At 72.6% G+C, this 57,671-nt stretch carries 51 protein-coding genes (1 of these 51 running past the window's edge); 41 read left to right on the top strand and 10 right to left on the bottom strand.

Annotation, left to right across the window (positions count from 1 at the left end):
* The 9 genes from ACOWU6_RS14860 to ACOWU6_RS14820 all read left to right on the top strand — a co-directional run.
* A protein-coding gene (locus ACOWU6_RS14860; RefSeq protein ID WP_421076167.1) for a DedA family protein crosses the window boundary here: on the top strand, positions 1 to 620 show its 3' portion. It extends 88 nt beyond the left edge of the window; the window shows 620 of its 708 coding nt (coding positions 89-708); its start codon lies beyond the left edge, outside the window; the stop codon is at positions 618 to 620.
* Positions 621 to 639: 19 nt separating this feature from the next.
* Positions 640 to 1,269 carry a histidine phosphatase family protein gene (locus tag ACOWU6_RS14855; RefSeq protein WP_421076166.1) on the top strand — a complete coding sequence of 210 codons (630 nt, stop codon included), beginning with the start codon at positions 640 to 642 and terminating at the stop codon, positions 1,267 to 1,269.
* Positions 1,270 to 1,390: 121 nt separating this feature from the next.
* Entirely contained in the window at positions 1,391 to 1,954 is a 564-nt protein-coding gene (locus tag ACOWU6_RS14850; RefSeq protein WP_374727746.1) for a KdsC family phosphatase, read from the top strand.
* Complete coding sequence (locus ACOWU6_RS14845; protein WP_421076165.1) at positions 1,951 to 2,835, top strand: N-acetylneuraminate synthase family protein; 885 nt, start codon at positions 1,951 to 1,953, stop codon at positions 2,833 to 2,835. Before ACOWU6_RS14850 ends, ACOWU6_RS14845 begins: the two co-directional genes overlap by 4 nt.
* Positions 2,836 to 2,978: 143 nt before the next feature.
* Positions 2,979 to 3,614, top strand: a complete 636-nt coding sequence (locus ACOWU6_RS14840) for a TlpA family protein disulfide reductase (protein ID WP_421076164.1) — start codon at positions 2,979 to 2,981, stop codon at positions 3,612 to 3,614.
* 19 nt (positions 3,615 to 3,633) lie between these two features.
* A complete protein-coding gene (locus ACOWU6_RS14835; RefSeq protein ID WP_282980321.1) occupies positions 3,634 to 4,407 on the top strand; it encodes a cytochrome c biogenesis CcdA family protein in 774 nt (257 codons plus the stop codon).
* Entirely contained in the window at positions 4,404 to 6,125 is a 1,722-nt protein-coding gene (gene resB, locus ACOWU6_RS14830) for a cytochrome c biogenesis protein ResB (protein ID WP_271174551.1), read from the top strand. The genes ACOWU6_RS14835 and resB overlap by 4 nt, the downstream gene beginning before the upstream one ends.
* Before the next feature lie 54 nt (positions 6,126 to 6,179).
* A complete protein-coding gene (gene ccsB / locus ACOWU6_RS14825; protein ID WP_421076163.1) occupies positions 6,180 to 7,157 on the top strand; it encodes a c-type cytochrome biogenesis protein CcsB in 978 nt (325 codons plus the stop codon).
* Between the two features lie 52 nt (positions 7,158 to 7,209).
* Positions 7,210 to 8,352, top strand: coding sequence for an acyltransferase family protein (locus ACOWU6_RS14820; protein WP_421076162.1), 1,143 nt, complete (start codon positions 7,210 to 7,212; stop codon positions 8,350 to 8,352).
* Here the strand turns inward: ACOWU6_RS14820 and ACOWU6_RS14815 are convergent.
* Positions 8,342 to 9,784, bottom strand: coding sequence for a glycosyltransferase (locus tag ACOWU6_RS14815; RefSeq protein ID WP_421076161.1), 1,443 nt, complete (start codon positions 9,782 to 9,784; stop codon positions 8,342 to 8,344). The genes ACOWU6_RS14820 and ACOWU6_RS14815 overlap by 11 nt on opposite strands.
* 137 nt (positions 9,785 to 9,921) lie before the next feature.
* Between ACOWU6_RS14815 and ACOWU6_RS14810 the strand changes: the two genes are divergently transcribed.
* Genes ACOWU6_RS14810 through ACOWU6_RS14800 form a run of 3 tightly spaced genes read left to right on the top strand, consistent with a single transcriptional unit; the run spans position 9,922 to position 13,777 of the window.
* Positions 9,922 to 10,701: a DeoR/GlpR family DNA-binding transcription regulator gene (locus tag ACOWU6_RS14810; RefSeq protein WP_271174555.1), complete on the top strand. Its 780-nt coding sequence runs from the start codon at positions 9,922 to 9,924 to the stop codon at positions 10,699 to 10,701.
* Positions 10,698 to 11,699 carry a 1-phosphofructokinase family hexose kinase gene (locus ACOWU6_RS14805; protein WP_421076160.1) on the top strand — a complete coding sequence of 334 codons (1,002 nt, stop codon included), beginning with the start codon at positions 10,698 to 10,700 and terminating at the stop codon, positions 11,697 to 11,699. The genes ACOWU6_RS14810 and ACOWU6_RS14805 overlap by 4 nt, the downstream gene beginning before the upstream one ends.
* 41 nt (positions 11,700 to 11,740) lie before the next feature.
* A complete protein-coding gene (locus ACOWU6_RS14800) occupies positions 11,741 to 13,777 on the top strand; it encodes a PTS fructose transporter subunit IIABC (protein ID WP_421076159.1) in 2,037 nt (678 codons plus the stop codon).
* Between the two features lie 55 nt (positions 13,778 to 13,832).
* Here the strand turns inward: ACOWU6_RS14800 and ACOWU6_RS14795 are convergent, their stop codons facing one another.
* The 3 genes from ACOWU6_RS14795 to ACOWU6_RS14785 form a co-directional block, all read right to left on the bottom strand.
* On the bottom strand, positions 13,833 to 14,276 hold the full coding sequence (locus ACOWU6_RS14795; RefSeq protein ID WP_421076158.1) for a YdeI/OmpD-associated family protein: 444 nt from the start codon (positions 14,274 to 14,276) through the stop codon (positions 13,833 to 13,835).
* A 166-nt stretch (positions 14,277 to 14,442) separates the two neighbouring features.
* Positions 14,443 to 16,887, bottom strand: coding sequence for a YhgE/Pip family protein (locus ACOWU6_RS14790; RefSeq protein WP_421076157.1), 2,445 nt, complete (start codon positions 16,885 to 16,887; stop codon positions 14,443 to 14,445).
* Positions 16,884 to 19,682 carry an MMPL family transporter gene (locus ACOWU6_RS14785; RefSeq protein ID WP_421076156.1) on the bottom strand — a complete coding sequence of 933 codons (2,799 nt, stop codon included), beginning with the start codon at positions 19,680 to 19,682 and terminating at the stop codon, positions 16,884 to 16,886. The genes ACOWU6_RS14790 and ACOWU6_RS14785 overlap by 4 nt, the downstream gene beginning before the upstream one ends.
* Before the next feature lie 163 nt (positions 19,683 to 19,845).
* Between ACOWU6_RS14785 and ACOWU6_RS14780 the strand changes: the two genes are divergently transcribed.
* The 4 genes from ACOWU6_RS14780 to ACOWU6_RS14765 all read left to right on the top strand — a co-directional run bounded on the left by ACOWU6_RS14780 (position 19,846) and on the right by ACOWU6_RS14765 (position 25,079).
* Positions 19,846 to 20,481 carry a TetR/AcrR family transcriptional regulator gene (locus ACOWU6_RS14780; RefSeq protein WP_421076155.1) on the top strand — a complete coding sequence of 212 codons (636 nt, stop codon included), beginning with the start codon at positions 19,846 to 19,848 and terminating at the stop codon, positions 20,479 to 20,481.
* An 80-nt stretch (positions 20,482 to 20,561) separates the two neighbouring features.
* Positions 20,562 to 22,145 carry a phenylacetate--CoA ligase family protein gene (locus tag ACOWU6_RS14775; protein WP_421076154.1) on the top strand — a complete coding sequence of 528 codons (1,584 nt, stop codon included), beginning with the start codon at positions 20,562 to 20,564 and terminating at the stop codon, positions 22,143 to 22,145.
* A 1-nt stretch (position 22,146) separates the two neighbouring features.
* A complete protein-coding gene (locus ACOWU6_RS14770) occupies positions 22,147 to 24,027 on the top strand; it encodes a GNAT family N-acetyltransferase (protein ID WP_421076153.1) in 1,881 nt (626 codons plus the stop codon).
* Complete coding sequence (locus ACOWU6_RS14765; protein WP_421076152.1) at positions 24,024 to 25,079, top strand: hypothetical protein; 1,056 nt, start codon at positions 24,024 to 24,026, stop codon at positions 25,077 to 25,079. Before ACOWU6_RS14770 ends, ACOWU6_RS14765 begins: the two co-directional genes overlap by 4 nt.
* Before the next feature lie 269 nt (positions 25,080 to 25,348).
* Here ACOWU6_RS14765 and ACOWU6_RS14760 read toward each other — a convergent pair whose 3' ends face one another.
* Positions 25,349 to 26,335 (bottom strand): o-succinylbenzoate synthase, encoded by a 987-nt coding sequence (locus ACOWU6_RS14760; RefSeq protein ID WP_421076151.1) that lies wholly within the window; start codon positions 26,333 to 26,335, stop codon positions 25,349 to 25,351.
* A 96-nt stretch (positions 26,336 to 26,431) separates the two neighbouring features.
* Here ACOWU6_RS14760 and ACOWU6_RS14755 point away from each other — a divergent pair, with 96 nt between their 5' ends.
* From ACOWU6_RS14755 to ACOWU6_RS14725, 7 genes are all read left to right on the top strand, one after another.
* Complete coding sequence (locus tag ACOWU6_RS14755; protein ID WP_324014015.1) at positions 26,432 to 26,773, top strand: PadR family transcriptional regulator; 342 nt, start codon at positions 26,432 to 26,434, stop codon at positions 26,771 to 26,773.
* 1 nt (position 26,774) lies between these two features.
* A complete protein-coding gene (locus ACOWU6_RS14750; RefSeq protein ID WP_421076150.1) occupies positions 26,775 to 27,734 on the top strand; it encodes a permease prefix domain 1-containing protein in 960 nt (319 codons plus the stop codon).
* Positions 27,735 to 27,803: 69 nt separating this feature from the next.
* The gene (locus ACOWU6_RS14745) at positions 27,804 to 28,466 is read left to right on the top strand and encodes a DNA alkylation repair protein (RefSeq protein ID WP_282980344.1); all 663 of its coding nucleotides are present in this window, start codon (positions 27,804 to 27,806) and stop codon (positions 28,464 to 28,466) included.
* A gap of 50 nt (positions 28,467 to 28,516) precedes the next feature.
* Positions 28,517 to 29,317, top strand: a complete 801-nt coding sequence (locus ACOWU6_RS14740; RefSeq protein WP_421076149.1) for an LLM class F420-dependent oxidoreductase — start codon at positions 28,517 to 28,519, stop codon at positions 29,315 to 29,317.
* 97 nt (positions 29,318 to 29,414) lie between these two features.
* Complete coding sequence (locus tag ACOWU6_RS14735) at positions 29,415 to 30,323, top strand: 1,4-dihydroxy-2-naphthoyl-CoA synthase (RefSeq protein WP_421076148.1); 909 nt, start codon at positions 29,415 to 29,417, stop codon at positions 30,321 to 30,323.
* 13 nt (positions 30,324 to 30,336) lie between these two features.
* Positions 30,337 to 31,485, top strand: a complete 1,149-nt coding sequence (locus tag ACOWU6_RS14730; protein ID WP_421076147.1) for an AMP-binding protein — start codon at positions 30,337 to 30,339, stop codon at positions 31,483 to 31,485.
* 11 nt (positions 31,486 to 31,496) lie between these two features.
* Positions 31,497 to 32,450, top strand: coding sequence for a 1,4-dihydroxy-2-naphthoate polyprenyltransferase (locus ACOWU6_RS14725; RefSeq protein WP_421076146.1), 954 nt, complete (start codon positions 31,497 to 31,499; stop codon positions 32,448 to 32,450).
* 296 nt (positions 32,451 to 32,746) lie between these two features.
* On the opposite strand, the gene ACOWU6_RS14720 is transcribed toward ACOWU6_RS14725, so the two are convergent.
* On the bottom strand, positions 32,747 to 33,025 hold the full coding sequence (locus tag ACOWU6_RS14720) for a DUF4229 domain-containing protein (RefSeq protein WP_324014029.1): 279 nt from the start codon (positions 33,023 to 33,025) through the stop codon (positions 32,747 to 32,749).
* A 79-nt stretch (positions 33,026 to 33,104) separates the two neighbouring features.
* Between ACOWU6_RS14720 and ACOWU6_RS14715 the strand changes: the two genes are divergently transcribed.
* From ACOWU6_RS14715 to ACOWU6_RS14665, 11 genes are all read left to right on the top strand, one after another.
* Positions 33,105 to 33,479 (top strand): PLD nuclease N-terminal domain-containing protein, encoded by a 375-nt coding sequence (locus tag ACOWU6_RS14715; protein WP_271174574.1) that lies wholly within the window; start codon positions 33,105 to 33,107, stop codon positions 33,477 to 33,479.
* Between the two features lies 1 nt (position 33,480).
* Positions 33,481 to 35,169 (top strand): 2-succinyl-5-enolpyruvyl-6-hydroxy-3-cyclohexene-1-carboxylic-acid synthase, encoded by a 1,689-nt coding sequence (menD, locus tag ACOWU6_RS14710; RefSeq protein ID WP_421076145.1) that lies wholly within the window; start codon positions 33,481 to 33,483, stop codon positions 35,167 to 35,169.
* A 44-nt stretch (positions 35,170 to 35,213) separates the two neighbouring features.
* Positions 35,214 to 36,083 (top strand): polyphosphate kinase 2 family protein, encoded by an 870-nt coding sequence (locus ACOWU6_RS14705; protein ID WP_324014033.1) that lies wholly within the window; start codon positions 35,214 to 35,216, stop codon positions 36,081 to 36,083.
* A 60-nt stretch (positions 36,084 to 36,143) separates the two neighbouring features.
* On the top strand, positions 36,144 to 37,289 hold the full coding sequence (locus ACOWU6_RS14700) for a glycerate kinase (protein WP_421076144.1): 1,146 nt from the start codon (positions 36,144 to 36,146) through the stop codon (positions 37,287 to 37,289).
* 24 nt (positions 37,290 to 37,313) lie between these two features.
* Positions 37,314 to 38,351: a LacI family DNA-binding transcriptional regulator gene (locus ACOWU6_RS14695; RefSeq protein ID WP_421076143.1), complete on the top strand. Its 1,038-nt coding sequence runs from the start codon at positions 37,314 to 37,316 to the stop codon at positions 38,349 to 38,351.
* Positions 38,352 to 38,484: 133 nt separating this feature from the next.
* Entirely contained in the window at positions 38,485 to 39,819 is a 1,335-nt protein-coding gene (locus ACOWU6_RS14690; RefSeq protein ID WP_282980355.1) for an ABC transporter substrate-binding protein, read from the top strand.
* A gap of 55 nt (positions 39,820 to 39,874) precedes the next feature.
* A complete protein-coding gene (locus ACOWU6_RS14685; RefSeq protein ID WP_271174580.1) occupies positions 39,875 to 40,801 on the top strand; it encodes a carbohydrate ABC transporter permease in 927 nt (308 codons plus the stop codon).
* A gap of 8 nt (positions 40,802 to 40,809) precedes the next feature.
* Positions 40,810 to 41,745, top strand: coding sequence for a carbohydrate ABC transporter permease (locus ACOWU6_RS14680; protein ID WP_271174581.1), 936 nt, complete (start codon positions 40,810 to 40,812; stop codon positions 41,743 to 41,745).
* A 2-nt stretch (positions 41,746 to 41,747) separates the two neighbouring features.
* Positions 41,748 to 42,377, top strand: a complete 630-nt coding sequence (locus ACOWU6_RS14675; RefSeq protein ID WP_421076142.1) for a DUF624 domain-containing protein — start codon at positions 41,748 to 41,750, stop codon at positions 42,375 to 42,377.
* Positions 42,378 to 42,427: 50 nt separating this feature from the next.
* Complete coding sequence (locus ACOWU6_RS14670; RefSeq protein WP_271174583.1) at positions 42,428 to 43,921, top strand: alpha-N-arabinofuranosidase; 1,494 nt, start codon at positions 42,428 to 42,430, stop codon at positions 43,919 to 43,921.
* Between the two features lie 93 nt (positions 43,922 to 44,014).
* The gene (locus ACOWU6_RS14665) at positions 44,015 to 45,262 is read left to right on the top strand and encodes an FAD-binding protein (protein ID WP_421076141.1); all 1,248 of its coding nucleotides are present in this window, start codon (positions 44,015 to 44,017) and stop codon (positions 45,260 to 45,262) included.
* An 8-nt stretch (positions 45,263 to 45,270) separates the two neighbouring features.
* On the opposite strand, the gene ACOWU6_RS14660 is transcribed toward ACOWU6_RS14665, so the two are convergent.
* Complete coding sequence (locus ACOWU6_RS14660; protein WP_421076140.1) at positions 45,271 to 46,527, bottom strand: isochorismate synthase; 1,257 nt, start codon at positions 46,525 to 46,527, stop codon at positions 45,271 to 45,273.
* A gap of 58 nt (positions 46,528 to 46,585) precedes the next feature.
* Here ACOWU6_RS14660 and ACOWU6_RS14655 point away from each other — a divergent pair, with 58 nt between their 5' ends.
* The 4 genes from ACOWU6_RS14655 to ACOWU6_RS14640 are packed head-to-tail and all read left to right on the top strand — an operon-like array spanning position 46,586 to position 50,396.
* Complete coding sequence (locus tag ACOWU6_RS14655; protein ID WP_421076139.1) at positions 46,586 to 47,131, top strand: DUF402 domain-containing protein; 546 nt, start codon at positions 46,586 to 46,588, stop codon at positions 47,129 to 47,131.
* Positions 47,128 to 47,883, top strand: a complete 756-nt coding sequence (locus ACOWU6_RS14650; protein WP_421076138.1) for a class I SAM-dependent methyltransferase — start codon at positions 47,128 to 47,130, stop codon at positions 47,881 to 47,883. The genes ACOWU6_RS14655 and ACOWU6_RS14650 overlap by 4 nt, the downstream gene beginning before the upstream one ends.
* A gap of 45 nt (positions 47,884 to 47,928) precedes the next feature.
* The gene (locus tag ACOWU6_RS14645; protein WP_271174588.1) at positions 47,929 to 48,990 is read left to right on the top strand and encodes a polyprenyl synthetase family protein; all 1,062 of its coding nucleotides are present in this window, start codon (positions 47,929 to 47,931) and stop codon (positions 48,988 to 48,990) included.
* A 35-nt stretch (positions 48,991 to 49,025) separates the two neighbouring features.
* A complete protein-coding gene (locus ACOWU6_RS14640; RefSeq protein ID WP_282980364.1) occupies positions 49,026 to 50,396 on the top strand; it encodes an FAD-dependent oxidoreductase in 1,371 nt (456 codons plus the stop codon).
* A gap of 21 nt (positions 50,397 to 50,417) precedes the next feature.
* Here the strand turns inward: ACOWU6_RS14640 and ACOWU6_RS14635 are convergent, their stop codons facing one another.
* On the bottom strand, positions 50,418 to 51,443 hold the full coding sequence (locus ACOWU6_RS14635) for a LacI family DNA-binding transcriptional regulator (RefSeq protein WP_282980366.1): 1,026 nt from the start codon (positions 51,441 to 51,443) through the stop codon (positions 50,418 to 50,420).
* 33 nt (positions 51,444 to 51,476) lie between these two features.
* On the bottom strand, positions 51,477 to 53,117 hold the full coding sequence (locus ACOWU6_RS14630; RefSeq protein ID WP_421076137.1) for a glycoside hydrolase family 13 protein: 1,641 nt from the start codon (positions 53,115 to 53,117) through the stop codon (positions 51,477 to 51,479).
* 187 nt (positions 53,118 to 53,304) lie between these two features.
* Between ACOWU6_RS14630 and ACOWU6_RS14625 the strand changes: the two genes are divergently transcribed.
* From ACOWU6_RS14625 to ACOWU6_RS14615, 3 genes are all read left to right on the top strand, one after another.
* Complete coding sequence (locus ACOWU6_RS14625; protein ID WP_282980369.1) at positions 53,305 to 54,546, top strand: sugar ABC transporter substrate-binding protein; 1,242 nt, start codon at positions 53,305 to 53,307, stop codon at positions 54,544 to 54,546.
* Between the two features lie 145 nt (positions 54,547 to 54,691).
* Entirely contained in the window at positions 54,692 to 56,314 is a 1,623-nt protein-coding gene (locus tag ACOWU6_RS14620; RefSeq protein WP_421076136.1) for an ABC transporter permease subunit, read from the top strand.
* Positions 56,311 to 57,231, top strand: coding sequence for a sugar ABC transporter permease (locus tag ACOWU6_RS14615; protein WP_156243004.1), 921 nt, complete (start codon positions 56,311 to 56,313; stop codon positions 57,229 to 57,231). The genes ACOWU6_RS14620 and ACOWU6_RS14615 overlap by 4 nt, the downstream gene beginning before the upstream one ends.
* A 248-nt stretch (positions 57,232 to 57,479) precedes the next feature.
* On the opposite strand, the gene ACOWU6_RS14610 is transcribed toward ACOWU6_RS14615, so the two are convergent.
* A partial coding sequence (locus ACOWU6_RS14610) for a hypothetical protein (RefSeq protein ID WP_421076135.1) occupies positions 57,480 to 57,671 on the bottom strand: 192 nt, incomplete at its 5' end.

The following is a 57,671-nucleotide window of genomic DNA, read 5'->3' as shown; positions in this document are numbered from 1 at the left end:
TCGGCCCCTACGGCGCCGGCGTCGCGATCGCGGCCGAGAACCTCTTCCCGCCGCTGCCGAGCGAGGCCATCCTCCCCATGGCGGGCCTCGCCGCCCATCGCGGCGCATTCGCGCTGTGGGAGGCGATCCTCTGGACGACGGTCGGGTCCGTCGTCGGCGCGCTCCTCCTCTACGGCATCGGCGTCTGGTTCGGCGTCGACCGCCTGCGCCGCATCGCCGAGCGCCTGCCGCTCGTCTCGGGCGAGGACATCGACCGGACGGTGGCCTGGTTCCACCGGCACGGCGGCAAGGCCGTCTTCCTCGGCCGGTTCGTCCCGATCTTCCGGAGCCTCATCTCGATCCCGGCGGGCGTCGTGCGGATGCCCGTGTGGCGCTTCGCGCTGCTCACCGCCGCGGGAAGCGTCATCTGGAACACCGTCTTCATCCTCGTCGGCTGGTATCTCGGCAGCGGGTGGCACATCGTCGAGCAGTACATGGACGTCGTCCAGAACGTCGTCATCGTGGGCGTCGCGGCCGCGGTCGTCTGGTTCGTCGTCGTCCGCATCCGCGCGCAGCGTCGCCAGCGGGCGGCCGGTGCCGTCGCTCCGCGCGGCGAGCGCGAGGCGCCCGCGGCCGACTGAGCGTTCGTAGACTGGGCCTGTGCCCGCCGAACGCCTCCATCTCGTCCGCCACGGCGAGGTCTTCAATCCGCGGCGCGTGCTGTACGAGCGCATGCCCGGATTCCGCCTGAGCGAGGACGGGCGGCGGATGGCCAGGGCCGCGGCCGACTACGTGCGCTCGCTCGACCGCCCGCTCGCCGAGCTCGTGTGCTCTCCGCTCGAGCGCACGCGCGAGTCGGCCGAGCCGTTCACGACGCTGTTCGAGCTCGAGCCGCGCGCCGACGAGCGCGTCATCGAGCCGTGGAACGCGTTCGCGGGGAAGCGCATGAGCCGCGCCGTCTTCATCCCGCAGAACTGGTGGCACCTCCGCCGCCCGTCGCGGCCGAGCTGGGGCGAGCCGTACCGCGAGGTCGTCGACCGCATGCACGCGGCCCTCGACGACGCGTGGGACGCCGCCGACGGCGGCGACGTCGTCATCGTGACGCACCAGGCGCCGATCTGGATCACGCACCTCTCCGTCGCCGGCCTGCCGCTGCGGCACGATCCCCGCACGCGCCGGTGCGCCCTCTCGAGCGTGACCTCGTTCGAGCGCAAGGGCGACGTCTGGCGCGAGATCGACTACGTCGAGCCCGCGTCGACCGCGGGTGCGGTCGACGTCGGCGCCGTCTGAGACCCGCACCGCGCCATCCTTCACCCCGCCGTCGCCTCGCGGGCACCTTCCGGACCCCTCGCGTTCACGCAGTGCGCTGACCGTAGAAGGTCAGCGGGAGACGCCCGCTGACGGAGGTCACGTGAGCGGTCTGAGGCGAGAGGCGATCGACGCCCGGGCGGTCGTGACCGACTTCGACGGAGTCCACACCGACGACACCGCCTTCGTCGACGCCGACGGCCGCGAGTTCGTCCGCGTGAGCCGCTCCGACGGGATGGGCGTCTCGCTCCTGCGCAGGGCCGGCATCCCCTTCCTCATCCTCTCCACCGAGACGAACGGCGTCGTCGCCGCGCGCGCCCGCAAGCTCCGCGTCGACGTGCGCCAGGGGCTCGACGACAAGGCGGCGGCTCTGCGCGAGTGGGCGGATGCCCAGGGCGTCGCGCTCGCGGATGTCGCGTACCTGGGCAACGACGTGAACGACCTGCCGTGCCTGCGGATCGTCGGCTGGCCCGTCGCGGTTCCGCGCTCCCATCCCGACGTGCTCGCGATCGCCCGCGTCGTCCTGCACCGAGCGGGCGGCGACGGCGCCGTCCGCGAACTGGCCGAGCGCGTCCTGCGCTCCCGCACGGGCCTCGTGCCCGAGCGCGCGGGCGCTGCGCTCCGCGCGTCCATCCCGTCCTCGTCACAACCGGAGGAGCACTCATGACGGTCACGATCGGCACTCGCACGCTGGGCGATGCGCACCCCACCTACGTCATCGCCGAGATCGGCCTGAACCACAACGGCTCGGTCGAGATCGCCAAGGAGCTCATCGACGTCGCCGCGGCCGCCGGCGCGGACGCGGTCAAGTTCCAGAAGCGCACCCCGGAGATCTCCACGCCCGAGCACATGCGCGACGTGCCGCGCGAGACGCCGTGGGGCACCATGACGTACCTCGAGTACCGCTACCGGGTCGAGTTCGGCCGCGACGAGTACCTCGAGATCGGCGCGCACGCCGCCGAGCGCGGCGTCGACTGGTTCGCGTCGCCGTGGGACGAGCCCTCGGTCGCGTTCCTCGAGGACCTCGACGTCGTCGCGCACAAGGTCGCGTCGGCGAGCCTCACCGACGACGGACTCCTCGCGGCTCTGCGCGACACGGGCAAGCCGATCATCCTCTCCACGGGCATGTCGACCATGGAGCAGATCGACCGCGCGGTCGACCTCCTCGGCACGGAGAACCTCGTCCTCCTGCACGCGACGTCGACCTATCCGATGCCGGCGGAGGAGGCGAACCTCCGCATGATCCCGACGCTGAAGGACCGCTTCGCCGGCGTCCCGGTCGGATACTCGGGGCACGAGCGCGGCCTCGCGATCTCGTTCGCCGCCGTCGCGCTGGGCGCGGCCGCCGTCGAGCGCCACATCACGCTCGATCGCGGCATGTGGGGCTCGGACCACGCCGCCTCGATCGAGCCGACCGAGCTCGCGGCCCTCGTCGCCGGCATCCGCGACATCGAGCCCGCCCTCGGCGACGGCATCAAGCGCGTCTTCCCCGGCGAGCTCGCGCCCATGGCCAAGCTGCGTCGCGTGGGAGCGGGCGCCGCGGTCTGACCCGCCTGCCGCGCTTCGCGGCGAACCGGCGCCCGATCGCCGCATTTCGGGGCAAGGCTCGCCGAGCCTTGCCCCGAAGCCCCCGCCCCGGCCATACAGCATCGACCCAGGCACCTCGAACCCGGGAACGTAGGATGGGAGCCGTGCGCACGCCTGCCGTCCCGAGCCTGTCTCCCCGCATCCGCCGGGGCGCGAGAGCGGCCGCCGCGCTCGCCGTCGCGACGCTCATCGCCGGTCTGGCGGCGTGCTCCGCGGACCCCGTGACGCAGGCCTACCTCGAAGGCGACGACAAGGGCTACATCGCGAGCGACTTCCGGGTGAAGGAGATCCCCGTCGAGGAGCGCGGCGAGCCCGTCGAGTGGTCGGGTGTCACGGAGGAGGGCGACGAGCTCTCGAGCGACGACACCGCGGGCGATGTCACCGTCGTGAACTTCTGGTACGCCGCCTGCGGCCCGTGCCGGGCCGAGGCCGCCGACCTCGAGTCGGTGTGGCAGGAGTACCAGGGCGAGAACGTGTCGTTCGTCGGCGTGAACACGAACGACCAGGCCGACACCGCGCGCTCGTTCGCCGAGCGGTGGGGCGTGACGTACCCGAGCATCATCGACGTCAACGACGGCAGCGCGAAGCTCGCCTTCGCCGGCGCGACCTCGATCCAGGCGACGCCCACGACGCTCGTCCTCGACACCGAGGGGCGCGTCGCCGCGGTCCTCATCGGCCAGCTCGAGGGCGCGTCCATCCTCTCGACGCTCGTGGCCGACACGCTCGCGGAGTCGGCATGACCGCCGCGGGCGCGGCATCGTGAGCCTCGACGCCGTCGTCTTCGGCGGGGCCCTGTGGCTCGCGATCCCGATCGCGATGCTCGCGGGGCTCGTGTCGTTCGTGTCGCCCTGCGTGCTGCCCCTCATCCCGGGCTATCTCGGCTTCATCGGGGGAGCCGTCGCGCCCCGCGGCGGGGCGGCGGATGGCGCGGCGCCGGGCGGCTCGCGCGGTCGCCTCGTCGGCGGGGTGCTCCTGTTCATCGCGGGCTTCACGCTCGTGTTCGTGACCCTCATCGTGCTCGGCGGGCTCGCTGGCAGCGGCCTGCAGCAGTTCAGCCTGCTCTACGGCGACCTCATCACCCGCATCCTCGGCGTCGTCATCATCCTCATGGGCGTCGTCTTCATCGGCTTCCTCGGGTTCGCGCAGCGCATCGCGCGCCCGCAGGTCAAGGGCGACCTCGGCCTCATCGGCGCTCCGCTGCTCGGGATCGCCCTCGGCATCGGCTGGGCGCCGTGCATCGGCCCGACCCTCACGGCGATCATGTCGCTCGCGATCATCCAGGGAGACGGGTGGCGCGCCGCGGTGCTCGGCCTCGCCTACTCGCTCGGGCTGGGCATCCCGTTCCTCCTCGTCGCCCTCGGCTTCGGCTGGGTCACGCGATCGACCGCGTTCCTGCGTCGGCACATCCGCGTCGTGAACATCGTCGGCGGCGTGCTCCTCATCGTGCTCGGCCTGCTCATGGTGACGGGCCTGTGGACCGACGTGATGTCGCGCCTCGGCGTGCTGTTCGCCACGATCGAGCCGCCCCTATGACCGCCGAGAAGGGCGCCGCGACCGCCCGGAAGGACACCGTGACCGATCAGCGCACCGCGCCCCAGCGCGACGGCAGCGAGCCGCTGCGCCCCTCCGACCACGTCGACGCCGACGAGGCGATCGCGCAGCCCGCGCTCGGCTTCGTGGGATGGCTGCGGTGGGGATGGCGGCAGCTCACGAGCATGCGCACGGCGCTCGTGCTGCTGCTCCTGCTCGCGATCGCGGCCGTTCCGGGGTCGATCTTCCCGCAGCGCATGGCGAACCCGAACGGCGTCACGCAGTGGGAGCGTGACAACCCGGATCTGTTCCCCGTGCTCGACGCGCTGCAGCTGTTCGACGTGTATCAGTCGGCCTGGTTCTCGGCGATCTACATCCTGCTGTTCGTCTCGCTCATCGGCTGCATCCTGCCGCGCACGAAGCACCACGCGAAGGCCCTGCGCACGAAGCCGCCGCGCACGCCCGCGCGGCTCGCGCGCCTCGACGACTTCCGCGAGGACCGCATCGCGGCCGAGGACCCGGAGGCCGAGGCCGCCCACGCCGTCGATCTCGCGGCCGCGCAGCTCAAGGCGCAGGGGTATCGCGTCGAGCGCTACGACGGCCGCGGCGCGTTCTCGGTGTCGGCCGAGCGCGGGTACCTGCGCGAGACGGGCAATCTCGTCTTCCACGCGTCGCTCGTCGGCGTGCTCCTCACGGTCGGGATCGGCGGAGGATTCGCGTACACGGGCCAGCGCGTCGTCGTCGAGGGCACGACCTTCGTCAACTCGCTGCTCGACTACTCGTCGATGAACCGCGGCCGCTTCGTGTCGGAGGCTGCCCTCACGCCGTACTCGATGCGACTCGACTCGTTCGACGTCACCTACCAGGAGTACGGCGGGCCCGGGTCGGGGCAGGCGGGCGACTTCTCCGCCAACGTCACGGTCACGCATCCCGACGGGTCGACCTCGGAGGACGCGGTGCGCGTCAACCACCCTCTCCAGCTCGAGGGCGACGCGATCTACCTGCTCGGCAACGGGTACGCGCCGACGATCACCGTCCGGAACCCCGAGGGCGAGGTCGTGTACCGAGACTCCGTGCCGTTCCTGCCGCAGGACACCGCGATGACGTCGACCGGCGTCGTCAAGGTGCCCGACGGCCTCTCCGAGCAGCTCGGCCTCGTGGGCTTCTTCTACCCGACCCAGGTGCCGCTCGACACGGGCGCGTTCGCCTCGGCGTACGGCGACCTGCTCAACCCCATGCTCACCCTGAACGTGTACGCGGGCGACCTCGGCATCGACGACGGCACGCCGCGCTCGGTGTACGCCCTCGACGTGACGGGGCTCGAGCAGCTCACGGGCGGCGACACGGGCGTCGACTCGATCGAGCTGGCACCGGGTGACACCGCCGACCTGCCGAACGGCATGGGCACGATCACGTTCGAGGACGAGACGCCCGAGGGCACCGATCCGGCCCTCGGCTACACCGAGTCGGTCAAGCGGTTCGTGTCGCTCCAGATCCACCACGATCCCTCGGCGCTCGGCGTGCTCGTGTTCGCGGTCCTCGCGACGCTCGGCCTGCTCGTCGCGCTCTTCGTGCCCCGGCGCCGGATGTGGGTCAAGGCCACGCCCGACGGAGACGGCGTGCGCCTCGAGTACGCGGCTCTCGCCCGCGGCGAGGATCCCGCGCTCGCCGACGCGGTCGAGCAGCTGCGCGCGAAGCACCGGGCCGCGCTCGACGACTGATCCTCGCGCTCGGCTCCCGACCGCGCGCGACCCCCGAAACCTAGGATGGACACCATGCAGCTCGATCCCGTGACGATGGACAGCTTCTCCGTCGTGCTCGTCTGGACGGCCATCTCGCTCTACGTCCTCGCGTTCATCGCCTACGCGGTCGACCTCGCGAACCGCTCGCAGGCGTCGCTGGCCGCGAAGGACGCCCGGCAGCTCGTCGGCGTCGGCGCCCGCGCCGCGTCTCCCGCCGCGAGCGAGCCAGTGGTCGCGGCCGCCCCGCGCTACGTGTGGGGCCGGATCGGCACCTCGCTCACGTGGCTCGGCTTCGTGTTCCACCTCGGCGCGACGCTCCTGCGCGGCCTCGCCGCGGGGCGCGTGCCGTGGTCGAACATGTACGAGTTCGCGATGACCGGCACGCTCCTCATGACGGCGGTCTACCTCGGCGTCCTGTTCTGGAAGGACCTCCGCTTCCTCGGGTCGTTCATGACGGGCCTCGTGACGGTGCTGCTCGGCTCGTCGTCGCTGTTCTACGTGCAGATCACGCCGCTCATGGACCCGCTCAAGTCGGTCTGGCTCGTCATCCACGTCTTCGTCGCGTCGCTCGCGACCGCCTTCCTCGCGCTCGCCTTCGCGCTGTCGGTGCTGCAGCTCCTGCAGGCTCGGCGCGAGCGGATGGTCGTCGAGGCGGCCGAGGCGCCTGCGCGCCGCAGCATGCTCCGGACCATCCCGAGCGCCGAGGCGCTCGAGGGCCTCGCATACCGCTTCGCGATCATCGGCTTCATCTTCTGGACGTTCACGCTCATCGCGGGGGCCATCTGGGCGAACGACGCCTGGGGGCGCTACTGGGGCTTCGACACGAAGGAAGTCTGGACCTTCATCATCTGGGTGCTCTACGCGGGCTACATCCACGCGCGGGCGACGCGCGGCTGGCGCGGCACGCGCTCGGCGTGGCTCTCGATCGTCGGCTTCGTCGCCGTCATCTTCAACTTCACGATCGTGAACATGTTCTTCGAGGGGCTGCACGCGTACAGCGGCCTCAGCTGAGCGTGGGAGGAGCCTGAGCACCGCGCTCCGCTCGGTTGCCTAGGCTGATCGGATGGCCGCGCCCCGACCCGCACGACTGCACGCGCTCGACGGCGTGCGCGGAGCGGCCGCGCTCGTCGTCGTGCTCTACCACGCGAGCCTCATCGCCCGGCCGTTCGCCGACGACGGGACGGCCCGCCTCATCTGGGAGACGGCGACCGAGTCGCCCCTCAAGCTGGGGTTCGCGGGAACCGAGGCGGTCCAGGTGTTCTTCGTGCTGTCGGGCCTCGTCGTGACGCTCCCCGCGCTGCGCGCGGGGTTCTCGTGGCCCGGCTACTTCGTCTCGCGACTCGTGCGCCTCTACCTGCCCGTGTGGGCGGCCATCCTCTTCGCCGTCCTCCTCGTCGTGGCCATCCCGCGCGACCCCTCCCGGGTGACGCCCGACGTCTGGATCGTGAACGCCAATATCACCTTCCCCGACTGGGCGCTCGCGTTCGACGAGGCCACCCTCATGCCCGTGACGTACGACACGGTGAACACGCTCTGGTCGCTGCGCTGGGAGATCGTCTTCAGCGTGCTGCTGCCGGTGTTCGCGGCCGTCGCGCTGCTCCTGCGGCGCTGGGCCTGGCCGGCCGCGGTCGCGTGCATCGCGGCGATGGTCGCCGGCCGGGTGCTCGACGAGCGGCCCTTCGACCTCGACGCGCTCGTCTACCTGCCGACGTTCCTGCTCGGCTGCCTCATCGCCGTCCGCCTCGACGAGATCACCGCGTGGGCGCGGCGCCGGCCGCGGCCCATCCTGTGGCTCGCGCTCTTCGCCGCCTCCTGGCTGCTGCTCATCGCGTCGTGGTGGACGCGCCCGCTCGTGCCGCCCTCGAGCACGCTGGGGGAGGCCCTGTGGGGTCTCGCGGGCGCGGGCGCGGCAGGGCTCATCCTGCTCGCCGTGTGCTCCCCGCTCGCCGAGCGCGTGCTGCAGACGCGCCCGCTGCGCTGGCTGGGCGACATCTCGTTCAGCCTCTACCTCGTGCACGCGCCGATCCTCGCGACGCTCGCGTTCGCGTGGGGCGACGAGAACTGGGCGCTCGTCGCTCTCGCGGGCGTCCCGCTGAGCCTCGCGGTCGGGTGGCTCTTCCACCGCGGCGTCGAGCGGCCCTCCCACCGTGCCGCGCGCGCGGCGGGGCGCCGCGCGGAGCGCGCGTTCGCCCGCGTCACCGCCTGAGCAGGCGGTGCTTCCTGCGGTGCGCGCGGCGCATCGCCTGTCCCCACGCGCGGGTGACGTCCTCGTCGGAGAAGCGCTGCGCGCTCTCGACGGCCGCACGGCGCATCCGCATCCGCTCCTCCTCTGACGCTCCGACGAACCGCGCGACCGCGGCGGCCAGCGCCTCCTCGTCGCCCGCGGGAACGAGGAACCCGTTCTCGCCGTCGCGGATGATGTCGGCCGCCCCGTAGGGGACGTCGTATGCGATCGGCACGCAACCCGCGGCGAGCGCCTCGATGAGGACGAGCGGGAAGCCCTCCGAGGTGGACGTCGACAGCAGGAAGGAGGCGCGCTCGAGCTGCGCGGCCGCGTCGGGCGCGTACCCGCGCAGCCGGATGCCGTCGTCGGCGAGCGGGGCGAGGCTCGCGCGGTCCTCGCCCTCGCCCCACACGTCGAGCTCGACGTCGAGGCCCGCGGAGCGGGCCGCGCGGACGGCCGACATGGCGTGCGCGATGCGCTTGCGTCGGGTTAGGCTCGCGAGCATGATGCCGGCGCCGGGCGGCCGGCCCTCGAGCGGCGGCGCCTCGGGCAGGTCGCGGCCGTTCGGCACGACGTCCAGGCACGCGTGCTCGCCGAGCAGGGCCACGACGTCGTCGCGCTGGCGCTGCGTGAGGAGCACGACGGCGTCGAACGCGTCCAGGTTCTCGAACACGGGCCTCCGCGACTCCCGCAGGCGCCCCATCGGCCGCCGGCGTCCGACGAGATGCGACGCGTGCACGACGTGCATGGTCACCGCGTGCGGGCGGCGGTAGTCCATCGCCCAGCGTGCGACGGTCTTGCTGTCGACGACGAGGTACGACGGCTCGTCCTCGGTGAGCGCGTCGAGCCACGCGCGGTAGAGGTGCGCGATGCGGCCCCACGACCGCACCGGCCGGCCGTCGCCGTCGCACAGGACGACGGACTTCCCGCCCGGGGTCCCGCGCTCGGCGACGTCGCGGCGCTCCGAGAGGAGCAGCGAGCCGTCCGCGCGGAAGTGGTCGGTCTGCAGGATCTCGCCGCCCTCTGATGCGCGCACGCGGCTGAGGACGATGTCGCCCCGGCGCCGCTCGGACAGCCGCTCGCCGTCACGCGGCGGCAGGGTCGCGAGCGGCGTGAACGGGTGCCGGTCAGGGCGGAGGGAGCCGCCGGGCAGGGGGTTCTCGCGCAGCCAGTCCCACAGATTGAGGAGGGTCATCCCGTCGACGATCATGCCCTCGCGCCGCAGACGCTCCTCCCTGGCCGGGTAGTCCGGGTCCGGATCGAACGTGAGCACGGTCACCGGCCGGTCGGCGAGACGCACGAACGCGCGGCTGCGGTGGAGCATCGCGGAGGTCATCCCGCCCCACGTGTCGTCGACCGACCACGTGAGCGCGTACTGACGCCCGCGGGGAAGCATCGGGCGGAGGTGCAGCATCCGGAGAGCCTAAGTCGGCGGCCTCAGCGGTCCCAGGGGATTGCGCGTGTGGCGGACGGTCTGCCAGCGGATCCATAACTCTGTTGCTTTGTGTGGGTTTCGGTTGTATTGTGTGGGAATCCGAAGGAGGATGTCGCATGTACGCAACGGAGCGCAGAGAGCTCATCGAGCAGGCGCTGCTCGCCGACGCCCGCGTCGCGGTCGCCGATCTGGCCGAGCGCCTGGGCGTCACGACCGAGACCGTGCGCCGCGACCTCGCCGTCCTCGAGGAGGCCGGAGTCCTCCGCCGCGTCCACGGCGGCGCGGTTCCCGCCGACCGCGGCAGCCTCGCCGAGACCGACCTCAGGGAGCGCGTCGGCCGCCACGGCGTCGCCAAGCGGCGGATCGCGCAGCGTGCGCTCGACGCCCTGCCCTCCGGGTTCACGGGCTCCGTCCTCATCGACGCGGGCACGACCACCGCGGCGCTCGCCGATCTGCTTCCCGCCCGGTTCGGCGGAGCGCGGGTCGAGGTGGTCACGCACTCGGTCGCGATCGCCGCCGCCCTGAGCGCGAGCGAGGGGGTGGCCCTCTCCGCGATCGGCGGACGGGTCCGCGGCGTGACCGGAGCGGCGGTCGGCGCGCGGACGGTCGAGGCGATCTCGTCCCTCCGGCCCGAGATCGCCTTCGTCGGCGTCAACGGCCTGTCGGCCGCATTCGGCGCGAGCACCCCCGATCCCGACGAGGCCGACGTCAAGGGCGCGATCGTGCGCGCCGCGCGCCGCGTCGTCGTCCTCGCCGATGCGTCGAAGTTCGGCGAGGAGTCGCTGCAGCGCTTCGCGAGGCTCGACCAGCTCGACGTGCTCGTCACCGATCGCGCCCCCGACGCGGCGCTCGCCGCGGCGCTCGAGGACGCGGGAACGGAGGTCTGGGTCGCATGATCGTCACGCTCACCGCCAACCCGGCGCTCGACCGCACGATCGCGCTGGACAGCGCCCTCGTGCCGGGCGAGGTGCACCGGGCCTCCTCCGCGCAGGAGGACGCCGCGGGCAAGGGCGTCAACGTCGCCCGCGTGCTCCACGGCTCCGGGGTCGAGACCCTCGCGGTCCTGCCGCTCGCCGCGGACGACCCGTTCGCGGCGCTGCTCGACCCGACCCTGGCCATCCGCGCCGTGCCGACGACGGCGCACGCCCGCGCGAACATCGCGCTGACGGATGCCGCCGGCGAGACGACGAAGATCAACCTCGCGGGCACCCCGCTCGGCGACGACGTGCTCCGCGCGCTCGTCGACGCCGTGGTCGCGGCCTCGGACGGCGCCGACTGGCTCGCCCTGTGCGGCTCGCTGCCCGCGGGCGCCCCCGGCGACCTCTACGCGACCGTCATCCACGCGGTGCGCGCCCGCGTCGCGCATCCGCCGCGGATCGCCGTCGACGCGACCGGGCCCGCGCTCGAGACCGTGCTCGCCCAGGCCGACGAGATCGGCGCCGTCGACCTCATCAAGCCCAACGAGGACGAGCTCGTGCAGCTCGCGGTCGACCTCTCGGCGCCGGATGTCGACCGGTCCGCGCTGCACTCGCGTCTCGTCCGCGAGGTCGAGGCCGACCCGATCGCCGCCACGGCACGCCTCGCGCGGGACCTCGTGCCCGGCACAGTCCGCGCGGCGCTCGTGACGCTCGGCGGCGACGGCGCGATCCTCGTCGACGCGCACGGCGTCTGGCACGCCGGCATCCCCGCAGGCGTCGACGTGCTCAGCACCGTCGGAGCGGGCGACAGCTCGCTCGCCGGCTACCTGCTCGCCGACCGGGCCGGGGCCGCCCCCGCCGAGCGGCTCCGCACCGCCGTCCACTACGGCTCCGCGACCGCGGCCCTGCCCGGGACGCGCCTGGCGACCCCCGCCGATCTCCCGACCGGCGACATCCCCGTCCGCGCGCTCGACTGAGCGCACCCGAATCCCGCACCGCACCCATCCAGGAGGGCACCGTGTCCACCATCACCCCCCAGCTCGTCAGCCTCGACGAGGATCTCGGAGCCGACAAGGAAGCCGTGCTCCGCTCGCTCTCGGCGCGCTTCGTCGCGCAGGGCCGCGCCCGCGACGCCGAGGAGCTCTTCGCCGCCGCGTGGGCGCGCGAGGAGACCGACGCGACCGGCCTGCCGGGAGGCATCGCGATCCCGCACGCCAAGAGCGCGACCGTCACCCAGGCCTCGCTCGCCTTCGCGCGGCTCTCGCCGGGCGTCGACTTCGGCTCGTTCGACGGCCCGAGCGACATCGTCTTCATGATCGCCGCGCCCGACACCGCCGCCGAGGAGCACCTCGCCGTGCTCTCCACGCTCGCGCGGCACCTCATGGACGAGGACTTCCTCGCCGCCCTGCGCGGCGCGAAGGACGCCGATGAGGCCGTCGCGATCGTCCGTCACGCGATCGGCGAGGGCGACGGAGCTGCCGACGCGGAGCCGGTCGCGGCGGCGCCGACGCCGGCGGCTCCCGCCGACGGCGGACGGCAGATCGACGGGCGCCCCGTGCGGATCGTCGCCGTCACCGCGTGCGCGACCGGCATCGCCCACACGTACATGGCGGCCGACGCGCTCGCCGCCGCCGCGAAGAAGGCCGGCGTGGAGTTCGCGGTCGAGCCGCAGGGCTCGAGCGGCTTCGACCGCTTCGACGCCGAGACGATCGCGCAGGCGGACGCCGTGATCTTCGCGGTCGACGTCGACGTGCGCGAGCCCGAGCGCTTCGCCGGCAAGCCCGTCGTGCGGCGCTCGGTGAAGGCGGGCATCGAGCACGCCGCCGAGCTCATCGAGACGGCCGCGAAGGCCGCGGCCGACCCGGCGGCGGAGCGCGTGAGCGGAAGCGCGGCGGCGTCGACCGCCGCCGCCTCCGCGCAGAAGGAGTCGTTCGGCGCGAAGGTCAAGCGCGTGCTCCTCACGGGCGTCTCGTACATGATCCCGTTCGTCGCGGGCGGCGGCCTTCTGATCGCGCTCGGGTTCCTCTTCGGCGGGTTCGACATCAACGAGAACGCCCAGGACATCGTCCTCGGGAACGCCCTGTGGAACCTGCCGGAGGGCGGCCTCTTCCCATACCTCGGCGCCGTCTTCTTCTCCATCGGCGGCATCTCGATGGGCTTCCTCGTCGCAGCGCTCGCGGGCTACATCGCGTTCGCGATCGCCGACCGCCCGGGCATCGCGCCCGGCTTCGTGGCCGGCTCGGTCGCCGTGCTCATGAGCGCGGGCTTCATCGGCGGCATCGTCGGCGGCGTGCTCGCCGGGCTCGCGGCCTGGTGGCTCGGCTCGCTCAGCGTCCCGCGCTGGCTGCGCGGCCTCATGCCCGTCGTGATCATCCCGCTGCTCGGCTCGATCTTCGCGTCGGGCCTCATGATCCTGTTCCTCGGCTGGCCGATCGCGGCGCTCATGAGCGCCATGACCGACGGGCTCAACGGGCTCGCGGAGTCGGGCCTCATCGTCGTCGTGGGCATCGTCCTCGGCCTCATGATGTGCTTCGACCTCGGCGGCCCCGTGAACAAGGTCGCGTATGCGTTCGCCGTCGCGGGCCTGGGAACGGCGACCGAGGGCAACAGCGTGCCGTACCTCATCATGGCCGCGGTCATGACCGCCGGCATGGTGCCGCCGCTCGGCATGGCGCTCGCGTCGACCGTCCTCGCCCCCAAGGCGTTCACGGCGCCCGAGCGCGAGAACGGCAAGGCCGCGTGGCTGCTGGGCCTGTCCTTCATCTCGGAGGGGGCGATCCCGTTCGCGGCGGCCGACCCGCTGCGCGTCATCCCCGCCTCGATGCTCGGCGGGGCCGTCACGGGCGCGCTCTCGATGCTGTTCTCGGTCGGCTCGCGCGCCCCGCACGGCGGCCTGTTCGTGTGGTTCGCGATCGACCCGATCTGGGGCTTCGCGCTCTCGCTCGTCGCCGGCACCGTCGTCACGGCCTTCGCGGTCGTGCTCCTCAAGCGGTTCGCGCGTCGCCGCACCGACGCTCCCGCACCCGCCCTTGAGGAGGCCGTCGCGATCGCCTGATCCGCGCGGCGCACGGCGCCCCATCCGCTCGTCGGATGGGGCGCCGTGCTGTCGTTCAGCCCCGCAGCTCGGCGAGCGCCTTCTCGAGGCGGCGGTCGCGCGTCGCCTCCTGCTTGGCCTCCGCGATCGACCGGGCGATCTCCTTGCGGCGCGAGTACGCGAGCGCGTCGAAGGCGGCCTTCGCTGCGGGATCCGCCGCGAGCGCCTCGGCGAGCGCGGGCGGCACCTCGACCGTGCGCTCTGCCGCGTCGAGGGCGATCTCGACCTCGACCTCGTCGCCGATCTCGACGCCCAGCTCGGCGCGCGCGGCCTTGCTGAGCCCGAGCATGTTCTCGCCGCCCATCCGCGCGATGCGCAGCCGTGCGACCCGGTCGCCGATCGTCACGACGACGGGCGGGTTCTTCACCGAGCCGAGCGCGGCCACCTGCTCGTCCGAGAGCAGGATGGCCGCGGCCGGCCCGCGCGCATGGATGGTCGTGTGCAGCTGCAGGGCGTTCATGCGGTCACGATAGCGGCCTCGGATCCGCGTGGGGATGCGTCGCGCCCTGCACATTCGCCGCGACTGGCCGGTCAGGCGAGCGGATGGCGGCCGCACGCGGCAAGGACGTCGGGCGAACCCGGGTAGGCCGCGCGACCTCGCGCCGCCCGGGGTCGCGGCACCCGGCTCAGCTCGCGAGCAGGGCGCGCGCCGACACCGTGCGCCGCGCGGCGACCGCGATCGAGGTCGCCGCGAACGCCAGCACCGCCCAGACGACGAGCCCGGCGATCGCGGCGCCAGCACCCGGCGCATCGGAGATGACCGCGAGCAGGGCGCGGTGCGCCGGGGCCGTCGGCAGGGCGGCGGCGAGGTCGCCGAGCACGCCAGGGGTCGTCGACACGATGCCCGTGGCGATCGCGAGCGTTCCGGCCACGGCCGCGATCCAGCGGCCCGCCCCGCCCAGGATCGTGACGAGCGCCTGGTGCACGGCGGCGAACGCGACGCCCGCGAGCGCGCTCAGCCCGAGGAGCGCCCAGAAGGTCGACGCCTCGTAGCCCGCCGCGAGCTGCACGACGCCCGCGACGAGCACGCCCTGCGCGGCGCCGATGCCCGCTGCGGGGAGGAGTCCGCCGCCCGCCAGCAGGACCGATGCGCGGCGCGAGGTGAGCGTCCGGCCGGCGATGGGGCGCAACGCGAGGAACGTCGCGAGACCGCCGAACCACAGCACGGCCGCGATGAGGAGCGGGATGGCCGAGGCGCCGAAGAGCTCGAGATCGGACGCGCTCGAGGCGACCGGGTCCGCGACCGCCGAGGCGAGGTCGGCGGCCTCCTCGTCGGTGTACGAGGGGAGGGCCTCGGTCGCCTGATCCAGCCCGTCGCCGAGCGTGGTCGCTCCCGACCCCAGCTCGCCGATGCCGTCGCCGAGGTCGATCGCGCCATCGGCGAGCTGCCCGATGCCGCCGCCGAGGTCGGTCGCGCCGTCCTCGAGCTGCCCGATGCCGCTGCCGAGATCGGCCGCGCCCGTCGCGAGCTGCTCGATGCCGTCCGACAGGTCGGTGGCGCCGCCGGCGAGCTGGCCGATGCCGCCCGACAGGTCGGTCGCTCCCGTGGCGAGCTGCGTCGCGCCATCCGCGAGCGGGGCCGCGCCTCCCTGCAGCTGGCGCGCGCCGTCGCCCAGCTGCGTGGCGCCGCCCGCGAGCTGCGAGACCCCGTCGGCGAGCGCGCCGGCCCCGGTCTGCAGCTCGCTCGCGCCCGACRCGAGCTCGTCGGCGCCCGTCGCGAGGGCGCCCAGGCCCTCGTCGCCGGCGAGAGCGCCCGCGCCGCCCGCTGCCTCCTGCAGCTGCCCCGCGATCTGCGCCGTGGCCTGCGCGTCGAACGCCGACAGGCCGCCCGAGGTGCCGGCCGCGGCCTGCTCGGCCTGGTCTGCGGCTCCCGCGATCGCCGACAGCTGCGCGCAGTACTCCGCCGCCGCTCCCGAGGCCGCGCAGCCCGCGACGAGGGCGTCCAGGCCGTCGGAGACGCCGGTCGTCGCCTGCGCCGCTCCGCTCGCGGCCGCGAGGAGATCGTCGGGCACGAGTCCGCTCGCGGTGAGGGCCGCCGCCCCGTCGGACAGCTGCGTCTGCATCTGCGCGGCGCCATCCTGCGCCTGCCGGATGCCGGCGGCGAGCTGGGTCGCCCCGTCCGCGAGCGCGCCCGCTCCGTCGGCGAGCCGGGTCGCGCCGGCCGAGGCGTCGGTCGCTCCGGTCGCGAGCTGGTCGGCGCCGTTCGCGAGGTCGCCGGCGCCCGTGCCGAGCTGGCCGATGCCGTCCGCGACCTGCGTCGCGCCGTCGGCCAGCTGCGTCGCGCCGGTCTGCGCGGCGCCCGCTCCATCGGCGAGCTGCGTCGCGCCGTCGCGGGCCGCTCCGGCTCCGTTCGCGAGCTGGACGGCGCCATCCTGCGCCTGACCTGCGCCGTTCGCGAGCTGCATCGCCCCGTCCTGCGCCTGCGTCGCTCCGTCGGCGAGCTGAGTCGCCCCGTCCTGCGCCTGCGTCGCGCCGTCGGCGAGCGCGTGGGCGCCGTCGGCCGCCTCGCCCAGCTGGTCGCCGAGCGTCGTGTAGCCGACGAAGACGTTCTCGAGCGTCGACTCCGACAGCGTCGTGCCGAGCGTCGATGCCGCGACCGAGGCGATCTCGCTCGTGATCGCGCCGTCGACGACCCGGGCGTCGGGCGCGGTGGTGACCTCGATGAGCGCCTGCTCCGGCTTCTCGTCCTCGCCCGAGAGCGACTGCGCCGACGACATCGCCGCGGCCGAGAACTCGGCGGGGATCGTCACGACGGCCTGGTAGGTGCCGTCCGCGAGGCCCTCCTCGGCGTCGTCCTCGTTCGAGAGCACCCAGTCGAGGTTGCTGTCGAGGTCGTCGGAGCCCTCGACGAGCCCCGCGGCGAGCTGGCGGCCGAGCGGCACCGTCTGACCGTCGATCTCGGTGCCGTCGTCGTCGTTCACGATCGCGGCCGTCATGTTGTCGAGTCGCGCGGTCGGGTCGTCGAGCGCCGACACGAGCACGCCGCCGAGCAGGGCGGGCAGCGCGAGCGCACCGATCACCGCGAGCCAGCGCACGCGGCTGCGGTCTGCGGATGGCCGGAAGGGCGTCATGCGGTCACCTCGAGGGTCTCGTCGGGCGTGCGGATGTCTGCGGTGCCGCCATCGGGGAAGCCCGCGGCGGCGAGGAGGGCGAGGGCCGCCCGGGAGTCGCGCGCCGCGGCGACGACGGTGAGCGGCGCGGTCGGGTCCTGCGCGTGCGCGGCATCCCGCAGGAGCGCGGCGACCTGGTCGCCGGTCGCGGGGGAGAGCGTGTCGAGGCCGTCCACGACCACGAGCCGCGTCGCGCCGGAGAGCGCGGCGCGCAGGTCGGCGGCCGGGTCGTCCGCGCCGTCGAGGAGGGCGACGCCGACATGGCCGCGGACCCATGCCCCGCGTCCTGGCAGGAGATGGCCGGCGACGCGCAGGCGGCCGTCGGCGATCGGCAGGCGGCCGGCGATCGCGAGCAGCACGGCGCGCGATCGGGCCGGGTCGTCCGCGGTCACGACGAGCGCCTCGCCGGGGTCGACGCGCAGACCGGCGCCGGACACGAGTGCGCGGTCGCCGTCGGCGATGACGAGTCCCTCGGCGGCGACGACCGCCGTCGAGCCGGGCTCCGGCCAGTCGGCGAGCTCGCGTTCGCGCTCGACCGCCTCGCCCTCGATGTCGAAGTGCGGCAGGGCGCGCTCGAGCCACGCCGGCATCCACCAGGCGTGGCGTCCGAGGAGCGCGAGGACCGCGGGCACGAGCGTCATGCGGATGAGGAACGCGTCGACGGCGATGCCCACGGCGAGCGCGAGCGCGATCGGCTTGATGCTGCTGTCGCCCTCGGGGACGAAGGCCGCGAACACCGCGAACATGATGACCGCGGCGGCCGTCACGACGCGGGCCGAGGCGGCGAAGCCCGTGTGGATCGCGCCCACCGCCACCTCGCGCGTGCGGCCGCGTCGCCGCGCGGCGTGCACGTAGTCCTCGCGCATGCGCGAGACGAGGAACACCTCGTAGTCCATCGCGAGGCCGAAGAGCACGCCCATGACGATGATCGGCATGAACGCGATCACGGGGCCCGTGCGCGCGACGTGCAGGAGGTCGGCGCCCCAGCCCCACTCGAAGACGACGGCGACGACGCCGAAGGCGGCGAGGACCGACAGCAGGTACCCCGCCGTCGCCTTGAGCGGCACCCAGATCGAGCGGAAGACGATCATGAGCAGGACGAACGAGAGGCCCACGACGAAAACGCCGAACGGCAGGAGCGCCTCGCCGAGCCGGTCGGAGATGTCGATCGAGACCGCCGTGAAGCCCGTCACGACGAAGTCGACGCCGTACTCGTCGAGCCACGCGTCGTGGTGCGCGCGCAGCTCGCGCACGAGCTCGCTCGTCGCGGGGTCGGATGGCCCGGTCTCGGGGATGATCTGGACGATGCCCGTGTCGGCGGTCTCGTTGGGGGTCGCGAGCGCGACCCGGGCGACGCCGTCGATCTGCTCGACCTCGTCGGCGAGATCCTCCATGAGGCCGAGCGGGTCGTCCGACGTCACGATCGTGCCGGTGAGGATGAGGGGCCCGTTGAACCCCTCGCCGAAGTGCTCGCCGACGAGGTCGTAGCTCTGCCGCGCCTCGCTGTCCTCGGGCAGAACGCCCGCGTTCGGCAGCGCGAGGCCGAGCTGGGCCGACGGGATGGCGACGATGCCGAGCCCGAGCACGACCGCGACCGTCGTGATCCAGGGGTGGCGCGTGACTCCGCGTACCCAGCGCAGCGCGAACCCGGGGCGGGCGCCTGCGTCGCGGACCGGCTCCGCGCCATCCGCCGGGGTCGCCGGGCTCTTCCGTGCGCGTCGGGCCCGGGGCGGCCGGCCGGCAGCCCGGCCCTTCACGAGCCCCAGGAAGGCGGGCGTGAGCGTCACCGCGATGAGCACGGCGACCGCGACCGCGACGGCGGCGGCGATGCCCATCGTCGTGAGGAAGGGGATGCCGGCGAAGCCCAGGCCCACGAGCGCGATGAGCACCGTGACGCCCGCGAAGACCACCGCCGATCCGGCCGTGCCGGTGGCCCGGGCGGCGGACTCCTCGGGGTCGACGCCGCTGCGCACCTGGTCCTGGTGTCGCGCCGCGATGAAGAGCGCGTAGTCGATGCCGACCGCGAGCCCCAGCATGAGGGCGAGCATCGGCGTCGTCGACGACACGGTCGCGAACGCGGTCGACGCCACGATGCCGAGCATCGACACGCCCACGCCGAGCAGGGCGATGCCGAGGGGGAGGCCAGCGAGGACGAACGAGCGGAACGTCACGATGAGCACGAGCAGCGCGATGACGACGCCGACGGCCTCGACGATCGAGAGGGCGGGGAGCTCGGTCGCGTAGAGGTCGCCGCCGAGCGCGACGCGCGCGCCGTCGGGCAGCTCGCCGCGCAGCTCGTGCACGGCGTCGGCGAAGCCGTCCTTCGTCTCATCGGAGATCGTCGAGCTCTGGCCGGTGAACTGCACCTGCACGATCGCGGCCTCGCCGTCGTCGGAGACGAGGCCGTCGACCATCTCGCTGTACGGCGAGGTCGTCGCCTCGACCCCCGGGAAGTCGGCGAGCTCATCGACCTTCTCCTCGATCGGCTCCCGGTAGGCCGCATCGTCGATGCGGTCGCCATCGGCGGCCACGACGATGAACTGCGCGGCCGTCCCCGAGACCTGCGGGAACGTGCGGCTCAGCTGCTCGATGCCCTCCTGGCCCTCGGTCCCGGGGATCGAGAAGCTGTTGTCGAAGCCGCGGTTCAGGCCGAGGGCACCCGCCCCCACGACGACGAGGAGGAGCAGCCAGCCGCCGAGGACGCGCCAGGGGTGGCGGAAGGACCAGCGGCCGAGCGAGAACAGCAGAGTGGACACGGTGGCGCCTCCGGGGGCACGTCAGACGGGCTTCGATACAGCGCTGTATCCGATACAGGACTGTATCGTAATCGACCGAGCAGGGTCCCGGGCTGAATCCCGGGTGTGAGATCGTGAACAGCGCGGGACGCGCCGATGGCGCGCTCCGCGGGAGGAGGCCGAGGTGGCAGAAGAGGTGCGGAGCGGGACGCGGAGCCGCGAGAACACGCGCGCGCGGCTGCTGGAGGCGGCTGCCGAGGTGTTCGCGGAGGTGGGGCTCGGCGAGGCGTCGGTCGAGCGCATCTGCGAGCGGGCGGGCTACACCCGCGGCGCGTTCTACTCGAACTTCGCCACGAAGGACGAGATGTTCCTCGAGCTCGCGAAGGTCGTCGCCCGCGACCGGGTGGCCGCGGCGCGGGCGCGTGTCGCCGAGATCGACGTCGCCGCGACGATCGGCGTCGAGGCCTCCGACGTCGCGGCGATCATCCGCGTCCTCGACGTGATCGGCGACGACCGGCTGAGCACGCTCCTCATGTACGAGATCAATCTCCACGCGATGCGCGACCGCGACTTCGCCGTCGCCTACGCGGTGCAGGAGCAGGAGATGGTCGACGAGGTCGTCCAGCTCATCGAGGAGGTCGTCGAGAACGAGCGGCTCGAGCTGCGTGTGACCTCGCTCGAGGCTGCGCGCATCATCCTCGCCGTGTGGGGCGACGTCTCGGGTCGTGCGGCCATCGCGGGCCTCGACGCGGACACCGCGCGCGAGCTGCGGAGCGTGGAGGTCGGCCGCGTCGTGCAGCTGCTCATCGAGCGGTGCTGACCGTGCTTCAGACGGGGGCCGCCGGGCGCTAGGTTTCTGCCCAGGGGTCCGCATCGGGCGCGGACGGAGGGGGAGGCGTCGTGACGCGCAGGCACAGCGGCCCGGGGCCGGCCGGACTCGAGGGGCCGGGCTCGGCTCTGCGGCAGACGCTCCTGCGGCTCTCGGCCAAGGCGATCACCGACCTCTACGAGCTGTACCGCATCCATCCGGTGGTCTGGCGGTGGACGGCGCGGCACTTCCAGCCCGGGATGGCGCGGTTCGCGAGGTTCAACGCGTGGATGATGTGCCAGCTCGCGAACCTCGACGTGCCGGCCTATCAGCGTCACCTCCGTGCGCACGGGTTCCGCTTCCGGTGGTTCCGGCTCGACAGCTTCCCCGAGACCGACAAGCACGGCTACGTCACGGCGCACTCGGAGGACGACCGCTGCTGGAACGGCGAGATCGAGACGATCGGCACGGTCGTCGACGAGTCGTCCGGCTCGTCGGGCACGCCGTTCAACTGGATGCGCGGCCGCCACGAGCTGAAGACCATCCACAGCAACGTCGCGGGGTACGTGACGCTCCTGTTCGGCTCGAAGCGGCTGTTCTGCATCAACGCGTTCTCGATGGGTGCCTGGGCGACGGGGACGAACACCGGCCATGCGATGTCGAAGATCGCCATGGTGAAGAACACCGGGCCCGACCTCGACAAGATCGTCGACACCATCCGCCACTTCGGGCCGCGCTTCGTGTATCTCGTGAGCGCGTACCCGCCGTTCCTCAAGCACCTCCGCGACCGGCTCGACCGCGAGGAGTGGTTCTCGTGGCGCGACTACCAGCTGAACGGGTTCGTCGGCGGCGAGGCCATGACGGAGGGCCTGCGCGACTACCTCGAGGTCTGCTTCGGACGCGTGTACTCGGGATACGGCGCGAGCGACCTCACGATCGGGATGGGCGGGGAATCGGATGTCGCGGTGTGGCTGCGGCGGTCGATGTACGCCGACGAGCGGGTGCGCGAGCGGCTGCTCGGGCCGGATGAGACGCGCATCCCGATGGTGTTCCAGTACAACCCGCTCGAGACCTTCCTCGAGGTGAACGGCGCCGGCGAGCTCGTCGTCACGCTCAACTCGACCGCCGTCATGAGCCCGAAGCTGCGCTACAACATCGGCGACGAGGCGAAGCTCATCTCGCTCCCCGAGGTCTTCGACGCGCTCGCCTTCGACCCCGAGCTGCAGCGCGCGTTCCACCGGGCGTTCGCGGTGCAGCGCATGCGCCTGCCGTTCCTCTTCCTGTTCGGGCGGAAGGACTCCACGATCTCGTACATGGGCGCGAACCTCTATCCGATCGACATCGAGAACGGGCTCTACCGGGACAACCGGTTCGCGCCGCAGATCGAGTCGTTCAAGCTCGCGCTCGTCGACATCGGCGCGCACGAGCAGCGCCCGCTCGTGCATGTGCAGCTGCGCGAGGGAGCGGCCCTCGACGCGGCGGAGGGCGACGAGCTCGCGCAGGCCGCGCGGGGCGGGATCGTCGCGCACCTCGAGGCGGTCTCGCGCGACTTCGCGCAGTCGCTCGAGGAGGACCCGACGACCGCCGACATCCGCGTCGAGGTGCACGCGCACGGCACGGGACCGTTCGCGGGCGGCGAGTCCAAGATCAAGAACGTCTACCTCGTGAAGGGCTGACGTGTTCACCGAGGACTTCTCCCGCGCCCCCGTGCAGGGCCGCGCGGCGGCTCTCGTGATCGCCGAGGGCCGGTGCGCGGCGGGCCGCCGCGACGGCGTGACGTGGCGGCGCCGACTGCGTGACGGGTCGATCCGCGCCGAGCTCGTCCTGTTCTCCTCGGTCGCGGCCGCCGAGGCCGCCGCCCGCGCGCACCGCGGGCGCGTGCGGCTCCTCGTGGCCGAGCCGCGCGGCTACACGAACGGCGTGTGGCGCGCGGAGGACGGCGGGATGGCGCACAACGAGCGCTTCCACCCCGTCTCCACCGAGCTGCGCGACGGCCGGGAGCCGCCCGAGATCGCCGGGCCGGTGCGGCGTCCGCGACGGGAGCGCCGTCGCCCCGAGCCGCGTCGCTGGACGATCTTCGATGGGGAGTCGATGTTCCTCGGCGCGACGCGCTACCGCCATCCGCTCGCGTGGCTCGCCACGAACCGGCACTGGTGGCCCATGGTCGCGAAGATGCACCGCATGCCCGGGACGGTGTGGCACGGCGTCTACGCCGAGTGGCCGTTCACGCTCGGCACGCTCGCGACCTATCGCACGCGCGACGACATGATGCGCTTCGCGCGCATGCCGGAGCATCGCCACCTCATGCAGTGGATCGTCCGCGACACGGTCAACGCGACGGGCGGCTTCATCCGGATCTTCTCCTCGCACGGCGAGCTCGCGCGCCAGGCATCGGCGGCCGCGCAGGCGCCCGCGCACGTCCGGGCGGATGGCCCAGGCGGCGACGACGGGGAGCGGCTGCGCCTCGAGCGGGTCGATACCGAGGCGCAGCTGCAGGAGTTCCTCGCGGTGTCGCGCCGCGGCGACCCCGCGCACCTCGCGGTGCCGCTCCTCGAGGACGTCGTGCGCGCGTGGTTCGACGGGTCGGCGGCGGCGGATGGCCGCACCGAGCTGCTCCTCGCACGCCGCGGCGACGAGACGGTGGGGCGCACGACGATCCACGCCGACCGCGCGCTCGACGAGAAGCTCGGCACGCGCGCGACGCTCTTCGGGGCGACCTGGGCGGCGACGCCCGACGACCTCCGGGCCCTGCTCGAGCTCATCGCGGATCGCGGGCGGCGCGACGGCAGCGCCGAGGTGATCGGCCCCGTCTCGCTGCTGCCGAACCAGACCGGCGGGGTGATCACGAGCGGATTCGACGAGCCCGGCTTCTTCGACGGGGCCTGGAATCCGGACTGGGTCCCGCGCGTGTACGAGGAGGCGGGCTTCGCGGTCTGGAACGCATCCGACACCTGGATCGCCGACCTCGATGCCGCTCCCGCGCCATCCGCCCCGTCGGCCGAGGAGCTCGCCGCCGCGGGCATCCGGATCCGGCGCGCGTCGCGCGTGCGGTTCGCGCGCGACGTGGCCCGGCTGCGGACGCTCGTCAACGCCGCCTTCGCGCAGCTGCCGTACTACACCGAGATCTCGCGCGCGCAGATGCGCGACGCGACGAGCGGGCTCGTCGGGCTCATGGACCCCGGGCTGTGGGTCTTCGCCGAGGACGCGCGGACGGGCGAGCCGGTCGGCTTCGTGCTCGTCGTGCCCGACCCGGTCGACGTGCTGAGAGGATCCGGCGGGCGCGTCGGGCCGCGCGAGGCCCTTCGACTGCTGCGCGGCGGGCGCGGCCGCGACGCCGTGCTCGTCATCCACGGCGTCGTGCCCGAGCGCCAGGGGCGGGGCATCGCCGGGCTCCTCTGGCGCGCCGTCGCCGAGCGGCTCCGCGAGGGCGGCTACCGCACCCTGCGGACGACGTACATCGGGCGCGAGAACGCGGCCTCGGCCCGACCCATCGAGCGGCTCGGCGGCCGTCCGCTGCACGGGACGGCCTTCTACCGCCGCCGGCTGGAGGAGTCATGACCGATCTTCGCGACATCGTCGCGGCGGCGTCGAGCGCGCCGTCCGCGCACAACACGCAGCCGTGGGACGCCCGTATCCGCTCGGACGCGATCGAGCTGGGCGTCGCGGAGGGCCGCACGCTCCGCGTGGGCGACCCCACGGGCCGCGACACCGTGCTCGCGCTCGGAGCGTGGACCGAGGCCGCCGCCGCCGCGGCGCGTGCGCGCGGGCGCGCCCTCGACGTGCAGATCCTGCCGGCCCTCGCGGACCCCGCGGTGATCGTCCGCGCCGAGCGCCGCGACCCGGTCGCCCGCCTCGCGCTCGGCGGCGAGGTGCCCGTGCAGCGCACGGCTCTGGATCGGCGGCTCACCTATCGCGGGGCCGTGCGGCGCGTGCCCGGCTTCCTCGAGGCCGCGTCTGCCGTCGTGCCGCCGTGGATCCGGCTCGTGCCCATCGCCGCGGGCGACCTGCGCCGGCTGTCGGCACTGGGCACAGCCGACACGCTCACCCGGCCCGGCGTCGCGGAGGAGCTCGCCTCCTGGCTGAGGCTGTCGCCGCAGCACCCCCGCTATGACCTCGACGGGCTGAGCGACCGTGTGCTCCTCCTGCCGCCGCACCTCGCGGCACTCGCCGCGCCGTTCACGCGGCGCCGCCGGCTGCGCGACGGCGCGGCCCGGGTGGCGCGCATCGGCGGCGACCTCGTGCGCCGCGTGCTGCTCGAGGTGCCGGTGCAGGCCGCAGGGGAGGCCGCCGACGCGGACCACTTCGTGCTCGTCGTCGAGTCGGACGAGCTCGACCTCGGCACCGGCGCCGCGCTCACGCGGATCCTCAACTCGCCGCTCGGCCTGCCCGCGGAGACGGTGTTCGAGGTCGGCCGCGCGCTCATGCGGGTGTGGCTTCTCGCCGCGGAGCGCGGTATCGCGTTCGCGCCCCACTCGGAGGTGCTCGACTCTGCACTCGCCCAGGGCGAGCTGCAGTACCGGCTCGGGCTCGGGCGCCGCGCGGTGCCGCTCTTCGTCACATCGGCCGGGCGGCCGATGGCGGTGCCGCCGCGCTCGCCGCGTCTCGGCTGATCTCGTCCGCAGAGCGACCGCGACGTCGTTCGGGTCGCGGTTTCCGTCGGTATCGGCGTCTGTGGGGACGGAAGTTGCGACTTGGGCGGGGTGGTGTGTGGTTGAGGTCGCAGTCGGCGTCGGTATCGGCGCTGGTCGGGACGGGAGTTGCGACCTGGGTGGGGTGGTGTGTGGTTGGGGTCGCAGTCGGCGTCGGTATCGGTGCCTGTGGGGACGGAAGTTGCGACCTGGGTGGGGTGGTGTGTGGTTGGGGTCGCGGTTGGCGTCCGCTACGCCAGGAGCGCGTGGCAGCGGGCGATGCGGGAGCGCCACCACTGCTCGCGCTCGGCGGATGCCCCGTGCGCGTCGAGCAGGGAGGGATCCGGTTCCGGCCGGGTGACGGGGATCGCGCCGCCTGAGGGGACGAGGCGCGGATCGACGACGTCGGCCGCGAGCAGTGCGGCCGTGCCGAGGCCGCAGTCGTATGCCAGGTCGGGGAGGGCTGCGGCGAGGGCCGCGCCCTGCGCGAGGCCGATCGACGTGTCGAGGGCGCTCGAGACGACCGCGGGGAGCCCTGCCGCCTGCACGATGTCGAGGGCACGCCTCGTGCCGCCCAGGGGCTGCGCCTTCACGACGAGGATGTCGGCCGCTCCCGCGCGGGCGACCCGCAGCGGGTCGGCCGCCTTCCGCACGCTCTCGTCGGCCGCGACCGGGATGTCCCAGTCATGCAGACGACGTCGGATCTCGGCGAGTTCGTCGACGCTCGCGCACGGCTGCTCCGCGTACTCGAGGTCGAACTCGGAGAGGGCGTGGAGGGCGCGCTCGGCCTCGTCGACGTTCCAGCCGCCGTTCGCGTCGACGCGGATGCGCGCCTCGACACCCAGAGCCTCGCGCACCGCCCTCACGCGGGCGATGTCGTCGTCGAGCGTCTGCCCGCGCTCGGCGACCTTGACCTTCGCGGTGCGGCATCCGTCGTAGCGGGCGAGGATGGCCGCGACGTCTGCGGCGGCGACGGCGGGCACCGTCGCGTTGACGGGGATCGAGGATCGATGCGCCGCGGGCTGCGGGTTCCAGGCGAAGTCGATCGCCGCCGCGAGCCAGGTGCTCGCCTCCTCGTCGTCGTACTCGAGGAAGGGGGAGAACTCGGCCCACCCCTCCGGCCCCTCGAACAGCGCGGCCTCGCGGTGGTCGACACCCCGGAACCGCGTCGCGAGCGGGAGCGAGACGATGCGCGTGCCCGCGAGGATCTCGGCGAGCGGGGGCAGCGGAGCGGTCATGGGACCATCCTGCCCCTCGCCGCGGGACGCAGCGTGTGCGACCCGGGTCAGTAGTGCCTATTGCAATAGTGTGTGTCGCACAGTAATGTGAATCGCATGAGCGAGAACGAGGCTTTCGAGACGCACCTGCAGGAGCTCCGGCGCGGCACGATCGTGCTCGCGTGCCTGCAGCTCCTGCGGGACGCGGGCTACGGGTACGGGCTGCTTGAAGACCTCGAACGCCACGGCTTCGCGACCGACGCCAACACCCTGTACCCGCTGCTGCGTCGCCTCGAGAAGCAGGGACACCTCACGAGCGAGTGGAACACCGACGAGGCGCGGCCGCGCAAGTTCTACCGCACGTCGGCGGCGGGCATCCGCCTCGCCGAGACCCTCACCGGCGAGTGGCGCGCGCTCACCGCCTCCATCACCTCCCTCACCGACTCCTCGGAGGACTGACATGACCGGCTACACCGAGCGGTACATCGCCGCCGCCATCCGCACGCTTCCGCCCACCGCCCAGGCCGACGTCCGCGATGAGCTCCAGGCGTCGATCGCCGACGCGATCGACGCGCGCGTCGACGCGGGACAGCCGTTCGTCGACGCCGAGCGCGCCGTGCTCACCGAGCTCGGCGACCCCGACGTGCTGGCGGCGCGCTACGCCGACCGGCCCCTGCAGCTCATCGGCCCGCGCTACTACCTCGTGTGGTGGCGGCTCCTCAAGCTCCTGCTGTGGATCGTCATCCCGTGCGCCATGGTCGGCCATGCGATCGCCCTCGTGCTCACGAGGCGCGCGGCCGGCCTGGACGCGAGCGCGAACCTCATCGGGGAGGTGATCGGCGGGTCGATCGCGCTCGGCCTCTCCGTGGGGGTCCATGTCGCGTTCTGGACGACGCTCGTGTTCGCGATCCTCGAGCGCACGGGCACCGACACCGGCGTGCGGTGGAGCGTCGATCAGCTGCCCGAGCCGGGCGGCGACGGCACGGGGCGCAGCGACCTCATCGCGTCGCTCGTCCTGCTCGGCGCGCTCGCGGGGGCCATCCTCTGGGACAGCGCGGTCGGGTTCGCGCGGACGCCCGAGCGATGGATGCCTGTGCTCGACCAGCGACTGTGGCCCTGGGGGATCGCGTGGCTGTTCGCGACCCTCGTGCTGTCGGCGCTCGTCGCGATCGCGGTGTACGCGAAGGGGCGGTGGACGAGCGCGCTTGCCGCGCTGAACGCGGTCGCCGCTCTCGCCTTCGCGGTGCCGGCCCTCGTGCTGCTCGTGCAGGACGGTCTGCTCAGCCCCGCGTTCACCGCGACGTTCCTGCCGGGCGCGGCGCTCCCGGTCACGAAGGCGGTCCTCGGGGTCGTGATCATCGCCGTCGCGGGGTGGTCGATCGTCGACGGCTTCGTGAAGGCCCGTCGCGCAGCGCGCTGACTGAGAAGGGGCGCCTCGCCAGCGGGCGGGGCGCCCCTCCGGTGCACGGGCGACCGGTACCATGCCCGCATGGCGCTGACTGCCGATGCCCTCGTCGCCGAGCTCGAGGCGGCGGCGGATCCTCTCGCGCACCCGAACCGCCACTACCGCGGCGACGCCCGGGTCATGGGCGTGCGGATGGGCACGGTCTTCGACATCGCGAAGGCCTTCGCCGCGCTGCCGCTCGATGAGATCGGCCGGCTGCTCGACGAGGATCCCTACGAGGCGCGCCTGGCGGCCTTCTGCGTCCTGGACTTCGCCGTCCGATCTCCGCGCATGGCCGACGCCGACCGGGCGTCATGCTTCCGTCTCTACCTCGACCGGCATGATCGCATCGACTCGTGGGACATGGTCGACCGCGCGGCGCCGCGCGTCGTCGGAGGGTTCCTGCGGGAGCGCCCGCGTGACATCCTCTTCGATCTCGCGGCGTCGCCGGACCCGCTCCGGCGGCGCACGGCCATGACCGCGCCGCTCGCGTACACGCGACCGCCGCACCCTGCGGGCATCGACGACCTCCTCCGCCTCGCCGAGCTGCTCGCGGACGACCCCGATCCGCTCGTCTCGAAGCCGGTCGGCATCGCCCTCAAGCACGCCGGGGCCGCCGCGCCGGACGCGGTGCGGGCCTTCCTGGAGCGGGTCGGGGAGCGCCTCCCGGCTTCCGTCCGGAGAGAGGCGCGCGCCAAGCTCCCGTGAGCGGCCTGCCGTCCGAGCCCGCACCATCCGCGCGCCCATAGGCTGGCCACATGCCTCTTCTCGACACCCCGGTCCGACTCGGCGTCCAGATCGCGCCGCAGCACTCCTCCTACGCCACGATCCGCGACGCGGTCTCCCGCCTCGAGGACATGGGCGTCGACATCCTCTTCAACTGGGACCACTTCTTCCCGCTCTCGGGCGACCCCGAAGGCACGCACTTCGAGGCCTGGACGATGCTCGCGGCGTGGGCCGAGCAGACCGAGCGCGTCGAGTTCGGCTGCCTCGTGAACTGCAACTCGTACCGCAACGCGGATCTCCAGGCCGACATGGCCCGGACCGTCGACCACATCTCCGCGAAGGGCGGCGAGACCGGGCGCTTCATCTTCGGCACGGGAGCCGGATGGTTCGAGCGCGACTACGACGAGTACGGCTACGAGTTCGGCACCCCGGGCACGCGCCTGAAGGACCTCGCCGCGGGGATGGAGCGGATCGAGCGCCGCTGGGACGCGCTCAACCCGGAACCGACGCGGCGGATCCCCGTGCTCATCGGCGGCAAGGGCGAGCAGAAGACGCTGCGCCTCGTCGCGAGGCACGCGGACATCTGGCACAGCTTCACGGAGGGCGAGGAGCTCGCGCGCAAGCTCGATGTGCTCGCGAGCTGGGGGGAGAAGGAGGAGCGCGACCTGTCGCAGCTCGTCGTCTCGAACGAGCTCAAGGGGCGCGACGAGGCGAAGGCCGATGAGCTCTTCGCGGCCGGCGTGCGCCTGTTCACGCTCGGGATCAGCGGCCCCGAGCTCGACTTCGACCTCGTGCGCCGCTGGCTCTCCTGGCGCGACGCGAAGAACGGCTGAGGCGGGACGGGTTCGCCGCGAAACGCGGCGAACCCGAGCCCGTTCGCCGCGAAACGCGGCGAACCGCCTCCCCGGGCCCCGGAATAGGCTGGACCACGTGAGCGACGCCTTCGTATCCGACCTGTTCGACCCCGCCGAGTGGGACGCCGCGCCCGGCTCCGAGGACTACCGGGACATCACGGCGCACGTGTCGAAGGACGGCCGCATCGCGCGGATCGCGATCGACCGGCCGGAGGTGCGCAACGCGTTCCGTCCGGCGACGGTTGACGAGCTCTACCGCGCTCTCGACCTCGCGCGCACCGACCCGCGCATCGGCGTCGTGCTCCTCACGGGCAACGGCCCGAGCCCGAAGGACGGCGGATGGGCGTTCTGCTCGGGCGGGGATCAGCGCATCCGCGGCCGCGACGGGTACAAGTACTCCGAGGACGAGACGTCGGTCACGGACTCCGCGCGCGCGGGGCGGCTTCACATCCTCGAGGTGCAGCGGCTCATCCGCTTCATGCCGAAAGTCGTCATCGCCGTGGTCCCCGGCTGGGCCGCAGGAGGCGGGCACTCCCTCAACGTCGTGTGCGATCTCTCGATCGCGTCGGAGGACGCGAAGTTCAAGCAGACGGATGCCGACGTCGGCTCGTTCGATGCGGGATACGGCTCGGCGTACTTCGCGCGGCAGATCGGCCAGAAGTTCGCGCGCGAGATCTTCTTCCTCGCCGAGACCTACTCGGCGCAGCGGGCGTACGAGATGGGCGCAGTCAACCGCGTCGTCCCGCACGCGGAGCTCGAGCGCGAGGCGATCGCGATGGCCCGGACCATCCTCGGGAAGTCGCCCACGGCCATCCGCATGCTGAAGTTCGCCTTCAACGCGGTCGACGACGGCCTCGTCGGGCAGCAGCTCTTCGCGGGCGAGGCGACGCGTCTCGCCTACGGCACCGACGAGGCGGTCGAGGGCCGCGACGCGTTCCTCGAGAAGCGGGATCCCGACTGGGCGCCGTTCCCGTGGCACTTCTGATCCGGATGGCGCGGTGAAGCTCGAGCGCTTCGCGGGCGACGACCCGCGCGACCTCCTGCGGGCTCTGCGCAGCGCGCTCGGGGCGGGCCCCGCGATCGCCGTGGGGGCGGCGGATGGCCTGCCCGCGGATGTCCCGGCGGGCACCGCGGTCGTCCTCACGACCTCGGGCTCGACGGGGGTCCCGAAGAGCGTCGTCCTGTCGCGGCACGCGCTCACCGCGAGCGCCCTCGCGACGCGCGAGCGGATCGGCGCGGGGCAGTGGCTGCTGCCCCTCGCGCCGACGTACATCGCCGGCGTCCAGGTGCTCGTGCGCGGGCTTGTCGAGGGCACCGAGCCTGCGGTGCTGTCCGGGCGGTTCTCCGCGCAGGCCTTCGCGCATGTCGTCTCGGGCATGCGATCGTCGCGCGGCGGCGAGCGCGTGCCGACCTACACGTCCCTCGTGCCCGCGCAGCTGCAGACCCTCGTCGATGCCGCCGTCGAGAGCGCCGAGGTGCAGCGCGCGCTCGCGTCGTTCGAGGCCATCCTCGTCGGCGGGCAGGCGCTGCCGGTCGCCCTGCGCGAGCGCGCGGCCGAGCTCGGTGCGCGGATCGTCCGCACCTACGGGTCGACCGAGACGAGCGGCGGCTGCGTGTACGACGGCGTGCCGCTCGACGGCGTCCGCGTCGCCGAGGTCGGCGGCGAGCTGCGGATCGCGGGCCCCGTGCTCGCGGACGGCTACCTCGACGCCGAGCTCACGGCGCGCACCTTCGCGACGGATGGCGACGGCATCCGCTGGTACCGGACGGGCGACGCGGGAGCGGTCGCGGATGGCGCGGTGTCGGTCACGGGCCGGATCGACAACGTCATCGTCTCCGGTGGCGTGAACGTCTCGCTCGACCGCGTCGAGCGCGCCGTCCGCGAGCTTCCCGGTCTCGCTGACGCGGTCGTCGTCGGCGCGCCCGACGAGCGCTGGGGAGAGACGCCCGTCGTCGTCGCGACGCGCAGAACGGGGGACGCGCCGTCGCTCGACGTCGTGCGCGCGGCCGTCGCCGCGGCCGTCGGGAAGCCGGCCAGGCCCTCGCGCCTCGTCCTCGTCGACGCGCTGCCGCGGCTCGCCTCCGGCAAGCCCGACCGTCAGGCCATCCGGAGCCTCGTGCGCGGGCAGGGCGAGCCTGCGTCGTAGGATCGGAAGCCGTGGCACAGGCGAAGAACCGCAGGAAGAACGTCAGCGGCAACCCGGCGAAGCGCGGCAGCGTCGTCGCCCCTCCGCCGAAGCCCGTCACGCTCGGAGACTGGATCGGCGCGGCGCGACTGCGCACGCTGCCGCTCGCGATCACCCCGGTTGTCATCGGAACCGGCGCCGCCGTTCTCGTCGGCGACCTCTTCCACTGGGTCATCGCGCTCGCGTGCCTCGTCGTCGCGGTCGCGCTGCAGATCGGCGTGAACTTCGCCAACGACTACTCCGACGGCGTCCGCGGCACGGATGACCACCGCGTCGGCCCAGCACGGCTCACCGCGTCGCGACGCGTGTCCGCGAAGTCGGTGCTCGTCGTCGCCCTCGTCTTCTTCGGGATCGCCGCGGCGGCCGGGCTCGCCATCGTCATCCGCACGCAGCAGTGGTGGATGCTCGCGGTCGGCGCGGTCTGCATCGTCGCCGCCTGGTTCTACACGGGCGGCAAGCGCCCCTACGGCTACAACGCTCTCGGCGAGGTGTTCGTCTTCGTGTTCTTCGGGCTCGTCGCGACGCTCGGGACGACGTGGGTGCAGGCGCTCGCCCTCCCGCAGGAGGCGTGGTTCGGCGCCGTGGCGGCGGGCTTCCTCGCGTGCGCCGTGCTTCTCGCGAACAACCTCCGCGACATCGACCAGGACCGCGCGGCCGGCAAGCGGACGCTCACGGTGCTCATCGGCAAGCGCGCGACGCAGGCGCTCTTCACGGCGCTCGTCGCGCTCGCGTTCGCGATCGCCGTGTACCTCGCGTTCTTCTATCCGATCGCGTGGCTCGCGCTGCTCGCGCTCCTGGCGGTCGGGCCGGCCATCCTCATCGTGTGGACGTATCAGACCGCGCGCGAGCTCATCCTCGCGCTCGCCCTCACGTCGCTCGGGTCGCTCGCGTACGGCGCCTTCCTCGCCTGGGCCTTCGTCGGCTGAGCCCATCCGCATGTCTCACTCGCCGCGGCTTAGCCCGGGCCTTTCACGCAGAGTGTGAGACATGCACCGCCTGGCGTGAGACTCCCACTCTGCATGTCTCACTGGCCGCGGCTTAGCCCGGGTCTTTCCGGCAGGCAGTGAGACATGCACGGCCTGGAGTGAGACCCCCACTCTGCATGTCTCACTCGCTGCGGCTTAGACCGGGCCTTTCCGGCCCGGAGTGAGACATGCACGGCCTGCGTGAGACATGCACGGCCTGGCGTGAGACACCCACCGCCGGGACGCCGTGGGGCGCGTCACGCGCCGGTGGCGGAGTCCTCGGCCTCGGCGTCCAGCTCGGCGGCGGAGCGGCGGCGCGACTGCTTCTCCTGGCGCGACGTGTACAGGCCGGTCGAGACGTCGTCGAGCGGGCGGCGCAGGAGGAGGATCGACAGGCTCAGCCCGATGAGCGCCGCGAAGATCGCCGCGAGCCACCACAGCTGCTGGAAGACGGGGAAGATCATCAGCACGCCGAACGGCACGAGGAACGCGAGCAGACGCAGCACCGAGTAGACGACGACAGACCGGATCTTCACGCTGACATCCTACGGAGCGTCGTCTGAGGGAATCCGGGGCACCCGGGCCGCTCCCGGTTCCCCCGCCTAGGATGTGAGGATGGCCCGCGCTCTCATCGTCCTGGCGGTCGCCGCTGCTGTGTTCTGGGTGTTCAGCATCGTCGACTGCTCGGTGCAGCCGCCGTCGCGTCACCGCGGCGTCTCGAAGCGCGCATGGATCGCCATCGTCGTCCTCATCCCCGTCATCGGCGGCATCCTCTGGTTCGTCATCGGGCGCACGCGCCCCGACGCGCAGCGCCAGCGCCCGATCGCGCCGGATGACGACCCGACCTTCCTCGGCACCGTGCGTCCGATCCCCGACCAGGACGAGCGCATCCGCCAGCTCGAGGAGGAGCTCGCCCGGCTCGACGCCGAGGACGACCCGACCCGCGACGACAAGCGCGACGATCCCGACGGCGACGGACGCCTCCGCTGACATGCCGGACGCCATCGCCTCCCCGGCCTCCGCGGCCGCGTGGCGGCTGCTCGACGAGCTCGTCCGCGGCGGGGTCTCGCACGTCGTCCTGAGCCCGGGGTCGCGGTCGCAGGCGCTCGCGCTCGCCGCGGCGCGTCTCGAGCGCGAGGGGCGCATCCGCCTGCACGTCCGCATCGACGAGCGCGTCGCGGGGTTCACGGCGCTCGGCATCGGCCGCGAGCTCGGCGTGCCCGCTGCGGTCGTCTGCACGTCGGGCACGGCGGTCGCGAACCTCCTCCCGGCCGCCCTCGAGGCGCACCACTCGGGCGTGCCCCTGCTCCTCCTCACCGCGGATCGGCCGCCCGAGCTGCGCGGCGTCGGCGCGAACCAGACCACGCGGCAGCCGGGCCTCTTCGACGCGCTCGCGCGGTTCGCGACGGATGCCGAGACGCCGACGGGCGCGGATGGCGAGGGCGAGCGGATGGCGCGGCTCGCGGCGCTCGCGCTCGCGCACGCGACGGGGCGGGCGGGGGACGCCGTGCCGGGCCCTGTTCACCTGAACCTGCCGTACCGCGAGCCGCTCGCGGGCGCCATCCCGGAGCCGGACGGGGAGCCGGGGCCGTCGGCAGACGTCCCCCCGAGCGCACGCGCGCGCACGACGACGGTCCTGCCGCGCGGCCCGCGGACGATCGTCGTCGCGGGCGAGGGTGCGGGCGCCGACGCCGAGCAGCTCGCGCACGAGGCGGGCTGGCCGCTCGTCGCGGAGATCGTGAGCGGCGCGCGGTTCGGCCGGCGGATCATCCACGGCTACCGCGCTGCGCTGCGGGATCCTGAGCTGGGCGGCTGCGTCGAGCGGGCGGTCGTGCTCGGCCATCCGACCCTGAGCCGCGAGGTCGCCGCGCTCCTGTCCGACCCCGCGGTCGACGTCGTGGCCGTCCGCCGTGGGGGCGAGGAGCTGAACCTCAACGGCCGCACGCGCCCCGCCGATGCCGTCGCGGTCGAGGACGGACCCGTCGACGACGCGTGGCTGGGCGCGTGGATGCGCTTCTCGCACGCGCATGCCGCCGACCTCGACGCGCCGGCGCCCGACCTGCCCGGGCTGCGCTCGGCGGATCCGCACGAGCGCCTCGACGCCGTGCGCGCGGAGCTCGACGCCGTGCGGCGGCCCCTCGACCGTGCGCAGCTCGTGTCGGCGGTCTGGGCGGCGACCTGGCCGCACGACCGGCTCGTCTTCGGGTCGTCGCGGCTCGTGCGCGTGGCCGACGCGCTGCTGCCCGGCAAGAAGGTGCCCGTGCACGCGAACCGCGGGCTCGCCGGCATCGACGGCACGGTCGCGACGGCGATGGGCGTCGCGCTCGCGAGCCAGGGCCCGGACCGGCCGGGCGTCACCCGCGTCCTCCTCGGCGATCTCGCGTTCCTCCACGACGCCGGCGCGCTCCTCCTGCCCGATTTCGAGGACGAGCCGCGTGTGCAGGTGATCGTCGGCAACGACCGCGGCGGAACGATCTTCGACGGGCTCGAGGTCGCGGCGACGGCCTCCGACGAGGACATGACGCGCGTGCTCTACACGCCGCAGTCCGCCCGCATCGAGCAGCTCGCCGCGGCGTACGGGTGGGAGCACCACCGCGTCACGACGCGCGGCGCGCTCGATCAGGCGCTCACCTCGACCGTCGGCCGCCGCCGGATCATCGAGGTTCCGCTCGCGCGCTGACCCGCCCTGGCGCCGCGGCGACCGCGCGCGGCAGGATGGGGACCATGATCGCGAAGAGCCAGGTGAAGTGGACCGAGGACGCGCTGACCGCGCTCCGAGCGCCGGCGGGGTTCCGCCTGGCCGATCTCGATCCGGACGCGACCCCGGGCTACGCGGGCGACAAGAAGGACGGCGCTGTCGACCTCGCCTCCGGTCTGACGCAGCTGGCCGAGTACCAGGAGCGCCTCTACGCCGAGAGCCACGGCGGCGACGGCCGCGACAGCGTGCTGCTCGTCCTGCAGGCGATGGACTCGGCGGGCAAGGGCGGCATCGTGCGCCACGTCGTCGGCGGCGTGGATCCGCAGGGGATCGAGCTCGTCGCCTTCAAGGCGCCGTCACCCGAGGAGCTCGAGCACGACTTCCTCTGGCGCATCGAGCAGCGCGTGCCGCGCCCGGGCTTCATCGGGGTCTTCGACCGCTCGCACTACGAGGACGTGCTCATCGGGAGGGTCCGCGCCCTCGCGCCGGCGGACGAGATCGAGCGGCGCTACGACGCGATCAACGCGTTCGAGAAGCGCCTCGTCGAGCAGGGCACGCGCATCGTGAAGGTCATGCTGCACATCTCCTACGACGAGCAGGGCGAACGGCTGATGGAGCGCCTCGAGCGCCCGGACAAGCACTGGAAGTACAACCCCGGCGACGTCGACGAGCGCGCGCAGTGGCCTGCGTACCAGGAGGCGTATCAGACGGTCTTCGACCGCACCTCGACCCCTGAGGCCCCGTGGTACGTCGTCCCGGCGAACCGCAAGTGGTATGCGCGGCTCGCCGTGCAGGAGCTTCTCCTCGAGACGCTCGAGCAGATCGACCCGCAGTGGCCGACCGCCGACTTCGACGTCGAGGCCGAGAAGGCGCGGCTGCGCGCGACCATGCGCTGACCGCGCGACGGCGGATGGCCGCGGTCCGTGCGCGCTCCGCGGATGCGGGAGGATGGGGGCATGGCTCGCATCGTCATCGCACCGGACAGCTTCAAGGGCACGATCGCGGCGGCCGACGTCGCCGCGGCGCTCGCCGCGGGATGGACAGCGGTGCGCCCCGACGACGAGATCGTCGCGCGGCCGATGGCCGACGGCGGCGAGGGCACCCTCGCCGCGTTCGCGGAGGCCGTCCCCGGAGCCGTGCGCGTGCCCATCCGCGTGACCGGGCCGTCGGGGTTCGCCGTCGACGCGTCGTGGCTGCGGCTGCCCGCGACCGACGCCGCCCCGGGCGGCATCGGCGTCGTCGAGCTCGCATCGACCTCGGGCATCGAGCTGCTGGGCGACGCACGTCGCCCGTGGGAGGCGTCGACGCTCGGCTTCGGGCAGGCGATCGCGGCCGCCCTGGACGCGGGCGTCTCGCAGCTCGTCCTCGGCATCGGCTCGAGCGCCTCGACCGACGGCGGAACGGGCCTGCTCACCGCACTCGGCGCGCGCTTCACGGACCCGTTCGACACGTCGATCGCGCCCGGGGCATCGGGCCTCGACGACGTCGCGAAGGTCGACCTCTCGCGGCTGCGCCCGCTGCCGGAGGGCGGGGTCCAGGTGCTCTGCGACGTCACGAACCCGCTCCTCGGCGGCCGGGGCGCGGCGGCCGTGTTCGGCCCGCAGAAGGGCCTCGACGAGGAGGGCGTCGCGCGCGCGGACGCGGGTCTCGCGCGCCTTGTCGAGGTGCTGCGCGGCGTGAGCGGCGACACTGTCGCCGGCTCGCTCGCGCGCGTCGCCGACCCGGAGGAGGCCGGCGCGGGCGCCGCGGGCGGCGCGGGCTACGGGCTGCTCGTGTGGGGCGCCGAGATCGTCCCGGGAGCGGAGCGCGTGGCGGAGCTCACCGGCCTCGGCGACGCGATCGCCGGTGCCGATCTCGTCGTGACGGGCGAGGGCTCGTACGACGGCCAGTCCGCCTCGGGCAAGGCGCCCGCGCACGTCTCGGCTCTGGCCGAGGCCGCGGGCGCACGCGTCGCGATCGTGGCCGGGCGCATCGCCGCCGACACGTCGGCGCTCTGGCGCGCCCTCTCGCTCACCGAGCTCGCGGGGTCATCCGAGGCGGCGATCGCCGACCCCGCGACGCACCTGCGCGCGGCCGGATCCGCGCTCGCGGAGGCGCTGTGAGCGGCGCGGGGGAGGAGGGGCGCCATGGCCGCCACCCTGCGTGATGTCGCGGAGCTCGCCGGCGTCTCGATCAAGACGGTCTCCAACGTCGTGCGCGGCTACAAGCACGTCAAGGAGTCGACGCGGACGGCCGTGCTCGCGGCGATCGAGCAGACCGGCTACCAGCCGAACATCTCCGCGCGCAGCCTGCGCATCGGGCGCAGCGGCGTCATCGGCCTCGCGCTGCCGGAGCTCGCCCTGCCGTACTTCGCCGAGCTCGCGGGAGCCGTGATCTCGGAGGCGAAGGAGCACGGTGTCACGGTGCTCATCGAGCAGACCGGCGCCGAACTCGACGCCGAGTACGACGTGCTGCGCAGCCCGAGCCTCCAGCTGACCGACGGGCTCATCTTCAGCCCGCTCGCGATGAGTCAGGACGACGTCGCGCGCCTCGAGGTCGACTACCCGCTCGTCATCCTCGGCGAGCGCATCTTCGACCCGCCGTGCGACCACGTCGTCATGGACAACGTGGTCGCCGCGCGCGCGGCCACCGAGCACCTCATCGCGGCCGGATGCCGGCGGATCGCCGCCATCGGCGCGCACCTCGGCGAGGACCAGGGCTCCGCGGCCCTGCGCCTGCGCGGATACCGCGAGGCGCTCGAGGCGGCCGGCCTGCCCTACGACGAGAGCCTCGTCGGCTACGTCGGCCTCTGGCACCGCCTGGACGGCGCGCAGGCGATGCACGAGGTCCTCGCGCGCGGCGTCGCCGTCGACGGCGTCTTCGGCATGAACGACACGCTCGCGTTCGGCGCGCTCCGCGCCCTGCAGGACGAGGGGCGCCGCGTGCCCGACGAGGTCAAGATCATCGGCTTCGACGACCTCGACGAGACCCGGTACACGGCGCCCTCCCTCTCGACCGTCGACCCCGGCCGCCTCCAGATCGCCCAGCAGGCGGTGCGCGTGCTGCTGTCGCGCATCGAGGAGCGCCGCTCGGGCGGCACCGCAGCGGCTCCGCGCCGCTACACGACGCCGTTCCGGATCGTCGAGCGCGAGTCGACCCGGCGCGCCGACGCCCCCGCTGCCTGACGGCGCCGCGTCGTCTTGACGTCGTGGGGTCGGCGGTCTATCTTTACAACGTTGGCTTTACAACGTTGGAAACCAGGCTCGGAGAAGAGCGTTTCGAGCGGCGCTGTCGCCGCCTGAGAAGAAGGAGGTCGCGATGCCGAGGAAGATCGCGATCGCGGGGATGACCGCCGTGCTGGCGATCGCCGCGCCGGTGCTCGGCGGCTGCGCCGCTGCGCAGGACGAGGACACCCTGACGTTCATGTTCCGCGGCGGACCCGCCGAGGAGGAGGCGTACACCGCCGCCATCGAGCAGTACGAGGCCGACACCGGCATCGACGTCGAGATCATCATGACGACGGCCGACGAGTACGCGACGAAGCTCCGTGCGGCGATCGTCGGCGGCCAGGTGCCCGACGTGTTCTACATCGATCCGGGCAGCGTCGAGTCCTACGTGAACGCGGGGGTGATCCAGGACATCACGGAGTACGTCGAGGCGTCCGACGCGATCGACCTCGACAACATGTGGGACTACGGCATCGACTCGTACCGCTACGACGGCGAGAAGCTCGGGCAGGGTCCGCTCTACGCGCTCCCCAAGGACGTCGGCCCGTTCTCGTTCGGCTACAACGCGACGATGCTCGACGCCGCGGGCGTCGAGCGACCCGACCCCGACGACCCGTACACGTGGGAGGAGTGGGTCGAGGTCCTGAAGGCGATCACGAAGGACACCGACGGCGACGGCGAGCTCGACCAGTGGGGCACGGGCCTCAACGTGGTCTGGAACCTGCAGTCGTTCGCGTGGTCGAACGGCGCCGACTGGATCGACGAGGACGCCGAGAGCGTCACGGTCGACACCCCCGAGTTCGCCGAGGCGCTGCAGTTCTTCGCGGACCTGCAGAACGTCCACGCCGTGACGCCCTCGGTCGCCGAGGCGCAGACGCTCGACACCTACCAGCGCTGGATGCAGGGCGAGATCGGGTTCTTCCCCGTCGGCCCGTGGGACGTCCCGATCTACAAGGACCTCCCCTTCGAGTGGGACCTCATCCCGTGGCCGGTCGGCGAGACGGGGGAGACCGCGTCCTGGATCGGCACCCTGGGCATCGCCGTGTCGGCGTCGACCGCGAACACCGAGGCCGCCGTCGACCTGGCCGCGTACCTGTCGGCGGACCGCGAGACGCAGCAGGCGCTCGTCGACGCGGGCGTGCAGATCCCCAACCTCATCGACATGGCCGAGGAGTACGCGGCCGACGACTCCACCATGCCGGCCAACAAGGAGGAGTTCCTCCAGGTCCTGCAGGACTACGGCCGCGCGCTGCCCGCCACCTACACGTACAACGCGCAGTGGTACGACGAGCTCTTCACGAACATCCAGCCGGTCATCGACGGCAAGGTCACGGCCGAGGAGTACCTCGCACAGGCGCAGCCGAGGATGCAGGAGTTCCTCGACATGGCCAACGACCAGTCCGAGATGGCGAGGACCGGCGGATGATCGCGGCGCCGCTGCCCCTGCCCTCCCTCTCCCTGTCGAACGAAGGAGCTCGACGATGACCACCACCTCCGCCGTCGCCCCGCCCAGGGCGACCCGCCGGCGCAGCGCGCTGCATCGGCGCGAGCACCGGGCCGCCGCGCTCTTCGTGGCGATCCCCGTGATCGGGTTCCTCGCGTTCGTCGCGTACCCGCTCGTGTTCGCCGCGGCGACGTCGTTCACGAACTGGAACGGCATCACGGCCCCCGCGCCCAACGGGATCGCCAACTACGTCCGCATGCTCGGCGACGAGTACTTCTGGAAGTCGCTCGGCAACACCGTCTTCCTCATGCTCGGCATCCCGCTCGGGCTCATCCTGTCGCTCCTGCTCGCGCTCGCGATGAACCGCAAGATGCGCGGCACGACGTTCTTCCGGACGATCTACTACATCCCGGTCATCTCCTCGATCGCGGCCATCGCCATCCTCTGGCAGTGGGCGTACAACGGCGACTTCGGTCTCGTGAACCAGGCGCTCGCGTACGTCGGCATCGACGGGCCGAACTGGCTGCAGGATGCCGCGACCGCGAAGCCCGCGATCATCCTCATGACCGTGTGGAAGGGCCTCGGCTACTCGATGCTCCTGTACCTCGCGGCGCTGCAGTCCGTTCCCCGGCAGCTGTATGAAGCGGCGAGCCTCGACGGGGCGTCGGCGTTCCAGCAGTTCCGCGCGATCACCGTGCCGATGCTGCGGCCCGTGACCTTCTTCCTCGTCGTGACCAACATCATCGGCGGAGCGCAGATCTTCGTCGAGATCAACATCATGACCCCGACGGGAGGCCCGGAGTTCTCCACGGCCACGATCGTCTGGTACATCTGGCGCCAGGCGTTCGAGTACCTCAACATGGGCTACGCGACGGCGATGTCGATCGTCCTCGGCATCCTCGTGTTCGTCGTCACGGCCATCCAGTTCGCGCTCAACCGGCGCAGCACGTTCTCGATCGAGTGAGGCCGACGATGACCGCTCTCCAGACCCCCACCCCGACCACGACGCAGAGCCTGTCGACGCGCGCGCTCGTGCAGCCGCAGAAGGGCGGCCGCCGCCCCGAGGGCAGCCGCACGCGCCGCTCCCGCCTCGGCAACGTGATCGTCGCGATCATCCTGTCGCTCGGCGGCATCACGATGGTCGCTCCGCTCCTGTGGATGCTCACGACCTCGCTCAAGACCCGCGAGGCCGTCTTCTTCCTGCCGCCGCAGTGGATCCCCGACCCCGTGCAGTGGGACAACTACGTGCGCGTGTGGACGGCCGGGCCGCTCCTCACGGGCATCGCCAACAGCGCGATCGTCGCCGTGAGCGTGACGCTCATCGGCGGTGCCGCGTCGGCGCTCGCGGCCTACGCGTTCGCCAAGATGCGCCTGCCCGGCAAGGGAGCGCTGTTCCTGTCGCTGCTCGCGGCGATCATGATCCCGTTCCCGACGCTCATGATCCCGCAGTTCCAGATGTTCGCCCGCGCGGGCCTCGTCGACACCCTCTGGCCGCTCATCCTGCCCGGGATCTTCGGGAACATCGTCATGGTGTTCTTCCTGCGCCAGTACCTCGACACGGTGCCCGACTCGATCATCGAGGCGGCCGTGATCGACGGCGCGAGCCACTTCACGATCTTCTGGCGCCTGATCTTCCCGATCATCCGCCCGGCGATCGCGGCGCAGTTCATCCTGTGGTTCATGGCCGTGTGGAACGACTACCTCGCGCCGATCATCTACCTGAACTCGCCCGAGGTGCAGACCCTGCAGCTCGTGATCGCGCGCTTCAACGCGACGTACGCGAGCCAGACCGACTATCCGCTCATCATGGCGGCGTCGTGCATCGCCCTTGTGCCGGTCCTCGCGGTCTTCGTGATCTTCCAGAAGCAGATCATCGAGTCGATCGCCCTCACGGGGTCGAAGGGCTGATCGTGGCGACGACGGATGCCCGGGGCGCGGCAGGCGAGGAGGCGATCGGATGGTCGGGGCGCGTCATGGACGCGCTCGGCCACGTCTCGCGGCTGCTGCTCGTGCAGGGGCTGTGGCTCGGGGGCGCGCTCGCCGGCCTCGTCGTGCTCGGCGTCTTCCCGGCATCCGTCGCCGCCGTGCGCGCGCTCGAGGCGCCATCCGCGCCGGTCCGCGCGTTCGTCGCGGCCTATCGCGAGGCGTTCGGGCGCGCGAACCTCGCCGGCGCCGGGTTCCAGGTCGCCTGGCTCGTCGTCGCGCTCGACGTCGCCGTCTCGTCGTCGCTGCCGGCGGGCATCGCGTCGGCAGCCCTCGCGGCCGTCACGATCGTCGGCGCCGTGTCCGCCGTGTCGGCGGCGTACGCCGTCGTCGCCCTGGCCCGCGCGCCGCGGGCGACGACCCGCACCGTCCTGCGGTTCGCGGTCGTGGCGCCCTGGCTGACCCCGGGCCGGGCTCTCGTCGTCCTCGCCGCGCTCGGCGCCGTCGCCGCGGCGCTCCTGACCGCACCGCCCATCGCGCTCCTCTTCGGAGCGAGCGCGCCGCTCCTCGTCCACGCGGCGCTCATCGGCCCCGCCGTCGACCGCGCGACCGCGTGACACCATGGCCGGCACCGGCCACCCCCTGAGAGAGAAACCGAGAGGTACGCATGTCCACCGCGAGCATTCGCATCGACCCAGAGGCCGTCGTCGCACCGATCGACCGCCGCATCTTCGGCTCGTTCGTCGAGCACCTCGGTCGCTGCGTCTACGACGGCATCTACGAGCCCGGCCATCCGCAGGCCGATGAGAACGGCTTCCGGAAGGACGTCACGGCCCTCGTGAAGGAGCTCGGCGCGACGACCATCCGCTATCCGGGCGGCAACTTCGTGTCGGGCTACCGGTGGGAGGACGGCGTCGGGCCGCGGGAGAGCCGCCCCGTCCGCCGCGACCTCGCATGGCACGCGCTCGAGACAAACCAGATCGGCCTGAACGAGTTCGCCTCGTGGCTCCAGGAGATCGGCAGCGAGCTGATGCTCGCGGTGAACCTCGGCACGCGCGGCATCCTCGAGGCGCTCGACCTGCTCGAGTACGCCAACCACCCGTCGGGCACGGCGCTCAGCGACCTGCGCGCCGCGCACGGCTACCCCGAGCCGTGGGACATCCGGATGTGGTGCCTCGGCAACGAGATGGACGGCCCCTGGCAGACCGGCTACATGACGGCCGACGACTACGGCAAGCTCGCTGCGCGCACCGCGCAGGCGATGAAGGCCGCGCAGAAGGACCTCGAGCTCGTCGTGTGCGGGTCGTCGGGATCGTCGATGCCGACCTTCGGGGAGTGGGAGCGCACCGTCCTCGAGCACGCGTACGACTACGTCGACTTCGTCTCGTGCCACGCCTACTACCAGGAGTTCGACGGCGACCTCGACTCCTTCCTCGCGTCGGCCCTCGACATGCGCTACTTCATCGAGACGGTCGTGACGACGGCCGACGCGGTGGGGCATCGACGCAAGACCGACAAGAAGATCATGCTGTCGTTCGACGAGTGGAACATCTGGTACCTCAAGGAGCACCAGGAGTCCGACGAGGTCAACGAGACCTGGCCGATCGCGCCGCGCCAGCTCGAGGACGTGTACTCGGTCGCCGACGCGGTCGTCTTCGGCAGCCTGCTGATGACCCTGCTCGAGCACCACGACCGCGTGCGCTCGGCCTCGCTCGCGCAGCTCGTCAACGTGATCGCGCCGATCATGACCGAGCCGGGCGGCGACGCGTGGCGCCAGACGACGTTCTTCCCGTTCTCGGTCACCTCGCGCCTCGCGCAGGGCCGCGTGCTCAAGCCGCGCGTCGAGGCCGGGACGGTCACCTCGAAGAAGTACGGAGAGGCATCGGCGGTCGACGCGGTCGCGACCGACGGCGACGAGGGCTCGGCGGTGTTCCTCGTGAACCGCTCGCGCGAGGCCGTCGACGTGACGATCGACGTCTCGGGCCTGGGGCGCGCCGCGGTGGCGGAGGCCGTCACGCTGTGGGACGACGACGTGTACGCGAAGAACACGATCGACGACCAGGAGCGCGTGGGGCTCAAGCCCCTCGACGCCCGGCTCGACGGCGGCACCCTGCGGGTGCGGCTCGAGCCCGTGTCGTGGTCGGCCATCGCGCTGCGCTGAGCCGCGCTACGGTCGGGAGGGCGGGGCGCGGATGCGCCCCGCCCTCAATAACGCTATAGTGGCAACAAATCAACGGCGATGAAGGAGACGAGGATGGCGCAGGCCAACTGGGCGGGGAACGTGCGCTTCGGCGCGCAGCGGGTCGAGACGCCGTCGAGCGTCGACGAGGTCCGCGCGGTGCTGGCCTCGGCCGGCCGCGTGCGCGCGCTGGGGTCGGGGCACTCGTTCAACCTCATCGCCGACACCGACGACACGCTCCTGTCGACGGCGCGGCTCACGGCCGCGCCGCGCATCGACCCGGGCGCCCGCACCGTCACGGTCGGCGCGGGCATGCGCTACGGCGAGCTCGCGCCCGCGCTCGAGGCCGAGGGATGGGCGCTCGCGAACCTCGCATCGCTGCCGCACATCTCGATCGCGGGCGCGATCGCGACCGGAACGCACGGATCGGGCGACACGGTCGGGACGCTCTCGTCCGCGGTCGCGGCCCTCGAGCTCGTCACGCCGACGGGCGAGGTCGTCACCCTGCGCCGCGGCGACCGCGACTTCGACGGGGCCGTGGTCTCGCTCGGCGCGCTCGGCATCGTCACCGAGGTGACGCTCGACATCGAGCCGACCTTCGCCATCCGCCAGCGCGTGTACGAGCGGCTGCCGCTCGAGGTCGCGCTCGCGGAGTTCGACGTGCTCATGGCCTCGGCGTACAGCGTCAGCCTCTTCCACCGCTGGGACGACCCCGACGTCATCGACCAGGTCTGGACGAAGGCGCGCGGCGATGAGGCACCGCGGCTGCCGGGCGACATCGCCGAGGCGACCGCGCAGGTGCACATGCTCGCCGGCGTCTCCCCCGAGGCGACCACGCCGCAGCTCGGCGAGCGCGGCGCGTGGCTCGACCGGCTCGCGCACTTCAAGCTCAGCCACACGCCGTCGAACGGCGCCGAGCTGCAGTCGGAGCTCCTCGTGCCGCGCACGCACGCGGTGGGGGCGATCGAGGCCGTCCGCGCGCTCGCCGACGAGGTCGCGCCGCTCGTGCAGGTGATGGAGATCCGCTCGATGCGCGCCGACGACCTCTGGCTGAGCCCCGCCTCCGGTCACGACGCGATCGGCCTGCACTTCACGTGGCACCAGCGCCAGGCCGAGGTCGAGGCCGTCGTGGCGAAGCTCGAGAAGGCTCTCGAGCCCTGGGGCGCGCGCCCGCACTGGGGCAAGCTCACGCGACTCGACGCCGACATGCTCCGGTCGGTGTGGCCGCGCCTGGGCGACTTCGCGGAGCTCGCGCGGCGTTTCGACCCCGAGGGGAAGCTGCGCAATCCGTTCCTGGACCGGGTGCTCGCCGCGGCGGGCTGAGCCGCCGGCTACGCGAGCGCGTCGACGATCGGGCGGAACTTCACGCGCGTCTCGAGCAGCTCCGCCTCGGGCTGGCTGCCCGCGACGATGCCCCCGCCCGCGTGCGCGGTGACCGGGCGGTGCGCACCCTCGGGTGCGCCGATCTGGGCGCAGCGCAGCGCGATCGCCCATTCGCCGTCGCCGTCGCCGTCCACCCAGCCGACGGGCCCGGCGTAGCGACCGCGGTCGAACGGCTCGATGCGCCGGATGGCGGCGATCGCGTCGGGCGTCGGGGTCCCGGCCACGGCGGCGGTCGGATGCAGCGCGTGCACCATGTCGAGAGCCGAGTCGCCGTTCGCGAGCGTGCCCTCGACATCCGTCGCGAGGTGCCACACGTTCGGCAGCTTCAGGGTGAACGGCTGCTCGGCGGCGACGAGAGCCGACGTGTGGGGCTCGAGCGCCGTGAGCACGCTCTGGACGGCGTAGCGGTGCTCGTCGAGGTCCTTCGCGGTCGTCGCGAGCTCGGCCGTGATCGCCGTGTCCTCATCCGCGTTCGCGCCGCGCGGGCGGGTGCCGGCGAGCACGCGCGCCGTGACGGTGCCTCCCGAGACCGTGACGAGCGTCTCGGGGCTCGCCCCGATGATGCCGTCGACGGCATAGGCCCAGGTGTCGGGGTATCCCTCCGCGAGAGCGCGCACGAGCCGCCGCAGGTCGGCGTCGGCGGGCAGCGTGCCCGCGATGTCCCGCGCGATGACGACCTTCTCGACCTCGCCCGCGGCGATCGCCTCGAGTGCGGCGGCGACCGCCGCGGTGTGCCCTGCGGGGTCGAGCTCGCCGGGACCGAGCGTCGCCGACCAGTGCGGGCCGTACGCGAGCGGCTCGGGGGCGGCCGGCTCCGGGCCGTCCAGCCGCGAGATGCGCGTCATCCACGCGCTGCCGCCGCGGCGCCCCACGACGATGCTCGGCACGATGAGCGTGCTCGGCGCGAGCGAGGTCTCGTCGAACGCGAACGCCCCGAACGCGACGAGTCCGGTTCCCGGCAGGCGGACGGCGTCGTCGACCTCGGCCGCGGCCGAGATCGCGCGCCACACGTCGGCGATCGCCTCGAGCCGGCCGTCCTCTCCGACGTCGATCCGCAGCACCTCGGCTCCGGATCCGATCATCCCCTCGCCGCGGCGCATCCAGACGAGCGGGTCCTCGGCGGAGGCGAGCAGCAGCGGATCCTCGGGGGCGTCGATGGGGCGCGTCACCGCGCGCAGGCGCGGCAGGGAGAGCGGGTCGGGCACGGCCTCCAGCCTAGGGACTCACGCTGAGCGCACGTCGTGCGCGTCTACACTCGGCAGGGTGAGCGCCGACCGACCCGCCGTGGGAACCCGACTGCTCTTCCGGTGGCGCAAGTGGGACGGCTCTCCGCACTGGGTGCACGAGTGCGTGTATCTCGGGTCGGACGACTGGGGCGACTGGTTCGGCCAGCTCCCGGGATGGCGCAGCGCGCGCCCCGGACGCGATGTCGTCCTCGACGCCGCGTGCATCACGCTCCTCCCCGCGGGCGAGGCCACGTGGACGCTCACGCGCAACGCGGCGCCGTCGCTCACGCGCGTCTACATCGATCTCGCGTGGGATGCGCGGTGGGATGGCCCTGAGCCGACGGCGATCGACATGGACCTCGACGTCGTGCACCGCCTCGACGACCGCGGCATCTACGTCGACGACCGCGACGAGTGGGACGAGCACCGTGCGCACTACGGCTATCCCGCCGACGTGCAGGAGGAGCTCGAGGCCCGCACGCTCGTCCTCGAGCAGGAGGTGCGCGCCGACGTCGCGCCGTTCGACGACGCCACCGCCGACCGCTGGTTCGGGGTGCTGCACGACCTAGACTCGACAGGGTGAGCGCCGCACCGAAGGAACCCAACCGCGCCGACCTCGGCAAGGACCCCGCGAGCGTCGCGGGGATGTTCGATCAGGTCGCCGCGCGCTACGACCTCACCAACGTCGCGATGACGTTCGGGAACGACGCGCTCTGGCGCGCGGCGACGACCCGCACGGTCGCGCCTCGGCCGGGGGAGCGCATCCTCGACCTGGCGGCGGGCACCGGCTCGTCGTCCGCGTCGCTCGCGCGCAGCGGCGCCGAGGTCGTCGCCGCCGACTTCTCGCCCGGCATGCTCGCCGAGGGGCGCCGGCGGCACGGCGACATCCGCAACCTCACCTTCGTGCAGGCGGACGCCACCGACCTGCCCTTCGATGACGATGAGTTCGACGCCGTCACGATGTCGTACGGGCTCCGCAACGTCGACCGCCCGAAGAAGGCGATCGCCGAGCTCTTCCGCGTGACGAAGCCGGGCGGACGGCTCGTCATCAACGAGTTCTCGACCCCGCCCGGGCGGCTGTTCGGAAAGCTCTACCGGTTCTACGGCGACAACGTGCTGCCGCGGGTCGCGCGCCTCGTCGGATCGAACGGCGAGGCCTACGACTATCTCAACGAGTCGATCCGGCACTGGCCGGACCAGGCGACGCTCGCGACGTGGATCCGCGAGGCGGGCTGGGTCGACGTGCGGTACCGCAACCTGAGCTTCGGCATCGTCGCCCTGCACCGCGGGGTCAAGCCGACGGCCGAGGCGGCGCCCGGAGATGTCTCGGCCTGAAGGCACCGTGAGCGCCGGTGCGGGCCGGGCAGGTAGGCTGGGCAGGTGACTCCGAGCCCCTCCGCGCCGGGTTCGCAGCTGGCGAGCCGATTCGGTCTGAGCGACCGCGTGTTCGCCGGACCCGTCGCCCGGCGCCTCGCGGCGAAGATCGAGGAGGGCCTCGAGCAGGTCGAGAGCGAGCTCGCCGTCGAGCTCAAGGCCGCCGACCCGCTCGTCGACGCGATGAGCCGGTACCTCTACGAGGCCGGCGGCAAGCGCGTCCGCCCGATGCTCGTCCTGCTCACCGCTCAGCTCGGCCAGGGGGCGACGCAGCCGGTCATCGAGGCCGCCAAGGCCCTCGAGCTCATGCACCTCGGGTCGCTCTACCACGACGACGTCATGGACGGCGCCGACCGGCGTCGCGGCGTCGCGGCCGCGCACCAGGTCTGGGGCAACAGCGTCGCCATCCTCACGGGAGACCTGCTGCTGTCCCGCGCGAGCGTGATCATGTCGCGCAACGGCGAGGAGGCCATGCGCATCCAGTCGCAGACGTTCGAGCGCCTCGTCCTCGGGCAGATGCACGAGACGCTCGGAGCGCAGCCGGGCGACGACCCGATCGAGTTCTACATCGGCGTGCTCGCCGACAAGACGGGCTCGCTCATCGCCGCGGCCGCCCAGGCCGGAGCGTACTTCTCGGGGGCCGACGAGAAGTACGGCGAGCCCCTGCGCGTGTACGGCGAGAAGGTGGGCGTCGCGTTCCAGCTCGCGGATGACGTGATCGATCTCTCGGCGAACCCCGACGACACGGGCAAGGTGCCGGGGACGGATCTGCGCGCCGGCGTGCCGACGATGCCCTACCTCCTCCTGTCGCGTCGCGATGACGACGCGTCGCGCGGCCTCCTCGCGCGCATCGACGAGGGCGTCGCGCGCATCGCCGACGGCGCCGACCCCGCGATCCTCGACGGGCCGCTCGCGGAGCTCCGCGACCACCCGGTGACCGAGGCCACCCGCGAGCTGTCGCTCGAATGGACCAGGGGCGCCATCGCGGCGCTCGACGCGCTCCCGCGCGGCGCCGTCCGCGAGGCGCTCACGCGCTTCGCGGAGAGTCTCGCCATCCGCTCCAGCTGACGCCCGCCTCCGCGGTGCCGAACGAAGGGACCGATATGACCCAGCTCCGTCTCGCCATCGTGGGCGCAGGCCCGGCCGGCATCTACGCAGCGGACATCCTGCTGAAGACCGAGCGCAGCTTCGACGTGTCGATCGACCTGTTCGAGCAGCTCCCCGCGCCCTACGGCCTCGTCCGCTACGGCGTCGCGCCCGATCATCCGCGCATCAAGGGCGTCGTCGGCGCCCTCCGCGAGGTGCTCGACCGCGGCGACATCCGCATCTTCGGCAACGTGCGCTTCGGCGAGGACCTCACGCTCGACGACCTCAAGCGCCACTACCACGCCGTGCTCTTCGCGACCGGCGCGGTGCGCGACGCCGACCTCGCGATCCCCGGCATCGACGCCGACGGCTCGTTCGGCGCCGCCGACTTCGTGAGCTGGTTCGACGGGCACCCGGATGTCCCGCGCACGTGGCCGCTCACGGCGTCGTCGGTGGGCGTGATCGGCAACGGCAACGTGGCCCTCGACATCTCGCGCATGCTCGCCAAGCACGCCGAGGACCTCCTGCCCACCGAGATCCCGGACAACGTCTACGAGGTGCTCGCGGCATCGCCCGTCACCGATGTGCACGTGTTCGGCCGCCGAGGCCCCGCGCAGGTGAAGTTCACGCCGCTCGAGCTGCGCGAGCTCGGCGAGCTGCGCGACGTGGACATGGTCGTGTACGACGAGGACTTCGACTACGACGAGGCGTCGAAGGCCGCCGTCGCGTCGAACAAGCAGGTCAAGGTCATCGACCGCGTCCTCCAGGAATGGCGCACCCGCCCGGGCGCGAACGGGGCCGGGGGAACCGCCTCGCGTCGTCTGCACCTGCACTTCTGGGCGCGCCCCGTCGAGGTGAAGACCGATGAGCAGGGCCGTGTCGCCGCCCTCGTGTACGAGCGGACGCGACCGGATGGCCACGGCGGCGTCATCGGGACAGGCGAGATGCGCGAGGTGCCGATGGGGCAGCTCTACCGCGCCGTGGGGTACTTCGGATCGCCCCTGCCCGGCGTGCCGTTCGACGAGAAGCACGGGGTCATCCCGAACCACGAGGGTCAGGTGCTGCACGAGGACTCGAACGAGCGCGTGCCCGGGCTGTACGCGACCGGCTGGATCAAGCGCGGCCCTGTCGGCCTCATCGGGCACACGAAGTCCGACGCGATGGAGACCGTGCAGCACATCGTGAACGATCAGGGCTCGTGGTGGCAGCCGGAGGACCCGTCGGCCGACGCCATCCCCGCGCTCCTCGCCGAGCGCGGCGTCATCTGGACCGACCTCGAGGGGTGGCATCGGCTCGACGCGCACGAGATCGCGCTGGGCCAGCCGCACGGCCGCGCGCGCATCAAGGTCGTCCCGCGCGACGAGATGGTGCGGATCTCGCGCGACTGACGGCCCGAGCGCCGGGTCGGCTCAGTCGCGCGGGCGCGACGTCGACGAGCGCACGACGAGCTCGAACGGCAGCGGGATGTCCGCGAGCGGCTCGGAGCCGTCGCGCGGCTCGAGCTGCTCGAGCAGGATGTCCACCGCGCGCGCTCCCTGCTTCCGCGGGAACTGCGCGACCGTCGTGAGCCCGAAGAACTCGGCCTGGTCGTGGTCGTCGATGCCCACGACCGAGACGTCGTGGGGCACGGCGAGCCCGAGGTCGCGGGCCGCGAGGATGGCGCCGATCGCCATCTCGTCGGAGGCCGCGAAGATCGCCGTCGGACGGCTGCGCGGGGGAGCGCCGAGGAGCTGCTTGGCCGCGTGGTACCCGCCCTGCACCGTGAAGTCGGCGTTCGCCACGAGGTCGGGGTCGAACGGGATGCCCGCCTCGTCGAGCGCCGCCTCGTACCCGTGACGGCGCTGGACCGGGAGGTGGAAGTCGGAGTCGAACTCCGGTCGGCCGCCGAGGTGGCCGATCCGCGTGTGCCCGAGCCCCGTGAGGTGCTCCGTCGCGAGCTTGGCGACCGCGACGTCGTCGATGGCGAGCGTGCGCACCCCCGGGATGGGCCCGCCGACGCCGACGATGGGCTTGCCGAGCGCGTGCAGGCGGGCGACCTCGTCCTCCGTGAGCTCGAGCGACACGGCGATCACGGCGTCGACGCGCTGGCGCAGGAGGAAGTGCTCGAAGACGCTCGCGCGCTCCTCTCCGCCGCCGGAGAGGTTGTAGAGCGTCACGTCGTAGCCGGCCCGGAGGAGCGCCTGCTGAGCGCCCTCGAGCACGGAGGCGAAGTACCACCGGTTGAGGAACGGCAGCACGACGCCGACGTTGCGCGTGCGCCCGCTCGCGAGGCTGGAGGCGTTCGATGAGACGACGTACCCGAGCGCGTCGGCCGCCGCGAGGACGGCCTCCTTCGCCGCCGCCGACACGTGGCCGCGGCCGGAGAGGGCGCGCGAGACCGTGGCGGTCGAGACGCCTGCGCGCTGGGCGACCTCGGCGATGCTCACGGAATGCACGCGATCATCGTAGGAGACGCGGGGCATCCCGCGTCATCCTGCGATGAACCAGGCGGCCGTGTCGACGGGGACGACGCCCTCGCCGAGCGGCCCGCTCGCGCACAGGACCCGCATGCCCTCGGGTGCGGGGACATCCTCGGATCCCGTGTTCGCGATCACTGTCACACGCCCGTTGCGGAACGCGAGGACGTGCGCCGGCCATCCGTCGACCCACTCGAGGTCGCCGCTCGCGAGGGACTCCTCGCGGCGCAGCCGCAGGAGATCGCGGTAGAGCGAGAGGGTCGACGCGGGATCGTCGCGCTGTGCGTCGCGCGCGAGCGCCCGCCACTCTGCCGGCTGGGGGAGCCACGACGCCCCAGTCGCGCTGAAGCCGAACGCCGGCGCGTCGGCCTCCCACGGGATGGGGACGCGGCAGCCGTCGCGGCCGTAGCGCTCGCCGTTCGTGCGGAACCAGGTCGGGTCCTGGCGGGCCTCATCGGGAAGCTCGATCGCCTCGGGGAGCCCGAGCTCCTCGCCCTGGTAGATGTAGGCGCTTCCCGGCAGTGCGAACATGACGGTCGTCGCCGCACGGGCACGGCGGAGGCCGACGACGGGGTCGGGCTTGCCCGGGGACAGCGGGCCGATGCCGTGGCCCTGCGGGCTGTCGGCGCCCAGCGCGAGTCGCGAGGCGTGCCGGATGACGTCGTGGTTCGACAGGACCCACGTCGCGGGCGCGCCGACGGCCGGGAATGCCTCGAGCGAGTCGGCGATGACCGTGCGCAGGGCCGCGGCGTCCCACTCGGTCATCATGTACGGGAAGTTGAAGGCCTGGTGCATCTCATCGGGGCGCACCCACAGCGCGGTCTCGCGCGCGGTCGGACGCCACGCCTCGGCGCACAGCGCGCGGTCGCCGTCGTACTCCTCGAGCAGCGCGCGCCACTCGCGGTACACCTCGTGGACGCCGGGGCGCCCCCAGTAGGGCACGTCGTCCTCGGCCTCGCCGCCCATCGAGTCGGCGTCCTCGGGCTGGATGTAGTCGGGGAGCCCGTCCTCCTTGATGAGGCCGTGCGCGACGTCGACGCGGAAGCCGTCGACGCCCCGGTCGAGCCAGAAACGCAGGATGTCGAGGAACTCGTCGCGCACCTCGCGCTGCGTCCAGTCGAAGTCGGGCTGGCTCGAGTCGAAGAGGTGCAGGTACCACTGACCGGGAGAGCCGTCTGCCTCAGTGACGCGCGTCCACGCGGGGCCGCCGAAGATCGACTGCCAGTTGTTCGGCGGCTCGTGGCCGCCCGGGCCGCGGCCGTCGCGGAACAGGTAGCGTGCGCGCTCGCGGCTGCCGGGCGCGGCGGTCAGCGCCTCCTGGAACCAGACGTGCTGGTCGGAGGAGTGGTTCGGCACGAGGTCGATGATGACCCGGATGCCCCGGGCGTGCGCGGCCTCGAGCATCGCGTCGAAGTCGGCGAGCGTCCCGAAGAGCGGGTCGACGTCGCGGTAGTCGGTCACGTCGTAGCCCGCGTCGCGCTGGGGCGAGGTCATGAACGGCGAGAGCCAGATCGCGTCGATGCCCAGCTCGGCGAGCGCGTCCATGCGCGACGTCACGCCCGCGAGGTCGCCGACGCCGTCGCCCGAGGCGTCGGCGAAGGAGCGCGGGTAGATCTGGTAGATCGCGGCGGTGCGCCACCATTCAGGGGTCATGGTCGCCCACTCTAGAGGATTTCGGCGTCGGTTGTAAGCGTTTGCAGTTCACGGGCGCGTAACTCGCCCCGTGATTCGTATCGAATCGGTCACGCCCGCAGATTCGCGGTTTTCAAATCGGTGCTCGACGGTGTATACCTGTAAACGCTTGCATAGTTGCGGGCTCATCAACCAGGAGGACACACCAATGAAGGTGAACAGCAGGGGACGCTTCGCGGCCGTCGTCGCGATGGCCGGCGTGACGGCACTCGGGCTCGCGGGTTGTGCGAGCGACAGCGCGAACGAAGGCGCTTCGGGCGGCGGAGACGCCGAGGCGCCCTCGTCGACGCTCACCGTGTGGGTCGACGCCGAGCGCGTCGACGCGCTGCAGGCGGTGGCGGACGCGTACACCGAGAAGAGCGGCGTCGAGGTCGAGCTCGTCGGCAAGGACAACGCGACGATCAAGGACGACTTCATCCAGCAGGTGCCGACCGGTGAGGGCCCCGACATCACGATGGGCGCGCACGACTGGCTCGGCGAGCTCGCGACGAACGGCGTCGTGGCGCCGCTCGAGCTGGGCGACGCCGCGGGCGACTTCCTCGACGTCGCCGTCGAGGCCTCGACCTATGACGGCACCGTCTACATGCTCCCGTACGCGGTCGAGAACATCGCGATGCTGCGCAACGCCGAGCTCGTCCCCGAGGCCGCGACGAGCTTCGACGACATGATCGCGAAGGGCCAGGCCGCCGGCCTCGAGACCCCGTTCGTCGTCGAGCAGGGCGCGGAGGGCAACCCGTACCACCTCTACCCGTTCCAGACCGCGTTCGGCGCTCCCGTCTTCGGCACGAACGAGAACGGCTACGACGCGACCGACCTGCAGCTGGGCAACGCCGGCGGCGAGGAGTTCGCGACCTGGCTCGGCGAGCAGGGCGGCAAGGGCGCGTTCAACACCGACATCGACGGCGACATCGCCAAGCAGGCGTTCCTCGACGGCACGGCGGCCTTCTGGCTGACCGGGCCGTGGAACGTCGGCGCAGCGGTCGACGCGGGGATCGACGTCGCGATCGACCCCGTCCCGAGCCCGACCGATCAGCCGGCATCGCCCTTCGCGGGCGTGAAGGGCTTCTTCGTGTCGGCCGAGTCGGACGACAAGGTCGCCGCGAACGACTTCCTCGTGAACTACCTCGGCAGCGAGGAGGCGCAGCTCGCGCTCTTCGAGGCCGGCAACATCCTCCCCGCGCTCTCGTCGGCCGCGGAGACCGCCTCGAGCGACCCGATCATCGGCGGCTTCGCGACCGTCGGCGCGGAGGCCGTGCCGATGCCCGCGATCCCCGAGATGGGCGCCGTGTGGCAGTACTGGGGCATCGCGGAGGCCGAGATCATCAACGGCGCCGACCCCGTCGCGACGTGGCAGAAGCTCGCCGCCGACGTGCAGGCCGCGATCGGCTGACGCACCCGCTCGGATCGCGGACGCGGGCGGGCCGCCCCTCGACGGGGGCGTCCCCGCCCGCGGCCGCGGACCATCCGAGCGCACCGCAGCGGTCCGCCCGCCCTGGCGACCGGCCGCTGACCCCACGAGACAGCGATAGGAACCCATGACCGACACCCTCTCCGGCGCCGAGACGGCGACCGAAGACCCGAAGCCCACGGCGCGCCAGCGGCGCGCGCGGTCGATCGCCGACCAGGCCGGCGGCGGACTGGCCTCCGTGATCGTGAAGATCGCGGCCCTCGCGATCGTCGACGCGATCGCCGTCTACGCGGCTCTCGTGCTGTTCGGCCACGAGCAGTGGATCGTCCTCGCGGCGGTCGTGCTCGTGGCGGGAATCGTCAACTGGGTCTACTTCTCCCGCCGCGCGCTCGCGGCGAAGTACCTCGCGCCCGGCCTCATCTTCCTGTGCCTGTTCCAGGTCTTCGTGCTCGTCTACACGGGCTACGTCGCCTTCACGAACTACGGCACGGGCCACAACGGCTCGAAGGAGCAGGCCGTCGCCTCGCTCATGGCCTCGGCCCTCGAGCGCGTGCCCGACTCCGCGAGCTACCCGATCACGGTGGTCGAGTCCGGAGGCGAGATCGGCCTCCTCGTCACCACGCCCGACGGCGAGGCCCTCCTGGGGACCGCCGAGCAGCCCCTCGCGCCGGTCGACGCCGGCTTCGACGGCGACAAGGCCGTGTCGGCGCCCGGCTGGACGACGCTGCAGTTCGCCGACGTGCTCGAGCGCACCGACCAGATCACCGAGCTCGCCGTGCCGTTCTCCGACGACCCGAACGACGGCGCCCTCCGCACCCCCGACGGGACGAGCGCGTACCTCTACACCTCGACGCTCGAGTACGACGAGGCGGCCGGCACGCTCACCGACCTCCGCAGCGGCACCGTCTACTCCGACCTCGGCACCGGCGCGTTCACGGCGCCCGACGGCACCGAGATCCTTCCCGGGTGGCAGGTCACGGTCGGCTTCGACAACTTCATCCGCGCCGTCACGGACGCGCGCCTCGCGAGCCCGCTCGTCTACGTCACGATCTGGACGTTCGCGTTCGCGCTCATCTCGGTCGCGTCGACGTTCTTCCTCGGCCTCTTCCTCGCGATCGCGTTCAACAGCGCGCGCATGCGGGGGCGCCGCACTTACCGCGTGCTCATGATCCTCCCGTATGCGGTGCCGTCGTTCCTGTCGGCGCTCGTGTGGGCCGGCATGATGAACCAGAGCTTCGGGTTCCTCAACGAGGTGATCTTCGGCGGCGCCGACATCCCGTGGCTGACCGACCCGGTGCTCGCGAAGGTCTCGGTGCTCATCGTGAACCTCTGGCTCGGCTTCCCCTACATGTTCCTCGTGTGCACGGGAGCGCTGCAGGCCATCCCCGAGGAGCTCCAGGAGGCCGCGACCGTCGACGGTGCGAAGCCGTGGGCCGTGTTCCGGCTCATCAAGCTGCCGCTCCTGCTCGTGAGCGTGGCGCCTCTGCTCATCGCGTCGTTCGCGTTCAACTTCAACAACTTCAACATCGTCTACATGCTCACGAACGGCGGTCCGCGCGACAGCGAGGCGCCGATCCCGGTCGGCCACACCGACCTGCTGATCTCGATGGTCTACAAGGTCGCCTTCACGGGGCAGACCCGCGACTACGGGCTCGCGAGCGCGTACTCGATCATCATCTTCATCATCGTGGCGGTCATCTCCGTGATCGCGTTCCGCCGCACCAAGTCCCTCGAGGAGCTGAACGGATGACCGCCTCACTCGACACCGTCGCCATCACCGGCGGCAGCCGCGGCGCGTACGCGCCCCGCCGGCGCGGCTTTGGGCGCTGGTTCGCCGACACCGGATGGCGCCACCTCGTCGGCGTCGTCATGGTCGCGTTCTCGCTCCTGCCGATCGTCTTCGTCATCTCGAGCTCGCTGAACCCGAACGGCACCCTCACCGGCTCGAACGCGCTCTTCTCGAAGATCGGCATCGACAGCTACGTGCGGATCCTGAGCGACCCGAAGGTGCCGTTCGTGGCCTGGTTCGGCAACACGCTCATCATCGCGGGCATCACCGCCGTCGCGACCGTGTTCCTGGGCGGGCTCGCGGCGTACGCGTTCTCGCGCATGCGGTTCGCGGGCCGCCGGTTCGGGCTCATCGCGATCGTCGTCGTGCAGATGTTCCCACAGCTGCTCGCGGTCGTCGCGATCTTCCTCCTCATGAGCGCGATCAGCGACTGGTTCCCCGCGATCGGCCTGAACACCCGCATCGGGCTCATCCTCGTCTACCTCGGCGGAGCGCTCGGCGTCAACACGTACCTCATGTACGGGTTCTTCAACACGATCCCGCAGTCGATCGACGAGGCCGCGAAGATCGACGGCGCAGGGCATGCGCGCGTGTTCTTCACGATCATCCTGCCGCTCGTGGCGCCCATCCTCGCGGTCGTCGCGCTGCTGTCGTTCATCGCCTCCGTGAACGAGTACGTGGTCGCGTCGGTGCTGCTCATCGACACGGACGTGCAGACGCTCGCGGTCGGCCTCACGAAGCTCGTGTCGAACCCGCGCTACGCCGACTGGAGTGCGTTCTCGGCGGGTGCCGTGATCGCCGCGCTGCCCGTCGTGGCGCTGTTCCTCTTCCTCCAGAAGTACATCGTCGGAGGGCTGACCGCGGGCGCCGTGAAGTAGGCCGCACCGCTCGTCGAGGGGCTCGCGCTGGGGCGCGGGCCCCTCGACGTGTCTGCGGTCCCGCGCCTGGAGCAGCCCTGCGGGGCACATTGCAGGAGTTCCTTCGGGGTGCGGATGGCTGCGCCCCGGATTCCTGCAGGCCGCGGTGCGCGCGGGGCCGGGATCTCCTGCGTTCTGTCCCGCATCGGGAGTGAATGACAGAGCCCCGGCCATCCGAGAGCGGATGGCCGGGGCTCTGTCGACGGGGATCAGCCCTGGGTCGACTGCGCGGGAGCCGAGACGCGCCGCGGCTGCCGACGGCGCGGCGGGCGCGACGGGGCGCTCTCGGCGCCCGCGGCGTGCGTGCGGGGAGGGGTGTCGCCCGACGACGTCGAGTACATCGGCTGCGAGCCGCCCTGCGCGCGCCCGCGGCCGCCCTGACCGCGCGCCGCGCCGCCGTT

It is taken from the genome of Microbacterium sp. SA156, from assembly GCF_049065455.1.
Taxonomy (GTDB): Bacteria; Actinomycetota; Actinomycetes; order Actinomycetales; family Microbacteriaceae; genus Microbacterium; species Microbacterium barkeri.
Note: the sequence above shows the minus strand (reverse complement) of the source record. Positions and strands in the feature narration are given on the sequence as shown.

Coding starts and splice junctions, on each gene's coding strand:
- ACOWU6_RS14845 (WP_421076165.1), top strand. CDS start 1,951: ATGACGGTCACGATCGGCACTCGCACGCTGGGCGATGCGCACCCCACC.
- resB (WP_271174551.1), top strand. CDS start 4,404: ATGACCGCCGAGAAGGGCGCCGCGACCGCCCGGAAGGACACCGTGACC.
- ccsB (WP_421076163.1), top strand. CDS start 6,180: ATGCAGCTCGATCCCGTGACGATGGACAGCTTCTCCGTCGTGCTCGTC.
- ACOWU6_RS14820 (WP_421076162.1), top strand. CDS start 7,210: ATGGCCGCGCCCCGACCCGCACGACTGCACGCGCTCGACGGCGTGCGC.
- ACOWU6_RS14815 (WP_421076161.1), bottom strand. CDS start 9,784: ATGCTGCACCTCCGCCCGATGCTTCCCCGCGGGCGTCAGTACGCGCTC.
- ACOWU6_RS14810 (WP_271174555.1), top strand. CDS start 9,922: ATGTACGCAACGGAGCGCAGAGAGCTCATCGAGCAGGCGCTGCTCGCC.
- ACOWU6_RS14805 (WP_421076160.1), top strand. CDS start 10,698: ATGATCGTCACGCTCACCGCCAACCCGGCGCTCGACCGCACGATCGCG.
- ACOWU6_RS14795 (WP_421076158.1), bottom strand. CDS start 14,276: ATGAACGCCCTGCAGCTGCACACGACCATCCATGCGCGCGGGCCGGCC.
- ACOWU6_RS14765 (WP_421076152.1), top strand. CDS start 24,024: ATGACCGATCTTCGCGACATCGTCGCGGCGGCGTCGAGCGCGCCGTCC.
- ACOWU6_RS14760 (WP_421076151.1), bottom strand. CDS start 26,335: ATGACCGCTCCGCTGCCCCCGCTCGCCGAGATCCTCGCGGGCACGCGC.
- ACOWU6_RS14755 (WP_324014015.1), top strand. CDS start 26,432: ATGAGCGAGAACGAGGCTTTCGAGACGCACCTGCAGGAGCTCCGGCGC.
- ACOWU6_RS14750 (WP_421076150.1), top strand. CDS start 26,775: ATGACCGGCTACACCGAGCGGTACATCGCCGCCGCCATCCGCACGCTT.
- ACOWU6_RS14745 (WP_282980344.1), top strand. CDS start 27,804: ATGGCGCTGACTGCCGATGCCCTCGTCGCCGAGCTCGAGGCGGCGGCG.
- ACOWU6_RS14740 (WP_421076149.1), top strand. CDS start 28,517: ATGCCTCTTCTCGACACCCCGGTCCGACTCGGCGTCCAGATCGCGCCG.
- ACOWU6_RS14715 (WP_271174574.1), top strand. CDS start 33,105: ATGGCCCGCGCTCTCATCGTCCTGGCGGTCGCCGCTGCTGTGTTCTGG.
- menD (WP_421076145.1), top strand. CDS start 33,481: ATGCCGGACGCCATCGCCTCCCCGGCCTCCGCGGCCGCGTGGCGGCTG.
- ACOWU6_RS14705 (WP_324014033.1), top strand. CDS start 35,214: ATGATCGCGAAGAGCCAGGTGAAGTGGACCGAGGACGCGCTGACCGCG.
- ACOWU6_RS14700 (WP_421076144.1), top strand. CDS start 36,144: ATGGCTCGCATCGTCATCGCACCGGACAGCTTCAAGGGCACGATCGCG.
- ACOWU6_RS14695 (WP_421076143.1), top strand. CDS start 37,314: ATGGCCGCCACCCTGCGTGATGTCGCGGAGCTCGCCGGCGTCTCGATC.
- ACOWU6_RS14690 (WP_282980355.1), top strand. CDS start 38,485: ATGCCGAGGAAGATCGCGATCGCGGGGATGACCGCCGTGCTGGCGATC.
- ACOWU6_RS14685 (WP_271174580.1), top strand. CDS start 39,875: ATGACCACCACCTCCGCCGTCGCCCCGCCCAGGGCGACCCGCCGGCGC.
- ACOWU6_RS14680 (WP_271174581.1), top strand. CDS start 40,810: ATGACCGCTCTCCAGACCCCCACCCCGACCACGACGCAGAGCCTGTCG.
- ACOWU6_RS14670 (WP_271174583.1), top strand. CDS start 42,428: ATGTCCACCGCGAGCATTCGCATCGACCCAGAGGCCGTCGTCGCACCG.
- ACOWU6_RS14665 (WP_421076141.1), top strand. CDS start 44,015: ATGGCGCAGGCCAACTGGGCGGGGAACGTGCGCTTCGGCGCGCAGCGG.
- ACOWU6_RS14640 (WP_282980364.1), top strand. CDS start 49,026: ATGACCCAGCTCCGTCTCGCCATCGTGGGCGCAGGCCCGGCCGGCATC.
- ACOWU6_RS14630 (WP_421076137.1), bottom strand. CDS start 53,117: ATGACCCCTGAATGGTGGCGCACCGCCGCGATCTACCAGATCTACCCG.
- ACOWU6_RS14625 (WP_282980369.1), top strand. CDS start 53,305: ATGAAGGTGAACAGCAGGGGACGCTTCGCGGCCGTCGTCGCGATGGCC.
- ACOWU6_RS14620 (WP_421076136.1), top strand. CDS start 54,692: ATGACCGACACCCTCTCCGGCGCCGAGACGGCGACCGAAGACCCGAAG.
- ACOWU6_RS14615 (WP_156243004.1), top strand. CDS start 56,311: ATGACCGCCTCACTCGACACCGTCGCCATCACCGGCGGCAGCCGCGGC.